This is a genomic window from Sandaracinus amylolyticus, assembly GCF_000737325.1.
GTDB classification, from domain to species: domain Bacteria; phylum Myxococcota_A; class Polyangia; order Polyangiales; family Sandaracinaceae; genus Sandaracinus; species Sandaracinus amylolyticus.
The window spans coordinates 4,880,858-4,936,168 of the sequence record NZ_CP011125.1 but is presented as its reverse complement, the minus strand read 5'-3'; the positions used below and the strand labels follow the sequence as shown (position 1 = coordinate 4,936,168).

56 protein-coding genes and 2 tRNA genes (2 of these 58 only partly in view) are annotated in these 55,311 nt (G+C 72.3%); 28 read left to right on the top strand and 30 right to left on the bottom strand.

Annotation, left to right across the window (positions count from 1 at the left end):
* The 3 genes from glpD to purM all read right to left on the bottom strand — a co-directional run.
* Positions 1-51, bottom strand: the beginning of a protein-coding gene (gene glpD, locus DB32_RS20980; protein WP_169791504.1) for a glycerol-3-phosphate dehydrogenase. Its footprint begins 1,671 nt before the window's first position; only the first 51 of its 1,722 coding nucleotides appear in the window; its start codon is at positions 49-51; its stop codon lies off the left edge, out of view.
* A gap of 110 nt (positions 52-161) precedes the next feature.
* Positions 162-1,709 carry a phytoene desaturase family protein gene (locus DB32_RS20975; RefSeq protein WP_053234428.1) on the bottom strand — a complete coding sequence of 516 codons (1,548 nt, stop codon included), beginning with the start codon at positions 1,707-1,709 and terminating at the stop codon, positions 162-164.
* Between the two features lie 8 nt (positions 1,710-1,717).
* On the bottom strand, positions 1,718-2,773 hold the full coding sequence (gene purM, locus DB32_RS20970; RefSeq protein ID WP_053234427.1) for a phosphoribosylformylglycinamidine cyclo-ligase: 1,056 nt from the start codon (positions 2,771-2,773) through the stop codon (positions 1,718-1,720).
* Between the two features lie 48 nt (positions 2,774-2,821).
* On the opposite strand from purM, the gene DB32_RS20965 reads away from it, so the two are divergent.
* Positions 2,822-3,775: a hypothetical protein gene (locus DB32_RS20965; protein ID WP_053234426.1), complete on the top strand. Its 954-nt coding sequence runs from the start codon at positions 2,822-2,824 to the stop codon at positions 3,773-3,775.
* Here DB32_RS20965 and DB32_RS20960 read toward each other — a convergent pair.
* The 7 genes from DB32_RS20960 to DB32_RS48385 form a co-directional block, all read right to left on the bottom strand.
* The gene (locus DB32_RS20960) at positions 3,764-4,153 is read right to left on the bottom strand and encodes a hypothetical protein (RefSeq protein ID WP_053234425.1); all 390 of its coding nucleotides are present in this window, start codon (positions 4,151-4,153) and stop codon (positions 3,764-3,766) included. The two genes, DB32_RS20965 and DB32_RS20960, sit on opposite strands and share 12 nt — an antisense overlap.
* Positions 4,150-4,431 carry an antibiotic biosynthesis monooxygenase family protein gene (locus DB32_RS20955; RefSeq protein ID WP_053234424.1) on the bottom strand — a complete coding sequence of 94 codons (282 nt, stop codon included), beginning with the start codon at positions 4,429-4,431 and terminating at the stop codon, positions 4,150-4,152. The genes DB32_RS20960 and DB32_RS20955 overlap by 4 nt, the downstream gene beginning before the upstream one ends.
* Positions 4,428-5,099: a cobalamin B12-binding domain-containing protein gene (locus DB32_RS20950; RefSeq protein ID WP_075097574.1), complete on the bottom strand. Its 672-nt coding sequence runs from the start codon at positions 5,097-5,099 to the stop codon at positions 4,428-4,430. Before DB32_RS20950 ends, DB32_RS20955 begins: the two co-directional genes overlap by 4 nt.
* A gap of 64 nt (positions 5,100-5,163) precedes the next feature.
* Positions 5,164-5,583 carry an HIT family protein gene (locus DB32_RS20945; protein WP_053234422.1) on the bottom strand — a complete coding sequence of 140 codons (420 nt, stop codon included), beginning with the start codon at positions 5,581-5,583 and terminating at the stop codon, positions 5,164-5,166.
* Positions 5,580-6,389: a chlorite dismutase family protein gene (locus DB32_RS20940; protein ID WP_083457571.1), complete on the bottom strand. Its 810-nt coding sequence runs from the start codon at positions 6,387-6,389 to the stop codon at positions 5,580-5,582. The genes DB32_RS20945 and DB32_RS20940 overlap by 4 nt, the downstream gene beginning before the upstream one ends.
* Before the next feature lie 69 nt (positions 6,390-6,458).
* A complete protein-coding gene (locus DB32_RS20935; protein ID WP_053234421.1) occupies positions 6,459-7,775 on the bottom strand; it encodes a PEGA domain-containing protein in 1,317 nt (438 codons plus the stop codon).
* Between the two features lie 71 nt (positions 7,776-7,846).
* Entirely contained in the window at positions 7,847-8,317 is a 471-nt protein-coding gene (locus DB32_RS48385; RefSeq protein WP_169791503.1) for a YbjN domain-containing protein, read from the bottom strand.
* Between the two features lie 116 nt (positions 8,318-8,433).
* Here DB32_RS48385 and DB32_RS20925 point away from each other — a divergent pair, with 116 nt between their 5' ends.
* From DB32_RS20925 to DB32_RS20915, 3 genes are all read left to right on the top strand, one after another.
* Positions 8,434-10,131 (top strand): N-acetylmuramoyl-L-alanine amidase, encoded by a 1,698-nt coding sequence (locus DB32_RS20925; protein WP_053234420.1) that lies wholly within the window; start codon positions 8,434-8,436, stop codon positions 10,129-10,131.
* Between the two features lie 168 nt (positions 10,132-10,299).
* Positions 10,300-13,065 (top strand): [protein-PII] uridylyltransferase, encoded by a 2,766-nt coding sequence (gene glnD / locus DB32_RS20920; protein ID WP_053234419.1) that lies wholly within the window; start codon positions 10,300-10,302, stop codon positions 13,063-13,065.
* A 78-nt stretch (positions 13,066-13,143) separates the two neighbouring features.
* A complete protein-coding gene (locus tag DB32_RS20915) occupies positions 13,144-14,163 on the top strand; it encodes a tetratricopeptide repeat protein (RefSeq protein ID WP_083457569.1) in 1,020 nt (339 codons plus the stop codon).
* A 3-nt stretch (positions 14,164-14,166) separates the two neighbouring features.
* On the opposite strand, the gene DB32_RS20910 is transcribed toward DB32_RS20915, so the two are convergent.
* The 7 genes from DB32_RS20910 to DB32_RS46915 all read right to left on the bottom strand — a co-directional run bounded on the left by DB32_RS20910 (position 14,167) and on the right by DB32_RS46915 (position 20,080).
* A complete protein-coding gene (locus DB32_RS20910) occupies positions 14,167-14,829 on the bottom strand; it encodes an SDR family oxidoreductase (protein WP_053234417.1) in 663 nt (220 codons plus the stop codon).
* Complete coding sequence (locus tag DB32_RS20905; protein ID WP_053234416.1) at positions 14,826-15,440, bottom strand: RlmE family RNA methyltransferase; 615 nt, start codon at positions 15,438-15,440, stop codon at positions 14,826-14,828. The genes DB32_RS20910 and DB32_RS20905 overlap by 4 nt, the downstream gene beginning before the upstream one ends.
* Before the next feature lie 103 nt (positions 15,441-15,543).
* Positions 15,544-16,221, bottom strand: coding sequence for a 50S ribosomal protein L3 (rplC, locus tag DB32_RS20900; RefSeq protein ID WP_053234415.1), 678 nt, complete (start codon positions 16,219-16,221; stop codon positions 15,544-15,546).
* Between the two features lie 74 nt (positions 16,222-16,295).
* Positions 16,296-17,078 (bottom strand): tRNA pseudouridine(38-40) synthase TruA, encoded by a 783-nt coding sequence (gene truA / locus DB32_RS20895; RefSeq protein ID WP_053234414.1) that lies wholly within the window; start codon positions 17,076-17,078, stop codon positions 16,296-16,298.
* Between the two features lie 4 nt (positions 17,079-17,082).
* Positions 17,083-17,817, bottom strand: coding sequence for an MXAN_2562 family outer membrane beta-barrel protein (locus DB32_RS20890; protein WP_053234413.1), 735 nt, complete (start codon positions 17,815-17,817; stop codon positions 17,083-17,085).
* Positions 17,817-18,854 carry a hypothetical protein gene (locus DB32_RS20885; protein WP_157069242.1) on the bottom strand — a complete coding sequence of 346 codons (1,038 nt, stop codon included), beginning with the start codon at positions 18,852-18,854 and terminating at the stop codon, positions 17,817-17,819. Before DB32_RS20885 ends, DB32_RS20890 begins: the two co-directional genes overlap by 1 nt.
* 215 nt (positions 18,855-19,069) lie before the next feature.
* Complete coding sequence (locus tag DB32_RS46915) at positions 19,070-20,080, bottom strand: aspartate-semialdehyde dehydrogenase (RefSeq protein WP_053234411.1); 1,011 nt, start codon at positions 20,078-20,080, stop codon at positions 19,070-19,072.
* A 127-nt stretch (positions 20,081-20,207) separates the two neighbouring features.
* On the opposite strand from DB32_RS46915, the gene DB32_RS45445 reads away from it, so the two are divergent.
* Genes DB32_RS45445 through DB32_RS20865 form a run of 3 tightly spaced genes read left to right on the top strand, consistent with a single transcriptional unit; the run spans position 20,208 to position 22,806 of the window.
* On the top strand, positions 20,208-21,800 hold the full coding sequence (locus tag DB32_RS45445) for a TolC family protein (RefSeq protein WP_053234410.1): 1,593 nt from the start codon (positions 20,208-20,210) through the stop codon (positions 21,798-21,800).
* Positions 21,797-22,186 (top strand): (deoxy)nucleoside triphosphate pyrophosphohydrolase, encoded by a 390-nt coding sequence (locus tag DB32_RS20870; RefSeq protein ID WP_053234409.1) that lies wholly within the window; start codon positions 21,797-21,799, stop codon positions 22,184-22,186. Before DB32_RS45445 ends, DB32_RS20870 begins: the two co-directional genes overlap by 4 nt.
* Positions 22,187-22,218: 32 nt before the next feature.
* Positions 22,219-22,806 (top strand): DUF4126 domain-containing protein, encoded by a 588-nt coding sequence (locus DB32_RS20865; RefSeq protein ID WP_075097969.1) that lies wholly within the window; start codon positions 22,219-22,221, stop codon positions 22,804-22,806.
* Here the strand turns inward: DB32_RS20865 and DB32_RS20860 are convergent.
* Genes DB32_RS20860 through DB32_RS20850 form a run of 3 tightly spaced genes read right to left on the bottom strand, consistent with a single transcriptional unit; the run spans position 22,779 to position 25,254 of the window.
* On the bottom strand, positions 22,779-23,282 hold the full coding sequence (locus DB32_RS20860) for a DUF934 domain-containing protein (RefSeq protein WP_053234408.1): 504 nt from the start codon (positions 23,280-23,282) through the stop codon (positions 22,779-22,781). The two genes, DB32_RS20865 and DB32_RS20860, sit on opposite strands and share 28 nt — an antisense overlap.
* A complete protein-coding gene (locus DB32_RS20855; RefSeq protein WP_053234407.1) occupies positions 23,266-24,930 on the bottom strand; it encodes a nitrite/sulfite reductase in 1,665 nt (554 codons plus the stop codon). Before DB32_RS20855 ends, DB32_RS20860 begins: the two co-directional genes overlap by 17 nt.
* Before the next feature lie 9 nt (positions 24,931-24,939).
* Positions 24,940-25,254: a DUF2849 domain-containing protein gene (locus DB32_RS20850; protein ID WP_053234406.1), complete on the bottom strand. Its 315-nt coding sequence runs from the start codon at positions 25,252-25,254 to the stop codon at positions 24,940-24,942.
* A gap of 225 nt (positions 25,255-25,479) precedes the next feature.
* Between DB32_RS20850 and DB32_RS20845 the strand changes: the two genes are divergently transcribed.
* The 4 genes from DB32_RS20845 to apaG all read left to right on the top strand — a co-directional run bounded on the left by DB32_RS20845 (position 25,480) and on the right by apaG (position 26,914).
* A tRNA-Gln gene (locus DB32_RS20845) sits at positions 25,480-25,550 on the top strand.
* Between the two features lie 92 nt (positions 25,551-25,642).
* Positions 25,643-25,714: transfer RNA gene (locus DB32_RS20840), tRNA-Glu, on the top strand.
* A gap of 139 nt (positions 25,715-25,853) precedes the next feature.
* Positions 25,854-26,483, top strand: coding sequence for a DNA-3-methyladenine glycosylase (locus tag DB32_RS20835; RefSeq protein ID WP_053234405.1), 630 nt, complete (start codon positions 25,854-25,856; stop codon positions 26,481-26,483).
* Positions 26,484-26,515: 32 nt separating this feature from the next.
* Complete coding sequence (apaG, locus tag DB32_RS20830) at positions 26,516-26,914, top strand: Co2+/Mg2+ efflux protein ApaG (protein ID WP_053234404.1); 399 nt, start codon at positions 26,516-26,518, stop codon at positions 26,912-26,914.
* Here apaG and DB32_RS20825 read toward each other — a convergent pair whose 3' ends face one another.
* Positions 26,915-27,403 (bottom strand): hypothetical protein, encoded by a 489-nt coding sequence (locus DB32_RS20825; RefSeq protein ID WP_053234403.1) that lies wholly within the window; start codon positions 27,401-27,403, stop codon positions 26,915-26,917.
* Positions 27,404-27,505: 102 nt separating this feature from the next.
* Here DB32_RS20825 and DB32_RS20820 point away from each other — a divergent pair, with 102 nt between their 5' ends.
* Together DB32_RS20820 and DB32_RS20815 are read left to right on the top strand one after the other, a co-directional pair.
* A complete protein-coding gene (locus DB32_RS20820) occupies positions 27,506-28,390 on the top strand; it encodes a macro domain-containing protein (protein ID WP_053234402.1) in 885 nt (294 codons plus the stop codon).
* On the top strand, positions 28,390-28,992 hold the full coding sequence (locus DB32_RS20815) for an L-threonylcarbamoyladenylate synthase (RefSeq protein ID WP_053234401.1): 603 nt from the start codon (positions 28,390-28,392) through the stop codon (positions 28,990-28,992). The genes DB32_RS20820 and DB32_RS20815 overlap by 1 nt, the downstream gene beginning before the upstream one ends.
* 378 nt (positions 28,993-29,370) lie before the next feature.
* On the opposite strand, the gene coaBC is transcribed toward DB32_RS20815, so the two are convergent.
* The 4 genes from coaBC to DB32_RS20795 are packed head-to-tail and all read right to left on the bottom strand — an operon-like array spanning position 29,371 to position 33,650.
* Entirely contained in the window at positions 29,371-30,564 is a 1,194-nt protein-coding gene (gene coaBC, locus DB32_RS20810; protein WP_053234400.1) for a bifunctional phosphopantothenoylcysteine decarboxylase/phosphopantothenate--cysteine ligase CoaBC, read from the bottom strand.
* Between the two features lie 19 nt (positions 30,565-30,583).
* Positions 30,584-32,110, bottom strand: a complete 1,527-nt coding sequence (locus tag DB32_RS20805) for a VanW family protein (RefSeq protein ID WP_157069238.1) — start codon at positions 32,108-32,110, stop codon at positions 30,584-30,586.
* Between the two features lie 51 nt (positions 32,111-32,161).
* A complete protein-coding gene (locus tag DB32_RS20800) occupies positions 32,162-32,362 on the bottom strand; it encodes a hypothetical protein (RefSeq protein ID WP_053234398.1) in 201 nt (66 codons plus the stop codon).
* A 34-nt stretch (positions 32,363-32,396) separates the two neighbouring features.
* Positions 32,397-33,650, bottom strand: a complete 1,254-nt coding sequence (locus DB32_RS20795; RefSeq protein WP_053234397.1) for a serine hydroxymethyltransferase — start codon at positions 33,648-33,650, stop codon at positions 32,397-32,399.
* Positions 33,651-33,742: 92 nt separating this feature from the next.
* Between DB32_RS20795 and DB32_RS20790 the strand changes: the two genes are divergently transcribed.
* From DB32_RS20790 to DB32_RS20760, 7 genes are read left to right on the top strand one after another with little or no spacing between them, the layout of a single operon-like run.
* A complete protein-coding gene (locus tag DB32_RS20790) occupies positions 33,743-34,477 on the top strand; it encodes an ABC transporter ATP-binding protein (RefSeq protein ID WP_053234396.1) in 735 nt (244 codons plus the stop codon).
* A 38-nt stretch (positions 34,478-34,515) separates the two neighbouring features.
* The gene (locus tag DB32_RS20785) at positions 34,516-35,130 is read left to right on the top strand and encodes a hypothetical protein (RefSeq protein ID WP_053234395.1); all 615 of its coding nucleotides are present in this window, start codon (positions 34,516-34,518) and stop codon (positions 35,128-35,130) included.
* A complete protein-coding gene (locus DB32_RS20780; RefSeq protein ID WP_053234394.1) occupies positions 35,127-35,699 on the top strand; it encodes a hypothetical protein in 573 nt (190 codons plus the stop codon). The genes DB32_RS20785 and DB32_RS20780 overlap by 4 nt, the downstream gene beginning before the upstream one ends.
* A 20-nt stretch (positions 35,700-35,719) precedes the next feature.
* Positions 35,720-36,517: an MlaE family ABC transporter permease gene (locus tag DB32_RS20775; protein WP_240481232.1), complete on the top strand. Its 798-nt coding sequence runs from the start codon at positions 35,720-35,722 to the stop codon at positions 36,515-36,517.
* A 43-nt stretch (positions 36,518-36,560) separates the two neighbouring features.
* A complete protein-coding gene (locus DB32_RS20770; RefSeq protein ID WP_053234393.1) occupies positions 36,561-37,340 on the top strand; it encodes an MlaE family ABC transporter permease in 780 nt (259 codons plus the stop codon).
* A 1-nt stretch (position 37,341) separates the two neighbouring features.
* Positions 37,342-38,088 carry an ABC transporter ATP-binding protein gene (locus tag DB32_RS20765; protein WP_240481231.1) on the top strand — a complete coding sequence of 249 codons (747 nt, stop codon included), beginning with the start codon at positions 37,342-37,344 and terminating at the stop codon, positions 38,086-38,088.
* The gene (locus DB32_RS20760; protein WP_053234392.1) at positions 38,085-39,098 is read left to right on the top strand and encodes an MlaD family protein; all 1,014 of its coding nucleotides are present in this window, start codon (positions 38,085-38,087) and stop codon (positions 39,096-39,098) included. The genes DB32_RS20765 and DB32_RS20760 overlap by 4 nt, the downstream gene beginning before the upstream one ends.
* Before the next feature lie 6 nt (positions 39,099-39,104).
* Here the strand turns inward: DB32_RS20760 and DB32_RS20755 are convergent, their stop codons facing one another.
* Both DB32_RS20755 and DB32_RS48380 read right to left on the bottom strand, forming a co-directional pair.
* Complete coding sequence (locus tag DB32_RS20755; protein ID WP_053234391.1) at positions 39,105-39,740, bottom strand: metallophosphoesterase family protein; 636 nt, start codon at positions 39,738-39,740, stop codon at positions 39,105-39,107.
* Between the two features lie 10 nt (positions 39,741-39,750).
* Positions 39,751-40,182 carry a prolipoprotein diacylglyceryl transferase gene (locus DB32_RS48380; RefSeq protein ID WP_169791502.1) on the bottom strand — a complete coding sequence of 144 codons (432 nt, stop codon included), beginning with the start codon at positions 40,180-40,182 and terminating at the stop codon, positions 39,751-39,753.
* Between the two features lie 339 nt (positions 40,183-40,521).
* On the opposite strand from DB32_RS48380, the gene DB32_RS20745 reads away from it, so the two are divergent.
* The 3 genes from DB32_RS20745 (at position 40,522) to rlmB (ending at position 42,867) form a co-directional block, all read left to right on the top strand.
* Positions 40,522-41,328 carry a hypothetical protein gene (locus DB32_RS20745; protein WP_157069236.1) on the top strand — a complete coding sequence of 269 codons (807 nt, stop codon included), beginning with the start codon at positions 40,522-40,524 and terminating at the stop codon, positions 41,326-41,328.
* 94 nt (positions 41,329-41,422) lie between these two features.
* Entirely contained in the window at positions 41,423-42,130 is a 708-nt protein-coding gene (gene pyrF, locus DB32_RS20740; RefSeq protein WP_240481230.1) for an orotidine-5'-phosphate decarboxylase, read from the top strand.
* Complete coding sequence (gene rlmB, locus DB32_RS20735) at positions 42,127-42,867, top strand: 23S rRNA (guanosine(2251)-2'-O)-methyltransferase RlmB (protein ID WP_053234388.1); 741 nt, start codon at positions 42,127-42,129, stop codon at positions 42,865-42,867. The genes pyrF and rlmB overlap by 4 nt, the downstream gene beginning before the upstream one ends.
* Here the strand turns inward: rlmB and DB32_RS20730 are convergent.
* Both DB32_RS20730 and DB32_RS20725 read right to left on the bottom strand, forming a co-directional pair.
* The gene (locus DB32_RS20730; protein WP_053234387.1) at positions 42,857-43,630 is read right to left on the bottom strand and encodes an SIR2 family NAD-dependent protein deacylase; all 774 of its coding nucleotides are present in this window, start codon (positions 43,628-43,630) and stop codon (positions 42,857-42,859) included. The genes rlmB and DB32_RS20730 overlap by 11 nt on opposite strands.
* Positions 43,627-44,475, bottom strand: coding sequence for an alpha/beta hydrolase (locus DB32_RS20725; RefSeq protein ID WP_053234386.1), 849 nt, complete (start codon positions 44,473-44,475; stop codon positions 43,627-43,629). Before DB32_RS20725 ends, DB32_RS20730 begins: the two co-directional genes overlap by 4 nt.
* A 104-nt stretch (positions 44,476-44,579) precedes the next feature.
* On the opposite strand from DB32_RS20725, the gene DB32_RS20720 reads away from it, so the two are divergent.
* Entirely contained in the window at positions 44,580-45,314 is a 735-nt protein-coding gene (locus DB32_RS20720) for a competence/damage-inducible protein A (RefSeq protein ID WP_053234385.1), read from the top strand.
* Positions 45,315-45,377: 63 nt separating this feature from the next.
* On the opposite strand, the gene DB32_RS20715 is transcribed toward DB32_RS20720, so the two are convergent.
* The gene (locus DB32_RS20715) at positions 45,378-46,793 is read right to left on the bottom strand and encodes an undecaprenyl-phosphate glucose phosphotransferase (RefSeq protein WP_053234384.1); all 1,416 of its coding nucleotides are present in this window, start codon (positions 46,791-46,793) and stop codon (positions 45,378-45,380) included.
* Between the two features lie 245 nt (positions 46,794-47,038).
* Between DB32_RS20715 and DB32_RS20705 the strand changes: the two genes are divergently transcribed.
* The 4 genes from DB32_RS20705 to DB32_RS20690 form a co-directional block, all read left to right on the top strand.
* On the top strand, positions 47,039-49,933 hold the full coding sequence (locus tag DB32_RS20705; RefSeq protein WP_157069235.1) for an extensin family protein: 2,895 nt from the start codon (positions 47,039-47,041) through the stop codon (positions 49,931-49,933).
* A 570-nt stretch (positions 49,934-50,503) separates the two neighbouring features.
* Positions 50,504-52,096, top strand: a complete 1,593-nt coding sequence (locus DB32_RS20700; protein ID WP_053234381.1) for a L,D-transpeptidase — start codon at positions 50,504-50,506, stop codon at positions 52,094-52,096.
* Positions 52,097-52,188: 92 nt separating this feature from the next.
* Positions 52,189-53,445 carry a hypothetical protein gene (locus tag DB32_RS20695; RefSeq protein WP_157069234.1) on the top strand — a complete coding sequence of 419 codons (1,257 nt, stop codon included), beginning with the start codon at positions 52,189-52,191 and terminating at the stop codon, positions 53,443-53,445.
* 57 nt (positions 53,446-53,502) lie between these two features.
* Positions 53,503-55,311: the 5' portion of an HAD family hydrolase gene (locus tag DB32_RS20690; protein ID WP_157069233.1), read on the top strand. The gene runs 441 nt beyond the window's last position; the window shows 1,809 of its 2,250 coding nt (coding positions 1-1,809); its start codon is at positions 53,503-53,505; the stop codon falls past the right edge of the window.

Genomic DNA, 55,311 nt, shown 5'->3' with positions numbered 1-55,311 from the left:
CGTCGCGCCGATCGTGCCGTTGCTCGCAGAACCGCTGTCGGTAGAGGCCATCGAGCCTCGGTTATGAGCCTGCGAATCGCGCGGAACAACTCGAATGACGCGATGCAGCATCGGATGCGAGCGGGGCTCGCATCGGAACGAGGGTCCCCGGCCGCACGAGCTCAGCTCTCGAGCTTGGTCCAGAGGCCGCGACGCAGGATCGCGGGGCGCCGATCGGAGCGGGACACGATGCGCGCCGCGGACCACGCCGCGAGGAGCTGCCCCTCGAGCCCGAGGCCCGGCACCACCTGCGCGTTGCACAGCAGGAGGCGCTTGATCGGCGTGCGCACCGGGAGCGCGCACACGCCGAGCGCGCTCGCGATCGGGAAGCCGTAGAGCGAGTCCATCGTGTGGCGTCCGCGCGCCCACTTCGCGGTCGCCTCGATCGTCGTCCCGGTCGCGAGGTCCTGCGCGGGGCGACCATCGTGCGGCGAGTCCATCCGCACGAGGTTCGAGCCGAGGAACGGCACCAGCTCGCCGAGCGACGCGACGATGTGCTCGCGGATCGTCTCGAGGTAGTCGGCGACGTCCTCGACGCCGCGACGCGGGAGCAGCGCCTCGACGCAGAGGAGGCGGCGGCCCTTCGCGTCGGCGGGATGCGTCTCGACGTGCAGCAGGTTGGCGCCGGAGAGCGGGCGCGACGGATCGCGCACGAAGAACACGTCGCGCGCCATGCCCGCGGGCACGCCATCGGCGCGCAGGTGGAGGTTCAGCGTGTAGCGGTAGTAGCGGACGACGGGCTCGCCGACGCGCTCGAAGAGCTCTTCGAACGGACGGCGATCGGGCAGCACGCGGAGGAACGATCCGACGTCGCTCCCGAGCAGCACGAACGACGCGCCGATCTCCTCGCCCGAGGCCGCGATGCGCACGCCCTCGACGTTCCCGCGCTTCACGAGGATCGCGTCGATCTTGTCGCGCGCGCGGAGCTCGCCGCCGTGCGCGCGGAGGCTCGACTCGATCAGCGCGCGGAGGCTCGCGGCGCCTCCCTCGATCACCGCGCCGCCCTCGCGCCACGACGAGAAGTGACGCAGGAGGCGCAGCGCGGTGCCGTGATCGGGATCCATCCCGTCGGCGAAGCGCACCGGCGCGTGCACGACGAGGCGGAACGGGTGCGTGTCGGGGAGCTCGCGCAGCGGATCGTCGTCGGCGATCGACGCACGCCGATCGGGAGGAGGCGCGAGGTGCGAGATCGCGCGCGCGTGCTCGCGCCGCTCGAAGAACGTCTCGGGCGGCCACACGAGATCGCGATCGACCGCACGATCGAGCGCGATCGACGTCGCGCGGGCGCGCGCGAGGAAGTCGAGCGCGGGGCGCTTCACCTCGGGGAATTCACGATCGATCTCGCGATCGAGGTGCACGGGATCGAGCGCGAGATCGAGGCGATGCCCGGGCAGCGCGACCTGGAAAGCGGGATCGACCACCGCGGCCTGACGGCGGAACGCCTGGGTGATCGCGAGCTCCGCGAAGACGCGTCGCGCGACCGGCGAGTGCGCGGAGAGGAACGAGAAGGGCGCGCGTGGGAGCGCCTCGCCGTCGAGCTCGTAGGTGGGCCCGAGATCGTCCTGACCGAGCACCAGCACGCGGAAGCCGCGCTTCGCGAGCAGCGCGGCGGCGGAGAGCCCGCCGAGGCGGCTCCCGACGACCACCACGTCGTAGAACGATCGGATCACGTTCCTGGTCAGACCGCGGAGGCGAACTGCACGCGGTCTTCGAACTCGACGCCCGGAGTCTCGATGACGCGCCCGATGATCGACGCGCGCTCACCGGCTCCGTTCAGCGCGTCGACCGCGCGCGACGCATCGCTCTGCGGCACGACGACGACGAGGCCGAGCCCGAGGTTGAACGCGCGGCGCATCTCCGCCTCGCTGACGCCGCCGAGGCGCTGCACGAGCTCGAAGATCGCGGGGCGCGCCCACTTGCTCGCGTCGATGGCGACGCCGAGATCGTCGGGGAGCACGCGCGGGATGTTGCCGGGCAGACCGCCGCCCGTGATGTGCGAGAGGGCGCGGATGTCGATCGTCGCGTCGAGCAGCGCGCGCACTGCGCGCGCGTAGATGCGCGTCGGGCGGAGCAGCGCGTCGACGAGCGGCTCGCCGAGCCCCTCGGGCGTCGAGTCGAGCGCGAGCTTCGCGTGATCGAGCAGCACCTTGCGGACCAGCGAGTAGCCGTTCGAGTGCAGGCCGCTCGATGCGACACCGATCACCGCGTCGCCGCTCGCGACGCGCTTGCCGTCGATGATCGCGCTGCGCTCGACCACGCCGACCGAGAAGCCCGCGAGGTCGTACTCGCCGGGCGCGTAGAAGCCGGGGAGCTCCGCGGTCTCGCCGCCGAGGAGCGCGCATCCCGCGTCCTCGCAGCCCTTCGCGATGCCCTGGATGACCGACGCGGTGCGCGCGACGTCGAGCTTCCCGGTCGCGAAGTAGTCGAGGAAGAAGAGCGGACGCGCGCCGGTGGTGACGACGTCGTTCACGCACATCGCGACGAGGTCGATGCCGACGGTGTCGTGGCGATCGGCGAGGAACGCGAGCTTGAGCTTGGTGCCCACGCCGTCGGTGCCCGAGACGAGCACGGGGTCCTTCATGCCCGTCGGGAGGCCGCACAGGCCGGCGAAGCCGCCGACGCCGCTCAGGACCTCGGGGATGCGCGTGCGCGCCGCGAACGGCTTGATCCGCTCGACGAGCTCGTCGCCCGCATCGACGTCGACGCCCGAGTCCTTGTAGGTGATGCCGGCCATAACGCGGCCGGAGGATGCGAGGCGCGCGCGAGCCGAGCAAGAGGGCGTGTGAGCGTCGCGCGCGGTGCCCACGTGATGGGCGAGATGGCGCGCGATCGCCGGACGAGCGAGCTCTACGTCGGGAGCTTCGGCGAGCTCACGAAGCGGCGCGACGCGCTCGCGCGGGCGCTGCGCGACGAGGGCGACGCGGAGGGCGCGGCGCGCGTGAAAGCGCTGAAGAAGCCGCCGATCTCGGCCTGGGCGGTGACGCAGCTCCTCGCGAGCGAAGCGCGCCGGATCGACGCGCTGCTCGATGCGGGCGATGCCGCGCGGGGCGCGCTCGGAGACGTGCTGGGTGGGGCGGATCCCGCGACGCTGCGGGCGCGGATGGACGCGCTGCGCGAGGGGATCGAGGCGCTCACGACGCGCGCCGCGGCGATCATCGAGGGCGAGACCGGGCGTGCTCCGGGCGACGCGGTGATGTCGCGTGTGTCCGACGATCTGCGCGCGCTCGCGCTCTCGCCGGGCGGGCGCGCGCAGGTGGAGCGCGGGTATCTCGAAGAGGACCTCGCGCCGCCGGGGCTCGACGCGCTGGGCGCGGTGGCGATGCCGGCAGCGCCGGTCGCGCGGCTGCGCACGAAACAGGCGGCAGCGCGACGCGCGGCGGAGACGCGAGAGCACGTGCGCGTGACCGACGAGCGCGCGCGGGCGCGCCAAGAAGCGCAGCGACAGCGAGACGAAGAGCGCGCGCGGCGCGACGAAGAGCGCGCGCGAAGCGAAGCCGCGGCCGAAGAGGCACGCCGCGAAGAAGAAGCACGTCGCGCGCGAGCGCGCCGCGCCGAGCAGGAGGCGCGACGCGAAGCCACCCGCCGCGCCGCGGACGAAGCGCGCGCGCGTCGTGCGAAGCTCCGCGCCGAAGCGCAGGAGCTCGCGCGCGAGGCCGATCGCGCGGAGGAGCTCGCGCGCGAAGCGCGACGTCGCGCCGACGAAGCGCGCCGCGCCGTCGAGCGGCTAGAGCGCTAGCGCGCGCTCGGTGCCCGCGTCGAGGAGCGCGATCACCGCGTCCGCTTCGTCGGTCGCGAGCCGCTCGCGCAGCACCTCCGCGAGCACGCGGAAGTTCTCGATCACGTCGTCGCGCATCACCTTGCGGCTCTCGAGCATCGGCACGAGCCACGCGACGTAGTCGGTGAACAGCGACGTTTGGCCCATCGTCAGCGCCGCGACCAGGAACGTCAGGTGGAACTGCGTGTCCTCGAGACAGCGCACGCGCGCGACGTCGCCCCACGGCGCCCAGCGCTCCGCGTCCTTCGCGAGCTCGCGCGTGACCGTCTCCTCCGCGAGCTCCGCGCGCGTCCGCTCGATGATGCGCGCCGCGCGCGCCGATGCCGGGATCGCGCTCACGTCGCCACCTGCTCGTAGAGCGTGAAGATCGCGTCCTGCTCCTCGCCCTCCGCGTGCACTGCGCGGAAGTCCTCCGACTTGAGGTACGCGCCGAGCGCGGCGCGGCTCTCCCAGCGCGTCACCAGCACGAACTCGGGGCGGGCGCCGATCGAGCGCAGCACCTCGAGCCCGCGGAACCCGAGGTGCCCGTCTACGAGCCGCGAGCGCGCGCGGAAGCGACGCTCGATCTCGTCGGCCTCGGTCGCCTCGCACGAGAAGCGCGAGATCGCCACGATCATGCCTGCTCTCCTCGGAACGTCGCCTCGGCCATCGAGAGCAGCTCCTCGGCGCTGCGCCCTGCGCCGATCACGCCGAGCCTCGACGCGACGGGCGCCCAGTCGCTGCACGCACCGCCGCCGATCGCGATCGGCACGTCGGGCACGAGCTCGCGGATGCGCGACACGGTGCGCTCGAGCTCGGGCAGGTGGAACGCGAGCGTCACCGAGAGCACGACGAGGTCGGGCTTCATGTCGTGGACCATGCCGGCGAGCGACTCGCGCGGGACGTCGGCGCCGAGGAACTTCACGTCGTAGCCCTCGAGCTCGAGCGTGTCCGCCGCGAGCCGCGCCGGGAACGCGTGCTGCTCGCCGGGCACGCACGACACGAGCACGCGCCGGTGGCGCGGCGCCGAGAGCGGTGCGCGCCAGTAGAGGTGCGCGAGCGCGACGAGCGCGACCGACGTCCCCATGTGCTCGCGCGCGACGCTGATGCGGTTCTCCTGCCAGAGCCGCCCGATCGTCTCCTGGCCCGCGCGCACGAGCTCGCGACGCAGCGTCGTCGCGTCGTAGCCCAGCGCGAGACCGCGCTCGATCACCGCGACGCCCGCGCGCGCGTCGCCCGCGAGCTGCGCGTCCAGGAACGCGTGTCGCAGCTCGGCCAGCACAGGCGCGGCGCTCGCTCGTTGCATCACGAATGTCTCTCGCGGAGGGCGCCTAGTTCGTAGACGCCCCCGGGTGCGTCACAAGATCACGTCAGGAGATCGCGGCCGCGATGCGCGCCGCGAGCTCCTTGCCCGCCGCGCCGTCGAGCGACCCCGGGCGCCAGCCGACGCCGAGCCCGCGCTCGCCGCGCTTCGGGATGATGTGGAAGTGCACGTGGAACACCGCTTGGTGCGCCTCCGCGCCGTTGTTCTGCAGGATGTTGTAGGCCGTCGCGCCGGTCGCCTGGATCACGGCGCGCGCGAGGCGCGGCAGCACGCGGCCGATCGCCGCCGCCGACTCGTCCGAGAGCTCGTGGAGGAACGCCTTGCGCTCCTTCGGGATCACGAGCGTGTGCCCTTCGGAGAGCGGCCCGATGTCGAGGAACGCGAGCACGTGCTCGTCCTCGTACACGCGATGGCAGGGGATCTCGCCCTCGAGGATGCGATCGAAGATCGTTCGCGTCTGCGTCACGGCTTGGCTCCTCCGGCGTGGCGATGGACCGCGCGGCCGACGAAGAAGGGGCCCATCTTCACGATGAACTCCGAGGTCTGCCTCGTGTGACGCATCGACTGCACCACGTGCGAGAGCGGGTGCAGCGCCTTGCCGACGAGCCCGACGACGAACTCGTTGTCGCCCGCGTCGAGCCCGTGACACGCGAGGCGCACGTCGTGCGCGAGATCCGCGCGCCCGTACGCCATGCCGATCGACGCGTGCTCGCGGAGGACGATCGACTGGTCGTGCTTCTCGAGCTTCTCGAACGCGCCGCTGCGACGCAGCGGGTACCACACGGCCCAGTCCCATCCCTCGTGCAGCACGTACTCGACGGGACGGCGCAGGAGGCCGTGCTCGAGGTCGGGCTCGTGGCCGAGCGAGTACGTGCGGCCGATCATCGTGTGATCGTGGCGCTGCACGAGACGACGGCGCGTGCCTTCGTGGAACACGGGGCGCACGCGATCGACGAAGTGCGCGGGATCCTCGCTCCAGGTGAGCAGCGCGAGCCCCGAGGGCGAGTTCGTGTCGGCGTAGAGCACGTGCGCGACGCCCGCGTCGATCAGCGCGCGCGCGAGCTCGCGCTGCACGTCGGCGGGGGAGGGCAGATCGCGATCGGCGGGCACGTCGAACACGAGCAGCTGCATGAAGAGGCGGCGATCCATCACCTGGCGCTCGCCGTCGCGCTTGCCGCCCCACTCCCGCACGTCGATCTCGGGCAGGCCGGGCCCACCGCCCTCGGGCCGCGCTCCGTGACGCGGTGCTCCTCGATCGTCGTCGCTGCTCATCGCCGTCCTCCTTGCGTGAGCGTCAACGTACCCGCTGGGACCACGAGGTCCAGCGTCTCGAGCGCGCGATCAGTACGGGCTCTCGGTGACGAACCCCGCGCCGCGCGACGAGCCCGTGCGCGGGGACGACGCGCGCGGACGGATCGTGCTCGCGGCCTGCGGACGCGGGGCGGTCGCGCGAGGTGCACGGGACGCGGGGCGGCGCGCCGTCGTCGTCGCGACGCGCGGCGGCGGAGGCGTGCGCTCGAGGCGCAGCGTCAGCGTGCGGTCGTCGGTGAGCGCGACGGTGCTGGTCGCGTCGACGTGGCCCTCGGCGCGCGCGACGAGCGTGTGCGACGAGCCCTCGGGCAGGCGACCGTCGTACGGGTTGTTGACGGGGTTGCCGTCGAGCAGCAGCGTCGCGCGCTCGGGATCGGTGCGCACCCGCAGGCGACGCATCGGCGCGGGAGGCGGCGGCAGCGCGGCGACGACCGGCGCGGGCTCCACGACGGGCGCGGGCGCGGGCGCGATCGGCTCGGGCGCGATCGGCTCTGCGACCGTCGGTTCCGGCGCGATCGGCTCGGCAGCGATCGACGGCTCGGGCGTGACTTGCGCGACGGGCGCCGCGGCTGCGGCCGCGACGGGCTCGGCTGCCGCAGTCGTGGTCGGCGTCGTCGTCGGCGGCGCAGTCGGTGCCGCGACGCTCGTCGTCGCGACGGGCGCGCTCGAGCCCGACGTCATCGCGATCCCCCCTGCCACGACGAGCAGCGTGATGAGCGCCGCCGCACCGAGGAGCACGTTGCGCGTCGAGCTCGATGCCGGCAGCGCCGGGAGCTCCGACGTCACGTCGGGTGAAGTCTCGACCGCGGGACGCGAAGGCTCGTGAGGACGCGCCGACTGCCGAGGGCGCGACGGAGCGCGCCCGTGCGTCTGCGCGACCGGCGCGGTCGAGACGCGTGCCGGCGGCGCGAAGTCGATCCCATCGCTCGCGCTCGATGCCTCGGTCGCCGCCGCAGCTGCCTCGGCGGCCTTCGCAGCTTCGGCGGCCTGCGCGGCCGCGTGCGCCGCGGCGGCCTCTGCGAGCGCCGCGCGATGTGCCTCGATCGTGGCAGCCGCGGCGTCGAGCTTCTCGGTCTCGCCGACCGCGCTCCACACGTCATCGCTGGGCGCGGCGGGCGCTGCCTGCGAGGCGCCGCTCGCCGGCTGCGCGAGGTCGGGCCCGAGCTCCCACAGCGCGAACACCTTCGACGCGTGCTTCTCCGCCGCGGTGTCGTCGAAGTCGCCTTTCGCGGCGCCCCAGAATCCGCCCTCGTCCGCAGCCGCCGGTGGGCTGCCGCTCGCCTCGTTCGCAGGCGCCGTCGGCGCGCGATCGGTGCTCGGGCTCGGGTCCTCGGCGGCGCTGCTCATGAGGTCGACCCCGGCGCCTTGGGGGAGCCGGGTGGGAGCAGCCTACCATCGCGTTTCCGCCGTCGCTACCGTCAGGAACGCTCGGTCCCGAAGATCTGCGTGAGCCGATCGTCCCACTCGTCCGCGACGCTCGCCATCGTGTGGAGCAGGTCCTCGAACTCTTCGTAGTCGAGCCCGCTGAGACGTCGCAGCGCACGCAGGTAGACCGCGTCCTTGTCCTTGTCGATGGCGAACGCGGCGTCGCTCGTGACGAGGAAGTTCAGCTCGAGCAGGCGTCGATAGAACGCCTCGCGCCCGCCCGCGGTCTCGCGTGGGATGTCCATGATGCGCGAGAGGAAGAGCAGGATCCCGTGCTCGTGCAGCACGTTGATCCCGACGGTCGCCGAGCCGCGACGCACGTCGGTGTATCCGTCGCCGTCGAGGGGATCGAGCTCGACGCCCACCGCTGTCCCGAAGCGCCGGAGGTAGTCGTTGACCATCTCCGTCGCGTCGCGATAGACCCGGCCGGTCTGGCGATCCTGGTACGTGGGAGTCTCGCTCACGTCATCGCTCTCCTGGCTGGCGATCAATCCTGGCTCGCGATCAAGCAGTGGAGTCGGGGCGAGACCGCGACACACACCGAGACGAGCCCGTGCACCGCGCCCGCAGCGTCCACCCCGTGAGCCCGCGATGCTACTCGCGACGCTCGTGGCTGAACAGCGTGATGCTCGCGCTGCTCGTCGCTGCGTGCGGCGCGCCCGCGGAGACGGACGTCGATACCGGACCGCGCGATTCCGGGCGCGCGTCGCCGCCCGAGGTGAGCGAGCTCGACGCGATGGGCATCCCGCTCGATCGGCTCCGCGCGATCGAGGACGCGTGGGCTGCGCGCGCCGGTGCGAGCGAGCAGGGCGTGCGTGCCGCGCGACGTGCGGCGTCGCTCGCGCGCGTCCGTGCGCTGCGCGAGCCCGACGGTGACGGGCTCGCGCGCGCTCGTGCCCTGCTCGCCGACGCGTCGCTGCGACGCGACGTGCCCGGTGCGTGCGACGCCGCGATCGATCTCGCGCGGCTCGAGGCGCGTGACGCGGTCGATCCCACCGCGGCGTATCTCGTCGCGCACCGCGCGTCGCGGCGCTGGACCGACGAAGCGTGCGCGCTCGAGGCGCGACGCATCCTCGGCGCGCTCGAGGGGCATCGTCCCGATCGCGCGCTGCTCGCCGCGATCGACGCCGATCCGAACGCCGACGATCCCAGCATCGGCCTCGCTGGTGATCCCGAGCCTCCGCGCGACGCGCTCGAGGCGTGGGCTGCCGAGCGGACCATCTCGGGGGAGCCGGCGACGCTCGAGTCGATCGTCGTCTACGGCCACGAGGATCGCGAGGCACGCAGCGTGCGCGTCGTGCTCGCGCTCGATCGCGTCGCGGCGTACGAGCGTCTCGATCTGCCCGCGGCGGGCGAGCTCCCTGCGCGTGTCGCGATCGATCTCGCATCGACGACGCCCGCGTCGGCGCTGCCCTCGACGATCCCGGTGGGCGCGGCCGGCCTCGCGCGCATCCGCCACGCGCGGCGCGACGACCGGACGCGAGTCGTGCTCGACCTCGAGCCCGGCACGGGCGCGCGCGTGTTCTTGCTGCCGCAGCCGTTCCGCGTCGTGATCGACGTGACGCGTGGCGAGCCCGGCGCTGCGACCACGACCGGCGCGGCGCGCGACGTCGATCTCATCCTGATCGATCCCGGTCACGGCGGCGACGACTACGGCGCGCGCGCGTTCGGGATGCGCGAGGCCGACATCGTCCTCGATCTCGCGATGCGCGTGCGCGACGTGCTGCGCCGTCGCCTGCCGAACGTGCGCATCGTGCTCACGCGCGACCGCGACGTGTTCGTCTCGCTCGAGCAGCGCGCTGCGATGGCGAACGCGGTGTCCGCCGATGCGTTCGTCTCGATCCACCTGAACGCGGCCGACGAGTCCGTCGACCACGGCGGCGTGACCACGTTCGTGCTCGACACCACGAACGATCGTCAGGCGCTGCGCCTCGCCGCGCGCGAGAACGGAACGACCACCGCGGAGGTCGGCGGCCTCGCGCGCATCCTCGCGGGGCTGCGTCGCGAGGAGCAGGTCGCCACGTCGCGCGCGCTCGCCGAGCGCATCCACCGGGGCACGCTCGCCGGCGGTCGCACGGTGCTCCCGCGGCTCCACGATCGCGGCGTGCGCAGCGCGATGTTCTACGTGCTGGTCGGCGCGACGATGCCGGCGGTGCTCGTCGAGGCGTCGTTCATGACGCGCGAGGACGAGGCCGACGCGCTGCGCAACGATCGCTACCGAGGCGCGCTCGCGGACGGCATCGCGGAGGGCATCGTGCGCTGGGTCGAAGGGCGCTGATCCTCGACGGATGGACAGGCATTCCAGTCCCGAACTCGGGATGTGACAAGAGAGCTCGCGAAGCAGCCGGCGCGGGCACGGACGGGCGCTGGCTGCGCAGCGAGCCGTCGAATTCGTCGCCGTCCGATGTTTGCACGGGAATGAATCGCGCCGAATACTTTCGGCCTCATGGCCGAAGGCGCGCGTTCGTCGCTCTCGGGGCGGGGCCCGGGAGGTCCCGCTCCCTCGCTCGACCTCGCCACGTTCGCGCCCGGGCTCGGCAAGACGTGCGAGGAGTATCGCGCGACGTATCGCGAGCGCCTCGCCGAGATGGTACGTCGCGGCGAGAGCGGTGTGCGCGTCGCGTCGATGCACGCGCGCATCCTCGACGGCCTGCTGAGCGCGCTCTACTGCGCATCGATCGCTGCCGCGAAGACCCACGGTCGCGGGCCTCGGGGTCGCACCGCGCTGCTCGCGGTCGGCGGCTACGGGCGTGGCCTGCTCGGGTTGCACAGCGATCTCGACGTCGTCGTGCTCTGCGAGGATCCCGGCGATCCCGGCGCGGCGCTCGTCGCGCAGGCGCTGCTCTATCCGCTGTGGGATCTCGGCCTCGAGATCGGCCACGCGGTGCGTGGCGTGGACGAGACGCTCGCGCTCGCGCGCGACGATCTGCGCACCGCGACGACCCTGCTCGACGTGCGGCGCGTCTCGGGCGACGCGAGCCTCGTGGACGAGCTGCTGCGCGGCGCGCGCCGTCACGTGTTCGAGCCGGCGATGAGCGACATCCTCACCGCGCTCGCGACCGACACCGACGCGCGCCACGAGCGCTACGGCGGATCGCGCTTCCTCCTCGAGCCCGAGGTGAAGAACGGCTGCGGAGGCCTGCGCGATCTCGACGTGATCCTCTGGACCGCGAACGTGCGCTGGGCCGCGCGCTCGCTCGAGGAAGCGGTCGCGCAGGGCGTGCTGCTCCATCGCGAGGCGCAGGAGCTCGACGCGGCGCGCGAGCTGCTCTGGCGCGTCCGCAACCTGCTCCACGCGCGCGGCGAGCAGAACGGCGGATCGGGTCGCCGCCACGACCGCCTCACGTTCGAAGATCAGGAAGACGTCTCGGCGCAGATGGGCTTCGTCGACGACGGAGTCTCGCTCGGCGTCGAGCAGTTCATGCAGACGTACTACCGCCACGCGCGCGTGGTGGAGACCGGCGTCGAGCGCATGCTCTCGCGCGCTCGCCACCACGATCGCAAGGCCCCCGCGCCGCTCGAGGAGCTCGGCGGCGGTGTGCTCGTGTTCGACGGGCACGTGACGCTGCGCGAGTCGGAAGCGCTCGAGCGCGACCCCGCGCTCGCGCTGCGCCTGTATCGCCAGGTGGTCCGCCGCAACCTCCCGCCGTACGCGTTCGCGCGCGATGCGATCGCGCGAGCGGCCGCGGATCCCGTGTGGTGCGAGCGCCTGCGCGCGAGCCGCGAGGCGGCCGATCTCTTCCTCGAGCTCCTGACGCACGTCGGCGATGCGCCGGTGCGTCGCGGCTCGATGCTCGCGGAGCTGCACGAGGTCGGCGTGCTGCTCGCGATGATCCCGGAGTTCGAGCCGGTCACCGGCCGCGTGCAGCACGACGTCTACCACGTGTACACGGTCGACGTTCACTCGGTCGCTGCGGTCGATCGCCTGCGTGCGCTGATGCGCGGCGATCACGCGAGCGATCTCCCGATGCCGACGCGCCTCGCGGCGGACGTGCCGCGCCCGATGACGCTCTTCCTCGGCGTGCTGCTGCACGACATCGGCAAGGGACGCGGCGGGCACCACGCGACGATCGGCGCGCAGCTCTCGGTGCCGATCGGCGAGCGCCTCGGGCTCACGCCGGGCGACGTGCTCCACGTGCGCTGGCTCGTCGAAGAGCACCTCAGCCTCTACCACTGGGCGCTCCGTCGCGACATCACGGATCCCGACACGATCGCCGAGGTCGTGCGTCGCGTCGGCACGCTCGATCGGCTGCGCGATCTCTACGTGCTCACCGTCGCGGATCTCTCGACGACGAACCCGAATGCGATGACCTCGTGGAAGGCGCGCATGCTCGACGACCTCTACCTCGCGACCGCCGCGTGGCTCGAGGCGCCGGCGGGGCAGGGCGGCGAGCAGGGCGAGAAGCGCGCCGACGCGATCCGCGATCAGGTGCGCGTCGGGTTCGTGGGGGACGGTCGGCAGGCGGAGCTCGAGTCGTTCCTCGCGTCGATGCCCGATCGGTACGTGCTCGCGAACCCCGTCGACGTCATTCGCGCGCATGCGCGCGTCGTGCGCGATCGCGATGCTCGCACCGTGCACGTCGCGCTGCGCCCGGGCCCGAGCGAGGAGGTCGCGGAGCTCGTCGTCGTCACCGACGATCGTCCCGGGTTGCTCGCCGACGTCGCGGCGGTGCTCGCTTCGTCTCGGCTCGACATCACGACCGCGCAGATCCACACGCGGCCGCGCGCGGGCTCGCACGACGAGGCGTTCGACGTGTTCCAGGTGCGCCGCACCGGCGCGGCCGAGGGCGAGCCCGTCGATCGCGAGCTGGTCTCGCGCATCCAGAAGGATCTCGAGGATCTCGTCACCGGTCGGGTGAGCGCGAAGGATCTCCTCGCGCGCCGCGCCGCGCCGCCCGCGTGGGCGCGCAAGCACATGCCCGCCGTGAAGACCGAGATCCTCGTCGACGACGACGTCTCGCCGCGCTTCACCGTCATCGACGTGTTCACGCGCGATCGCGTCGGTCTGCTCCACGCGATCGCGCGCACGCTGCACGAGCAGGGGCTCTCGATCGCGCTCTCGAAGGTCACGACCGAGGGCGAGCGTGTCGCCGACGTGTTCTACGTGACCGACGAGCGCGGCGCGAAGCTGCGCGACGGCGCGCGGGTCGCGGCGCTCAAGGACGCGCTGCGCGCCGCGATCGACGCGCTCGCCGAGCGCGACGCGCGCTGATCGTTCTTCGTCGTCGCGCGTCTCATCTCGTCCGGCGCGGGCTCGACAGCAAGCCGCGTCAGGAGATAGAGAGGCCGCATGCGGAGAACGCTCAGGTCCGGCGCGCTCGTGCTCGTGCTCCTCGGGTGTGGCGGGGGCAGCAGCGCCGGAGGCGCGACGTCGAGCGGCGGCGAGGAGCCGATCGAGTTCGACGACGAGGCCGCCGCGCGCCGCGCGCCACCCGCGAGCGAAGAGGTCACGCAGGCGGAGCAGCTGATCGCGCAGGGCGAGCCCGATCGCGCGGTGCCGCTGCTCGAGGCGGCGATCGAGCGCGATCCCCGCGACGTGCGCGCCCGCCTCGACCTCGGTCTCGCCCACGAGATGCGCGAGGATCTGCCGGCCGCAGAGCGCGCGTACCGCGGCGCCATCGAGGTCGACCCGACGTTCGCGGAAGCGCTCAACAACCTGGGCGCGCTGCTCCGCGACACCGAGCGCGGCGAGGAGGGCATCGCGATGCTGCGCCGCGCGGTCGAAGCGCGTCCGGGGCTCGCGTCGGCGCACCTCAACCTCGCGCTCGCGCTCGAAGACGCGGGCGACGACGCCGGCGCCGAGAACGAGTACCGCACCGTCATGCGCCTCGCGCCGCGCGACCCTGCGAGCCGCACCGCGCTCGCGATGATCCTGCTCTCGCGCGGCGAGCGCGATCAGGCGCTGATCGAGCTGCGCCGCGCGCTCCCGCTCGCCGAAGGAAGCCGCGCCGATCTCGCGGCGATCGGGAACGGGCTGCGCCGCGCCGGCGATGCCGACCTCGCGGTGCGCGCGCTCGGCGAGGCGATCGCCGCCGAGGACGCACCCGCGCCGCCCGCGCTGCGCGCCGAGCTCGCGCTCGCGGAGTACGCCGCGGGCCAGCGCGAGGCCGCCGAAGCGCGCATCCGCGAGATCATCCGCGACGAGCCGAGCTATCCCGATGCGCACTGGGTGCTCGCGAACATGCTCGCCGCGCGCGAGGCCTGGCGCGACGCCGCGACCGAGTACCAGACGTTCTTGCGCATGGCCCCGGACGCGCCCGAGGCCGCGCAGGCGCGCGCCCGACTCGAGCACGTGCGCGCCCAGCGCTGATCGTCAGAACGGGATCGGCGTCCCGCTCGCGTGCACGAACGACCCGCTCGTCGCGAGCGTGAGCTCGTCGATGCGCGCGACGATGCCCTGCGCAGCCTCGCCGGGGTCCACGTTGCCCGCGCCGGCCGTCATCCCGGTGCGCACGTAGCCCGGGTGGAGCAGCAGCACCGCGATCCCCGCTCCCGCGAGGTCGCGCGCGAGGGACACGCCCGCCGCGTTGAGCGCAGCCTTCGACATGCGGTAGCCGTAGTACGCGCCGCTCCCATTGTCGGCCATCGAGCCCATGCGGCTCGTGATCAGCGCGAGCTTCGAGCCTCGCGCGAGCCGCGGACGCAGCGCCTTCGCCCACTGCAGCGGCGCGATCGCGTTCACCTCGATCTGCGCGCGCACGTCCTCGAACGACACGTCGTCGAGCGAGTCGTCGCGCAGCACGCCGGCGTTGAGGATCACGCGATCGAGCACGACATCGCCGATCGCGGCGACCACGCGCGCGATCGCCGCCGCGTCGGTCACGTCGACGCCCTCGTGGATCTCCACGCCGGTCTCCGCGAGCTCGCGCGATCGCGCGCGGCAGATCGCGATGACGCGATCCCCACGCGCGACGTGCTGCTGCACGAGCGAGAGCCCGATCCCGCGGTTCGCTCCGGTGATCAGCGTCGTCGTCACGTCGTCGCTCCCGTCCGCGCGGCTCCGCGCTTGCGGAGCCCGACGAGGAACGTCTCGATGCTCTCGGTGCGCGTCGCAGGCGGCTTCACGATCTTCACCTCTTCGAACGCGCTCGCGACCGCGCGTCGCGCTTCCTCGAAGTCGGGCCCCTGGAAGATCTTCGCGACGAAGTGCCCGCCCGGCACGAGCAGCTCTTCCGCGATCTGCAGCGCGCGCATCACGAGGTTGAAGGAGCGCGCCTGATCGGTGAAGCGGTGCCCGCTCGTCGCGGGCGCCATGTCGCTCATCACGACGTCGAAGCGCTCACCCCCGAGCTGCGCGTCGAGCTCGGGGCTCATCACGTCCTGCGTGCGCATCTCGGCGTTGGGCGGCAGCGCGCCTCGGAACTCCTGGATGTCGAGCCCGAGCACGCGCCCGTTCGCGCCGACCTTCTGCGCCGCATACGCGGTCCACGAGCCCGGATAAGCGCCCAGATCGAGCACCCGCGCGCCGGGCCGCAGCAGCCGCACGCGCCGATCGATCTCCTCGAGCTTGTAGACCGATCGCGCCGCGTAGCCCTCGCGTTTCGCGCGATGTCCCCAGTGATCCTGCGGTCTGCGGCTCCGGCTCACGCGATTGCTCCTCGAGGCAGAAACACGAAGGGCGCGGGACCATCATGGTCACCGCGCCCTCGTCGATCATCTCACGGCTGCTCTGGGAGCCGCCGCGACGAGATCAGGCCGCGCTCTTGCGGCCGCCGTTCTTCTTCTTGACCGCGCCGCGCACCGTCACGACGCCGCCCTTGGGGCCGGGCACCGCGCCCTCGATGAGCAGCACGCCCTGCTCGTCCATCACGCGCGCGATCTTCAGGTTCTGGATCGTGACGCGCTCGTTGCCGTACTGGCCGGGCATCTTGAGATTCGGGAGCGTGCGGCCGGGCGTCATGTTCGTGCCGATCGCGCCGCCGTGACGCTGGTACTCGTGGGTTCCGTGCGTCGCCGTCGCCGAGCCGCGGAAGTTCCAGCGCTTCATGACGCCGGTGAAGCCGCGACCGCGCGTCTGGCCGCACACGTCGACGAACTGGCCGGCCTCGAAGATCTCCGAGGGCTTCAGCACCGCGCCGATCTCGTGGCCCGCGACGATCTCCTCCGGGAGGCGGAACTCGCGGATGACCTTCGCGACCTTCTGGTTGATCTTCGCGAACTGGCCGGCGGTCGGCTTGTTCACGTGCTTCTCGCGCTTCTCGCCGAAGCCGAGCACGAGCGCGCTGTAGCCGTCCTTCTCGACGGTGCGCTTTCCGATGACGATGCAGGGCCCGACCTCGACGACCGTCACGCGCGTGACGTTGCCGTCGCTCTCGAAGATCTGCGTATTACCGAGCTTCTTGCCGATCAGGCCGGGATGCGTGTTCATGGCGCCTCGAAGAACAGACGAAAACCGTCGCTAGAGCGACAGGGGGCGAGAGGATAGCCGGGGGTCTCGATCCGTCAAGCGCGAGCGCGACCGAGACGCATCGACACCAGCGTGAGACCGTGAGCAGGCGCGGTCTGTCCGGTGTCGTCGCGGCGCGCATCCGGGCCGACGAGGGCGCCTGCATCGCGCTCCGCGAGCCGTCCGCGGCCCGCTTCCACGAGGGTTCCCACGAGGATCCGCACCATGTTCTTCATGAACGCGTTGCCGCGGACCTCGATCGCGACGAGCCGCGGCTCCTCGCCCCAGCCGTCGTGGATCGCGATCTCGTGGATGGTGCGGACCGTGTTCTGGCGATCGTCGTCGGCCGATCGGAACGCGCGGAAGTCGTGAGTGCCCTCGAGGTGCTTCGCGATCACGCGCATCGCCGCGACGTCGAGCGACGTGCCCCCGTGGCGTGGGCCGAGGAACCACGCGCGTCCGCGCAGCAGCGGATCGCGCACGTCGCCGCGCAGGACGAGATAGCGGTAGGTCTTGTCGACGGTGTCGAACCGCGGCGTGTACCCGGCCTCGCACGCCTCTGCCGCGACGATCGCGGCGTCGTCGGGCAGCGCCGCGTTGAGCCCGCGGAGCCACCCTCGCGGCTCGATCGTGCGCGCGGCATCGAACGCCGCGACCTGACCCAGCGCGTGCACGCCGGCATCGGTGCGCGACGCGCCGCGCAGCTCGACGGGCGCGCCGTTCATCGACGCGATCGCCGCCTCGAGCGTGCCCTGGACGGTGCGCGTGCCCGGCTGGCGCGCCCACCCGGCGAAGGCCGCGCCGTCGTAGGCGATCGTCAGCCGGACGCCGGGGAGCACGCGATCAGAACGTGAAGCCGAGGCCGACGGCCCACGCGAACGAGGTGCCCAGCTCCAGCTGGGTCATGTGCTCGCCCATCGTGGAGCCGAACGCTTCGAAGAAGATCTCGGTGTGGTTGATGCCCCACTCGTCGTCGAGACGGCGCGCCGCGCGGGGCTCGAGGAAGTCGAGCTCGAGCGCGATCTGCGCGGCCCAGCGGACGCCGAAGCTGAAGCCGGTGCCGGTCGTGCTCCCCTCGCCCGACTCCCAGTAGCCGAAGTCGGGGCCGACCTTGCCCGTGAGGATCAGCGGGACGTCGACGTACCGCGCGAGGCCGTCGATGCGCCAGACGAGCAGCGCGTTGAAGTTGATCAGCGAGAGGCCGGTGCGCCCGCTCTCCTGATCGCTTCCGACGATCCGCCCCGGTCCGTCCCACTCCGCCCACGCGAACGACACGCCGGCGGCGAGCGGCCCGAGGTACGGCACGCGCCAGATGTGCACGTCGAGCTCGGCGCCGATCATCGGGCCGAGATCGCCCTGGAACACGGTGTCGAACTGCCCGCCGAAGCTCGGCTGATAGCCGCCGACGCGCAGCTCGAACGTGAACCCTTCGGGCGTCGGGACCCACAGCGGATCGACGGCGAACGTCGAGCCCACGATCGAGCCGTCCTCGAGCGCCGCGTCCTGCTGCGCGGAGACCGACGTTGGGTGGAGCGCGAGCGCCACGAGCGCCGCGCCACAGAGGAAGAACGAGCGCATCACGATCTCCGGCTCCGACGACCGAGGACGAGCAGGGCAGCACCGAGCAGCACGATCATCGTCACGCGCGCCTCGCCCCCGAGGCCCGCTCCGAGGACCGAGCACTCGTACTCCGCGAGGCACGCGTCCATGTCCTCGTAGCCCTTCGAGCGACAGTAGCTGCTCAGCGCGCCCTCGATCTCGACGCGCAGCACGCACGTGACGACGAGCGTGCTCTCGTTGCGCGCCTGGTCGACGGCGGTGATGCCGACGGCCGCGTACTGGTCGTAGGCGAGGTCCGACGCGTCGACCGTCGCGGTCTCACCGCGCTGGAGATCGCCGCCGCTGGTCGGCGGCTCCGCGCCGTCCTGCAGCGAGCCCGAGGGATCGACCTCGCCGTCCGCGGTGCAGCCTTCCGGATCGACGTACACGTTCGCGCCGACGAGCGTGCCTTCCGGGAGATCGTAGGTGACCTCGATCGACTCGTCGCCCTCGAACGGCCCGCCGTCGATGGTCGGTGCGCCCGGCGGGTCGACGTCGAGCGCGATGCGCAACGTCGTGGTCTCGGCGGTGGTGAAGTCCTTCGACGTGTTCTGCGCCGTGGTGCTCGCGAAGAAGAAGAACGTGCGGTCCGCGCTCGTCTCGCACGCATCCGCGCCGAACAGCTGCCGCACCGTCGCGTCGATCTCGGTGGTCGGCACCATCGCGCTGAACGTCGCGACGTACTCGCACGACGTGTTCGTCGTGTCGGCGCGGACCGAGGCCGTCGGGCAGTCCGCGTCGGCGCTGCTGCCGAACCACACGTCGATCTGCGTCGTGCCGGTCGGGACGTTTGCGAGCTCCAGCGGGATCGCGATGTTCTCCTCGCACTCACGCAGCGAGAGCGGCTGACCCGTCGCCTCGGGCGTTTCGTAGAGGAACGTCATGAGCTCGCGTCCGCCGAACTGTTCGGTGAAGCGGACGCTCATCGTCTGGGCCCGCGCAGGCGACGCGAACGCGGATGACGCACCGAGCGTGGCGACCAGCGCGGAGAGCCAGAGGCGGTGTGTGGTTCTCATTCGAATCCGAGATCCTCTGCGGAGCCGCTGAGCACGTTCCGTTCCTGCGCCTCGAACTGCGCAACGTGCGCGTTTTGCCGGCCGCTCGCCGGCTCCGCGGCTGTCATTCTGGCACGCGCACCGGGAGGACGTCCGAGCGCGCGCGCCAACTCGTCAACGGGTCGCCCGCGACCAGCGTGGCCCTCGATCCGGCTTCGCCGGTCGGGGGGAGGGCGTCACCGGAGCAGCAGACCTTCGGCGATCTGCACGGCGTTCGTCGCCGCGCCCTTCCGGAGGTTGTCGCCGACGATCCACATCATCACGCCGCCCGGGTTGCCGAGGTCGTCGCGGACGCGCCCGACGAGGACGTCGTCGATCCCGGACGCGTCGAGCGGCGTCGGGTACACGCCCTTCTCGAAGTCGTCGACCACGCGCACGCCCGGCGCGCCCGTCATCAGCGCGCGCGCTTCCTTCGCGGTGATCGGGCGCTCGCACTCGATCGCGACCGACTCGGAGTGCCCGTTGACCACGGGCACGCGCACCGTCGTCGGCGAGACGCGGATGTCGGGGTCGCCGAAGATCTTGCGCGTCTCGTGGATCATCTTGAGCTCTTCCTCCTGGTACCCGGTCGCGCCGTCGCGCTTCCACTCCATGAGGAGGCTGCCCGCGAGCTGCTTCGTGATCGGGCCCGCGGGCATCGGCTCGCCGGCTGCGAACGCGCGCGACTGCGCGCGGAAGTGCTCGACCGCGCTGTGCCCCGCGCCGCTGATCGCCTGGTACGTCGAGACGACGATGCGCTGGATGCGGTTCGCGCGGTGGATCGGCGCGAGCGCGACGAGCATCTGGATCGTCGAGCAGTTCGGGTTCGCGATGATGCCGCGCTTCGGGTTGCGCGCGGCGTCGAGGTTCACCTCGGGCACGCAGAGGGGCACCTCGGGATCCATCCGCCACGCCGACGAATTGTCGACGACGAGCGCGCCCTTGCTCGCGGCGATCGGTCCCCACTCCTTGCTCGGCCCCGAGCCCGCGGAGAAGAGCGCGAGGTCGACGCCCGTGAACGCATCGGCCGACACCGGCTCCACCTTCACCTGCGTCCCGCGGAACGGCACCGTCGTGCCCGCGCTGCGCGGAGAGGCGAGAGGAAGGAGGCGCGCGACCGGGAAGGAGCGCTCCTCGAGGATGCGGATCATCTCGCGACCGACGGCGCCCGTCGCACCGAGGACGGCCACCGTGAGCTGCCTGGACATGGGGGCGCGGCATACCACGCGCGAACGCACGCGTCATGGCGCGCAGCACGTTCGTCGTTGCGCGCGCGGAAGCTTGTGCCCACAACCGGGGCGCGCGGAAAGCCCGCGCGGGGAGCCAGGAGTCCGCATGACGAGCCCGAGCCGCGCCGTGACCTTCCGAGCGGCGCTCTCTTCGGTCGTGCTCGCGTCGTCGGTGCTCGCGCCAGCGATGCTCGTGAGCGCGCAGGACGCGACGACGCCGCCGGCGACGACCAGCGACAGCGCGACGCTGCAGACGAGCGCCGCGACGACACCTGCCGAGGCCGAGATCATCGACGTCGAGGCGTTCTTGCGAGGCGAAGGACGCGGCATCACGGCGGAGGACGCCGCGCGTCGCGCCGTCGAGACGGGGCCGTCGATCGAGTCGGTGCGCGCCCAGCTGAGCGCCGCGCGCGCGGGCGCGGATCGCGCGATGATCGCGTTCTTCCCGCGGCTCTCGGTCGAGGGTCGCTACACGCGCCTCTCGCCGATCTCGCAGCCGAACTTGTTCGGCGGCGAGAACACCGACGAGCTGCTCGACGCCGCGGAGCAGCTCGCGATGGGCGTCGACGATCCCGAGGCGCGCCTGCTCTGGCAGGGCCAAATCATGGCGCAGCGCGAGCAGGCGAGCTTCACGTTCCCCGTGCTGCTCGACAACTGGAGCTTCGGCGGGTCGCTGACGGTCCCGGTGACCGACATCTTCCTGCAGATCTGGCCGTCGTACGAAGCCGCGCAGGGCGCGGTGCGCGCGCAGCGGCACCAGGTGTACGCGCAGTCGTCGGAGGTCGCGCAGAACGCGCGCGAGACGTTCTACGCGTTCGCACGGGCGCGCGGTGGGCTCGCGGTCGCGCGTGCCGCGGTCGCCGCGGCGGAGCTCCAGGCGCAGCTCATCGAAGCGATGGTGCGCGCGGGCACGTCCGCGCAGGTCGACTTCGTGCGCGTGCAGGCGCAGGTCGCCACGGCGCGCGTCGCAGCGCTGCGCGCCGAGGCCGCGGTGCTCACGTCGGCGACCGCGCTCCGCACGGTGATGCACGTCGATCCCGACGAGGAGCTCGCGATCGCCGAGGACCTCCTCGCGCCGCTCCCGCCGGTGACCGGCGAGCGCGAGGCTCTCGTCGCGGCGGCGTACGATCAGCGCTCCGAGGTGCGTGCGCTGCGCGAGCTCGCGGGCGCGCGGGGCCGGCAGGTCGACGCGGCGGAGGGCAGCCGCTGGCCGCACCTCGTGCTCGCGGGGAACCTGACCACTGCGAACCCGAACCAGCGCATCTTCCCGCTGACCCAGGAGTTCCAGACCACGTGGGACGTCAGCGTCGTCGTGAGCTGGAGCCCGAACGACTTCTTCGTCGGCGAGGTCGCCGCGTCGGAGGCGCGCGCCGCGCGCTCGCAGGTCGAGGCCGATCTCCGCACCCTCGAGGACGGCATTCGCATCCAGGTCACGCAGGCGTACGAGAGCCTCCGCGCCGCGCGCGCCGCGATCGAGGCCGCGCGCGCCGGTGTCGAGGCGGCCGACGAGACGCTGCGCGTGCGCCAGGAGCAGTATCGCGCGGGCGCGACGGTGGTCACCGAGCTCGTGCTCGCCGTGAACGAGCGCGCGCGTGCGCAGCTCGACCTCGTGAGCGCGGCGCTCGACGCGCGCGTCGCGTACTCGCAGCTGCTGCGCGCGACGGGCGCCGACGAGAACTACCAAGAAGCCGTCGAATGACGGTGATCGTCGCGGCCGCGGTGGTGAAGCGGGAAGGGCGCGTGCTCCTCACGCGCCGCCTCCAGGGCACGCACCTCGCGGGCTTCTGGGAGTTCCCGGGCGGCAAGGTCGAGGAGGGCGAGGACCCCGAGGCCGCCGTCGTGCGCGAGTGCCGCGAGGAGTGCGCGATCGATCTCGAGGTCGTCGACGTGATCGAGGTCGCGTTCCATCGCTACGAGCGCAAGGACGTGCTGCTGCTCTTCTACGAGTGCCGTCTCGCGAGCGATCGCGAGGTCCAGCACCTCGGCGTCGCCGAGCACGCGTGGGTGCTCCCGTCGCAGCTCCGTGACTACCCGCTGCCTCCGCCCGACGAGCGCCTCGTGCGCAAGCTGCAAGCCGGTCGTTGATCCCGCACGATCCCGTCATGGACGGGATCACGATGGGCGACGCTCTCACGTGGACGAGCACGCTCGCGCTCGCCGTCGCGCTCGCGGCATGCGCGGGCCTGCGCGCGTGGCTGCCGCTGTTCGTCGCGGGGCTCCTCGCGCGTGTCGGCGTCGCCGAGGTCGGTGACGCGTTCGGCTGGCTCGCGTCGACGCCCGCGCTCGTGCTCTTCGGCATCGCGACGATCGTCGAGATCGTCGCGGACAAGGTCCCCGCGCTCGATCACGCGCTCGACACGATCTCCACGTTCATCCGCCCCGTCGCAGGCGCGATCGTCGCGGCTGCGGTGCTGGTGCGCATCGAAGACCCGCTCATCGCGGTCGTCGTCGGCATGCTCGTCGGCGCCCCGGTCGCGCTCGCGCCCCACGCCGCGAAAGCGAGCGCGCGCGTCGTCTCGAGCGGCACGACGGCGGGCTTGGCGAACCCGGTGATCAGCACGATCGAGGACGTGCTCGCGATCGTCATCGCGGTGCTCGCGTTCGTCGTGCCGGTCCTGCTCGTGATCGCGATGCTCACGTTCGCGATCGTGTTCGTGCGCTGGATCCGTCGCCGAAGTCAGCGCGCCGGCCAGGCGCGCGCGTGACGACGCCAGATCGGCGTCTTCTCGTCGGCCGCCGTCTGGTACTTCACCGAGAAGTCGTCGAGGCCCGCGATCGCGTCCTCGGCGCTCTTGCTCGCGTCGATCTCGAACGTGTCGAACCCGCAGCGCGAGAGATAGAAGATCTGATCGCGCAGCACGTTCCCGACAGCGCGCAGCTCGCCGCGATACGCGTACCGATCGCGCAGATGACGCGCGATCGAGTACCCGCGCCCGTCCGCGAACTTGGGGAACTCGATCGCGATCACCGCGAACGACGCGACGTCCGACGCGAGCTCCTCCGCCTTGCGATCGCTGGGCACACGCACGCCGATGCGACCACGACGCGCGCCGAGCTGCGCGCGCTCCTTCGTCCATCGCGACCACGGCACGATCACGTCGGCGCCGTCCGGGATCTCGCCCTCTTCGCCGACGTGCACGAACGAGTCGTCGACCACGCGTCGATCACGCACCAGCCGCATAGAGGGCCTCCTTGAACGGATTGGGGCCGAGGCGGCGGAGCGCCTCGAGGAACGTCTCCTCGTCGTGCTCGCGCACTTGCGCGAACCGATCGACCAGCCGCGCGATCGCGGGCGCGACCTCTTCGGACGAGAGCGCGCGACCGAGCACCTTGCCCAGCGCCGCGTCCTCGCGCGCCGAGCCGCCGACGGTCACCTGGTAGAACTCCTCGCCCTGCTTGTCGATCCCGAGGATCCCGATGTTCCCGACGTGGTGGTGGCCGCACGCGTTGATGCAGCCCGAGATGTTGATCGTGAGCGGCCCGAGGTCGTGCACGCGATCCGCGTCGTCGAGCGTCGCCTGGATCTCCTTCGCGATCGGGATCGAGCGCGCATTCGCGAGGTCGCAGTAGTCGAGCCCGGGGCACGCGATGATGTCGGTCACGCGATCGAGGTTCGGCGTCGCGAACCCGAGCGCCTTCAGCGCCGCGTGCACCTCGCGCAGATCGCGGATGCGCACGTCGGGCAGCACGAGGTTCTGCCGGTGCGTCACCACGACCTGCCCGAACCCGTAGCGGTCCGCGAGATCCGCGATCGCGTCCATCTGATCCGAGCTCACGTCGCCCGGCGGGACCTCGTCCGACTTCGTCGAGAGCTGCACGATCGCGTACCCCGGCACGCGGTGCGGCACGACGTTCGCGGACAGCCAGCGCGCGTACTCGCGATCCTTGCCGAGCTTCGCGCCCTCGAGGCTCTCGTCGGGGAGCGCCTCGTACGCAGGCGGCGTGAAGTACGCCTTCATGCGCGCGATCTCCTCGTCGTCGAGCACGATCGCGGTTCCGTCCGCCTTCATGCGCGCGAACTCTTCTTCGACGCGACGCGTGAACTCGGCGACGCCGACTTCCTTGACGAGGATCTTGATGCGCGCCTTGAACTTGTTGTCGCGTCGCCCGTCCGCGTTGTAGACGCGCAGCACGGCCTCCGTGTACGCGAGGAGATCGCGCTTCGGCAGGAACGCGCGGATGCGCTCGGCGAGGATCGGCGTGCGACCGAGCCCGCCACCCGCGAAGTACTCGAAGCCGATCTCGCCCTGCTCGTTCTTCACGAGCCGCAGGCCGATGTCGTGGATCGCGATCGCCGCGCGATCGCTCGCCGCGCCGCTGATCGCGATCTTGAACTTGCGCGGCAGGAACGCGAACTCGGGGTGGAACGTCGACCACTGACGCAGGATCTCGCAGTACGGACGCGGATCCTCGAGCTCGTCCTTCGCGACGCCCGCGAACGGATCGCTCGTGATGTTCCGGATGCAGTTCCCGCTCGTCTGGATCGCGTGCATCTGCACGCTCGCGAGCTCGTCGAGGATGTCCGGCACGTCGACGAGCCGCGGCCAGTTGAGCTGCAGGTTCTGCCGCGTCGTGAAGTGGCCGTAGCCGCGATCGAAGCGGCGCGCGACGTCGCCGAGCTTGCGCAGCTGCTTCGTGCTGAGCAGCCCGTACGGGATCGCGATCCGCATCATGTACGCGTGCAGCTGCAGATAGAGGCCGTTCTGCAGGCGCAGCGGGCGGAACTCCTCCTCGGTGAGCTCGCCGCTCAGGCGCCGCCGCACCTGATCGCGGAACTGCCGCGCGCGCTCCTCGACGATTCGCTGATCGTGCTCGTCGTACTGGTACATCGCAGCTCCTCAGGCCTCGACGCCGACGCGGAGACGCCGCCTCACGCTGACCTCGCCCGCGGCGCGCAGTCGCTCGCGCGCGCTCAGCACGCGCGCGCCGCTCGTGGTCACGCCGACGTCGAACGCGTAGATACCGGTGACGACGAGCTTGTGCTCGCGCTGCGCCCACGCGACGAGCTCGTCGCGGCGCGCGGCATCGTCGAGCTGATCGGCGGCGTCGAAGTCGCTGCCCCACGTCTGGTCGCCGCGGAGGTACACGACGCGCCCGTCGGCGAGCCGGTTGCCCGTGATCACGAAGAGGGTCCGCTCGATCTTGTCCGCCACGGTCCCGCGCCTCCGATTCCCTCGCGTCGGGCGTTCCGACATTTCCTACCGGGGAATGCGGGAATGCATTTACCGTGGATCACCGCCCTGCGCAAGCGAGCGGGAAGGGCGCGCGCCGCGAGAAAAACTTCTTGACCGTGCTCAGGGGCAGCGCTAGAAAGCCGGCCTCGCTTCGGCGAACCCGGACGGTGCGCTGCCCACTCCGGTGGTTCCGCCGCCTGACACTCGGGGATCGTCTAATGGCAGGACAACGGATTCTGGCTCCGTTTATCTAGGTTCGACTCCTAGTCCCCGAATCACACGCAGTCGTCTCTAAGAGCAGTAGTTTCCTACACTTCCGGGTTGCTCGTCGTACGAACGGAAGCTAGGTAATCGGTTCGCAGCAGCTGGCCCCATCGTCTAGTGGTTAGGACATCGGCCTCTCACGCCGGTAACCGGGGTTCAAGTCCCCGTGGGGTCGTGTCGAGCGAGTCTCGACGAGAGAATGGAACGCCCGACGTCGGAAACGACGCCGGGCGTTCGTGTTTCCGGGGTCGCGCACGGCCGCCGCGAAACTCCCGTCGCGAGCGCGGGAATCGCCCCCGTGCGCGGGTGAGCCGGTGAGCGCGCGACTGACGCAGGCGTTCTTCGCGCGCGAGGTCGAGATCGTCGCGCGCGATCTCCTCGGACGTCATCTCGTGCGCGATCGCGGCACGCCCGACGAGGTCGTGTTGCGCATCACCGAGACCGAGGCGTACGGCGGGCCCGAGGACACCGCGAGCCACTGCCGCGCCGGGCGCACCGCGCGCAACGCGCCGATGTGGGGGCCGCCCGGGCACGCGTACGTCTACGTCTGCTACGGGCTGCACCAGATGCTCAACCTCGTGACCGGCGAGGAAGGGCGCGGACAAGCCGTGCTGATCCGATCGTGCGAGCTCGTCTCGGGCGGCGAGATCGTGCGCGCGCGCCGGCGGATGGATCGCGACGCACCGGCGCTGCTCGCCGGACCGGGCAAGGTGGGCGCGGCGCTCGCGCTCGATCGCAGCTTCTCCGGCGCGTCGCTCTTCGACGAGGGCGCGCTCGAGGCGCACGAGGGGACACCGATCGTCGATCGCGACGTGCTCGTCGGTCCTCGCGTCGGCGTCGACTACGCGAACGCGCGCGATCGCGCCGCGAAGAAGCGCTTCGCCATCGCCGGCTCGCGCTGGGTCACGCACGCCAATTCGTTGCGGCGCGCACGTTCGCGCTAGGATCGCGCGGCCTCGCTTCCGCAGGAGCCTTCGTGCAGCCGACGACGACCTCGACCGCGATCACCGACGGCATCCGCATCACCGTGACGAGCCGCTATCTCGCCGAGCAGTCGACGCCGCTCGCGCATCGCTACGTGTGGGCCTACACGGTGCGGATCACGAACGAGGGCGGCAGCGCGGCGAAGCTCCTCAGCCGCCACTGGATCATCACCGACGCGCGCGGGAAGATCGAAGAGGTGAAGGGCCCGGGCGTCGTCGGCGAGCAGCCGCACCTCGCGCCCGGACAGTCGTTCCAGTACACGAGCGGCTGCATGCTCGCGACGTCGCGCGGCGCGATGCGCGGCACCTATCAGATGGTGCGCGACGACGGCGGCGGGTTCGACGCGGAGATCGCGACGTTCGCGCTCGAGCTGCCGCTCACCTTGAACTGATCAGGCCGCGTCCCACGCGGCCTTCACGGCCTTGAAGTCCTCGATCGCCTTTTCGCCGAGATCGAGCGCGCCCGCCTCGACGAGCTTCTCGTGCACGGCCTTCGGCGACTTGTCCCAGCCGGGCGGCACGTCGAGCTTCAGGTTCAGCGGCACGCCCTTGAGCAGCCCCTGCTCCTCGAGCGCCCACAGGATCTCGGCCGCGAGGAACTGACCCGCGATGCGGCGCGTGGCCCCGTCGAGGTGCGGCGTCAGCGGGAAGACGTCGTAGACCGCGACGGTGTCCTGCGAGCGACCGGTGCTCTCGCGCAGCGCGGAGAACGCCTTCGGAGGAATCGGGAGCTCGACGATGTCGAGCCCTGCGATGCCTCGAGCCGCAGTCGCCTTCGCGGCGCGCTCGAGCGCATCACCGTGGCTCAGCGTGATCGCGGCAGGACGCGCGGTTTGATCGAGAATCGCGGTGACGACGATGAAGGCCTGATCGCTCGGCATGATGAATCGGGCGCTGACTGTGCCCCAAACGCGAGTGCTCGTCACGTCTCGTCATCGATGTGTCGACGTCGCCCTCCCGTGTGCTAACTCCGGCCCGCTCCCATGGACATCCTGATGATCCAGGCGTCCGCCTACGAGCTCCCGACCTCGCGCCGCGTCGGCGTCGTCGCACACGACGGTGCGACGGACACGCGGCTCTGGCCCGGGCCCGGCGCGGATCGCGAGCTGCTCTCGCAGTACGGCAACGACCTGCAGTCGAACCTCGAGCGCGAGCTCGACAAGGTGCCGGACGAAGAGCTTCCGATCGGCGGTCTGATGCGCCTGCATCCGGGTCGTCTGCACTGCGACTTCCTCGTGTGGATCGCGACGCGTCCGCCCGAGGACGCGGGACGTCAGGCGCAGGCGCCGGATCGCGCGACGATCGAGAACGCGGTGCGCGCGGTGCTCGACTTCGTGGCGGAGCGTCACGTCATCCGCGTCGCGTTCCCCGCGCTCGGCGCCGGACCGGGCGCGCTCGAGGACGCCGAGCGCCTCGCGATCATCGCGCGTGCGTGCAGCCAGTGGTACGAGCAGCGTTTCGCGAGCGGGAAGTCGACCGGCATCGAGGAAGTGCTGATCTGCGATCCGCGCCTCTCGGTCGTGACCTCGGCGCGCCGCATGGTCTCGCAGCTCGTGAAGGCCCCGCCTCCCGAGCCGCGCCCCGCGGCGAGCGCGCCGCCGAAGCCCGAGCGTCGTGCCGCGAGCGGCGGTGGCAGCAGCAAGCCGCGCGCGGCGGCGACGCCGAAGAAGCCGCGCCTCGACGAGAACGAGCTCGCGCATGCGCGCGCGACGGCGAAGCCGTGGGATCGCGCGACGCGCTATCAGCCGGGTGACTGGTTCGTGCACGCGAAGTTCGGCTTCGGTCGCGTCCACGAGCTCACGCCCGAAGGGTTCATCGTCGTGCTCTTCGAGGACGGCGAGACCCGCAAGCTCGTGCACGCGCGCTGATGCCGCGCCTCGAGATCAACCGGCAGCACCCCGAGCCGCGCAAGATCGAGCGCGCCGTCTCGATCCTGCGCGACGACGGCGTGCTCGCGTACCCGACCGACACGGTGTACGGGCTCGGGTGCAGCATCACGAGCAAGAAGGCGGTCGAGCGCATCTACCGCATGAAGCGGATGAAGCCCGATCAGCCGCTCGCGTTCATCTGCCCCGATCTCGGAGACCTCGCGAAGTACGCGATCGTCGACGACCGCACGTATCGCCTGATGCGGCGGCTCACGCCCGGCCCGTACTGCTTCATCCTCGAGGCGACGCGCGAGGTGCCGCGCATCCTCCAGATGAAGCGCAAGACGGTCGGCATCCGCGTGCCGCACGACGAGGTCGCGCTCGCGCTCGTGCGCGCGCTCGGCAATCCGATCGTGAGCACCACCGCGGCGATCGAAGGTCAGCCGCTGATCGATCCCGCGGAGATCGACGAGACGTTCCCGGGGATCGATCTGATCCTCGACGGCGGGTTCGGGGGGCTCACGCCGTCGACGGTGCTCGACCTCACCGGGCGCGACATCGTCGTGGTGCGCGAGGGCGCCGGCCCCGTCGACGCGCTCTGAGCTCGCGCGGCGGACGGCCGCGCTCGGCTCGGAGGAGCTCGGACGTGCCGGGAAGTGCTCGCGGCGCGCTCCGGATCGCGTTCTGGGCGCGCCGAGTGACGTCCGGTGGTCTCCGGACCGCGGTTCGACGTGCCGGAGCGCCGTTCTTCGAGCTCCGGATCGCGTTCCGGCCTCGCGAAACGGCGTCCGGAGATCGCGGGAGCGCGCTCGGGCCGCCCCGGGCGTCGTTCCGAGATCTCCGGATGGCGTTCCGGCAGCCGGACACGGCGTCCGGCGATCTCCGGATCGCGTCCCGGCGGCCAGAAGACGATCCGGAGGTGCCGGGACGCGACCGGGCGCTCCCGCGATGCGCGGTCGGGGCGCGCGGATGCGCTCCGATCAGCGCTCGAGCAGGGCGTGGACGCGATCGAGGATGCGATCGGCGAGCGCGTGCTTGCTGACGCGGCCGGTGCTCTCTTCGTCGTCGCGCGTGACGAGCGTCGCCTCGTTGTCGTCGCCTTCGAACGCGACGCTCGCGTGGTTGGCGACGACGAGGTCGACCTTCTTGGTCTCGAGCTTCGTGCGCGCGGCCGCGACGAGGTTCTCGGTCTCCACCGCGAAGCCGACGAGCACCGGGCGCGCGCCGCGCCTCGACGCGCCGAGGTCCGCGAGGATGTCGGGGTTGCGGACGAGCTCGATGACGCGCGTCTCTTCGCCCTCGAGCTTCTTCAGCTTGTGCACCGCGGCCTCGCGCGGGCGGAAGTCGGCGACGGCGGCCGCCATGATCACCGCGTCGCAGTCGGGCAGGCGCGACGTGATCGCCTCCTGCATCTCGATCGCGGTGCGCACCGAGACGCGCTCGACGCCCTGCGGCGCGGCGAGCGCGACCGGGCCGCTCACGAGGATCACGCGCGCGCCGCGCTGTCGCGCGCGCTCGGCGATCGCGTAGCCCATCCGTCCGCTCGACCGGTTGCCGAGGAAGCGCACGGGATCGACCGGCTCGAGCGTGGGGCCCGCGGAGATCAGGACGGTGTGGCCCGAGAGGTCGCGCGTCTCGCGGAACAGCACCTCGAGCGCATCGGCGATCGCGTCGGGCTCGGCCATGCGGCCCATGCCCTCTTCACCGCTCGCGAGCGGGCCCGACACCGGGCCGGCGAAGAGCACGCCGTCCTCGCGCAGTCGCGCGACGTTGCGGCGCGTCGCGGCGTGCGACCACATGCGGTGGTGCATCGCGGGCGCGACCAGCACGCGCTTGTCGCTGCAGAGGAGCGTCGCCGAGAGCGCGTCGTCGGCGATGCCCGAGGCCATGCGCGCGAGCAGGTTCGCGGTCGCGGGCGCGACGACGATCGCCTCGCCCCACGCCGCGAGCTCGACGTGGATCTCGCCGGCGTACTTCGCGTCCCAGAGATCGATCACGGGCGGCGCGCCCGTGATCCCGGTGAACGTGACCGGACCGACGAAGCGCGTCGCCGAGTCGGTCATGACGACGCGCAGCTGCGCGCCACGACGGAGCAGCTCGCGCGCGAGCACCACGGCCTTGTACGCGGCGATGCCACCGCCGACGCCGAGCACGATGCGACGACCGGAGATCACGCGTCGTTGGTACCACGAATCAACGCGGCGCGACGTAGCTCTGGGTCCAGCCCGCCTGCGTGCTGACGCCGCCGCGGCGGGTGATCTCCGTGCCCTCGACGCCCGCGCCTTGCGTCGCGACGAGGTACTCGTCGGTCGTGTACTCCGGGTGATCGTCGCCGGCCTCCGCGACGTAGCCCGCGGGCGCCGCGGGGCCGGTGCCGACGCGCCAGATCTGATCGGTCGGCGGGTACACGTCCTCGATGCGCTGGCGGCGCGCCTGGTTGCGCTCGACGTCGCGGATCACGCGGTCGCGCACGACGGTGAAGCCGGGCACGCCGCGCTGATCGAGCACGCGGACGCCGGCGGGCAGCGACGCGTCTTCTTCGGTGCGCTCGCGGAACGGCGCGATCGAGTCGATGCGTCGCGCGAACGAGACGAGACGGCCCGACGACGCGCCGCGGATCTCCGCGCGCACCACGCCGCCCTCGACGCTCATCGCGAGCGCGATCGGGAACGGGAGATCGTTCGTGAAGCGGAGGTTGAGCCGCGCGTACACGACGACGGCGTCGAGGCCCATCCAGATGTACGTGCTCGGCCGGCTGTGGGGCGAGCGCTCGACGATCGGCAGGCCCGCGAAGAACGCGGCGGCGTGGAGCGTGCCCGCGATCTGGCAGGTGCCGCCTCCGATGCCGTCGACGAGCTCGCCGGCCGCGATCTGCGGGGCAGGGCGGAAGCCGTTCGCCTCGTTGCGCTCGCCGACGACGTCGTTGAAGTCGAGGGTCTCGCCGGGCATCAGCACGAGGCCGTCGAGGCGCGCCGCGGCGACGCGGAGGTTGTGGGTGCGCGCGGCGGCGTCGGGCGACGTGCTGTAGCGCGTCTCGAAGGAGCCGAGCGTCGCGTCGAGCCGCACGTTCGCGAGGTCGCGCGCGGTGCGGCGCGGGCGCTCGCGGAGGATGCGCGCGCTCGCTTCCGGCGCGCCGCTGCGCATCGCGTCCGCGAGCGCGTCGAGCGTGCCGTGCACGTCGAGCGTGAGGCCCTCGCGCTCGGGCACGATCGCGCCGGTGCGGGGCTCGATGCGCGCGTCGCGCGGGCGCACGTCGAGGTGATCCTTGCGCTCGAGGAGCATCGCGAGCGTGCTCGTCGCGTCGACGCGCACGTCGACCGGCAGCTCGAGCGGCGCAGCGGTCGAGAGCTGCGCGTGCAGCCGTCGCATCAGCGACGCCGGGTCGCGCGCCTGCTCGATGCGCGCGGTGAGCGCGGCGGCGTCGATGCGACCGCCGAACGATGCGCGCGTCCCCTCGACGCGCTCCTCGCCGATGCGCAGCGCGATCGGCTGCTCGCCCCACGCGCGCGCGACGTCGGCCGCGATCGTGCCGGCGTCGGCGCCGTCCGTGATCTCCGCGCCTGCGATGCGAACGGTCGCGTCGGGGACGGCGGCGCGCACGGGCTCGTGCTGCGCGAGCGCGAGGCCGGCGAGCGCGCTCGCGACGAGCAGACACGCGAGCCCGCCCACGACGCGTGCTCGCGGTCGTGCGTTGCCGCTCGTGCTCTCGCGCGGGCGCATGCGAGGAGAGAGCGCCGAGCGCGCGCTCCGCGTCAACTTCTCGGCGCGCGATCAGGGCAGCGGGCAGGTGCCGACGATCAGATCGCGAACGCGCGCGCCCTCGATGCACGTCGTCCCGCCGGGGCACGGCTCGCCGACGGTGCAGAGCGCGACGCACGCGCGACGGCCGAGCGCGGCGACGTGCGTGCAGAGCGCGCCCGCGACGCACTGTTGATCGCGCTCGCACGCGCCGCCGATCGCGGTCGTGCCCACCCCCCAAGCGCCGCGGAGTATCGCTCGAAATCGATCAGCGACGCTCGAGGCCGGGCGCCGGGAACTGCTGGCACATCGCGAGCAGCTCGCCGCGCACGCGCGCGATCACCTTCTCGTCGGTCGGCGCCTCGACCACGTCGGCGATCCAGCCGCCGATGCGCTTCATCTCGTCGGGGCCCATGCCGCGGCTCGTCACCGCGGGCGTGCCGAGGCGGATGCCGCTCGGATCGAACGGCTTGCGCTTGTCGAAGGGCACCGAGTTGTAGTTGCAGACGATCCCCGCCTTCTCGAGCGCGATCGCCGCCGGCTTGCCCGCGACGTTCTTGCTCGTGAGATCCGCGAGGATCAGGTGCGTGTCGGTGCCGCCGGTGACGAGATCGATGCCGCGCGACATCAGCGTCTCGGCCATTGCCTTCGCGTTCGTCACCACGTTGCGCGCGTAGGTCTCGAAGCTCGGCTGCAGCGCCTCGTGCGCCGCGACCGCGAGCGCCGCGATGCCGCTGTTGTGCGGGCCACCCTGGAGGCCCGGGAACACCGCCTTGTCGATCTCCTTCGCGTACTTCGCGTCGCAGAGGATCATGCCGCCGCGCGGACCGCGCAGCGTCTTGTGCGTGGTGCTCGTGACGATCGGCGCGAGGCCCACCGGGCTCGGGTGCGCCTTGCCCGCGATCAGACCGGAGACGTGCGCGATGTCGGCGACCAGGATCGCGCCCACCTCGTTCGCGATCTCCGCGAACTTCGCGTAGTCGACGTGGCGCGGGTACGCCGTGGTGCCGCACCACATGAGCTTCGGCTTGTGCTCGCGCGCGAGCCGCGCGACCTGGTCCATGTCGAGCCGGTGGTCGTTCTCGCGCACGCCGTACTGGTGCGCCTCGAAGTAGTCGCCGGTGATCGAGACCTTCCAGCCGTGCGTGAGGTGACCGCCCGCGGGCAGCCCGAGGCCGACGGTCTTGTCGCCGGGGCGCAGGAACGCGTAGTGGACCGCGAGGTTCGCGGGCGAGCCCGAGTAGGGCTGCACGTTCACGTGCTCGACGCCGAAGAGCTTCTTGATGCGCTCGATGGCGAGGGTCTCGACCTTGTCGACGTACTCCTGGCCCTGGTAGTAGCGCTTGCCCGGATAGCCCTCGCTGTACTTGTTGTTCAGCGCGCTGCCGGCCGCTTCCTGCACCGCGCGCGACGCGTAGTTCTCGCTCGCGATCAGGCGGATGCTGTCGAGCTGACGGCGCTCCTCCTTCGCGATGAGCGACGCGATCTCGGGATCGACCTGGGCGAGCGTGGGCTCCGACATGGCTCTCGTCTCCTCGGGGGCTCGAGTAGGCCGCGGTTCTAGCACCGAGGGACGAGGGGTCGACAGGGCCCCTGCTCGGGCATACTCCGCGCGTGATCCGAGCCGTGGACGTCCACGTCGCGTTCCGCCAGCCGGTGCTGCGCGGCGTCTCGCTCGAGGTCCCCGAGGGCTGCATCTACGCGCTGATCGGGCCGGGGGCGGCGGGCAAGAGCGTGCTGCTCAAGACGCTCGCGGGGCTGATCCGGCCCTCGCAGGGACGCGTCGAGCTGCTCGGTCGCACGCTCGGCGAGCTCGACGAGGCGGGGCTGATGGAGGTGCGCCGCGACGTCGGCATGCTCTTCCAGAACTACGCGCTCTTCGACTTCATGACGGTGGGCGAGAACATCGCGTTCCCGCTGCGCCGATTGTTCTCTCTGGGAGAACGAGAGATCCAGGAGCGCGTCGCCGAGCGGCTCGCGCGGGTGTCGCTCCCGGGCTTCGAGCCGAGGCTGCCCGCCGGGCTCAGCGGCGGTCAGAAGAAGCGCGTCGGCGTGGCGCGCGCGACGGTGTCGCGGCCGCGCGTGCTGCTCTACGACGAGCCGACGGCGGGGCTCGATCCGGTGACGAGCCAGAAGATCTACGACCTCATCCGCGAGGAGCAGCGCACGCACCGCACGACCAACGTCGTGATCTCGAGCGACGTGCGCGGCCTGCTCACGATCGCGGATCGCGTCGGCATGCTGCACGGAGGCAAGCTGATCTTCGAGGGCACGCGCGAGCAGGCGCTCGCGTCCGAGGTGCCGGAAGTGCGGCAATTCGTGCACGGTCTGACCGACGGCCCGCTCTGACGAGTGTTCCTCGCGCCGCGGCGTCGCAGACTGAGCGGATGGAGGCGTGGATCGCGACGCGCGAGCTGCCGGACGCGGCGTGGATCGCGCTCGCGCTCTGCGCGCTCGAGATGCTCGCGCTGATGCTGCCGCGGAGGTGGATCGCGCGCCTCGCGTTCCTGCCGCTCACGGCCGAGCGGATCGTGCGCGTGCCTCCCGAGGTGCGCGTCGTCGACGTGCGCGCCGGATATCGGAGCGCGGCCGTGCGCGTGGCGCGAGGGCTCCCCGCGCGCGTCGCGATCGCCGACACGGTGCTCGCGACGTCGACGACGCGTCGCGGTCGATCGTTCTGCTGGGGAGAACGACGAAGGGCGTGGCCGGTGCGCGTCGATCTGGCCTGGGAGGACGACGGCGTGCACCTGCGCGCGCGGATGCTGCCCGTTCCGCTCGTGACGCCGCTCGTGCTCGCAGTGTCGATCGCCGAGGTGACGCTGCGCGCGTCGTCGTCGCTGCCGGCGATCGCGCTGCTCGCGGCGGCGGTGTCGGCGCTCGCGTGGATCGCGCAGCGCGCCGAGCCGCGGCCGACCGCGATCGAGCGTGCGTACGACGCGGTCGAGCGCGCGCTCACGCGACCGGCGCCCGCCGTGCGCGACGTGTCATCCTGCGCGCGATGAGCCCACTGCTCTACGCCGCGATGGCGCCGCTCTTGATCGAGACGATCGTCTTCTTCGCGCGTCCGCAGTGGCTCGCACGGCTCGCGTTCCTGCGCTTGACGCCCGAGCGGCGGATCACGCTGGACCGTCCGCGCGAGCACGATGGGCCGCGGAGCTATCGGTTCGGAAACGAGACCGAGGCCGCGCTCCCGACGTTCCCCGAGCGCGTCGATCTCGACGACGCCGTGCTGATGTCGAGCGGCGACGGGCGCTCGTTCGCGCTCCGCACCGCGTACGGTTTCTACCGTCGCGACCAGTGGCTCGTGCGGATCGATCTCGAGCGCACGGGGCGCGAGATCGTGCTGCGCGCGACGCAGGGGTTCGTGCCGATCACGATGCCGATCTTCGTGGTGGCCGCGGTGTGCGACGTGCTGTTGCGCGGGCACCACCGCCCGCTGATGACGATCGGCGTCTTCGGCGCCGTCGTCGCGCTGATGATCGCGGGTCAGCTCGTGTTCCGCCGCGCGGCGCGCGAGGCTGCGATCGAGCGCGCGTTCGACGCGATCGAGGAGACGCTGCGGCTCGGCTGACCGCGTTATGCTCGCGCCGCGTGAGCACGGGTGAGGACGAACCCTTCTACCTGAGCGTTCCGTCGCGCATCGGCGGCTCGCTGCTGCACGTCTCGGGCGAGCTCGGCGGGATGATCGTGCTCGCCGCGCGATTGCTGCGCCGCCTCCTGCCGCCGCGCGTGGATCGCGACGAGCTCGTGAAGAACCTGCACAAGACCGGCGTGCGCTCGGTCGGCATCGTGACGGTCACGGCGATCTTCGTCGGCGCGATCATGGTCATCCAGGCCGCGCCGCTCGTGATGCGCTTCAACGCGAAGGAGATCGTCGGCTGGGGCGCGGGCTTCGCGACGCTGCGCGAGGTCGGTCCGCTGCTGATCGCGCTGATGTTCAGCGGGCGCGTCGGCGCGAACAACACCGCCGAGCTCGGGACCATGGTGGTCACCGATCAGATCGACGCGCTGCGCGCGCTCGCGATCGATCCGGTCTCGTACCTGATCCTGCCGCGCGTGATCTCGATGATCGTGATGCTCTTCTTGCTGACGATCGTCGGCGACGCGGTCGCGATCGTCGGCGCGATCGGCGCAGCGAAGGTGCTGCTCGACGTCGATCCGCGCTCGTTCGTCAGCTCCCTGACCGTGCTGCTCGACGAGTGGGATCTCGCGACGGGGCTCATCAAGAGCGTCGCGTTCGGCGTGATGATCGCGCTCACCTCGTGCCACTTCGGGCTGAGCGTGAAGGGTGGCGCGCCGGGCGTCGGACGCGCCGTGAACGCGGCGGTCGTCGCGGCAGCGAGCGGCATCTTCGTGCTCGACTACTTCTCCACGTACCTGCTCGGATGAGCGGCTGGTCCCACATCGGCTCGCCGGCGGAGCTCTCCAGCTGATGAGCGCGCTCGAGACGATCGGAGCCCCGGTGCTGCACCTCGTGCGCGAGCTCCGCGACCTCTTCGCGATGCTCGCTCGCATCATCGTGCTCGCGATCCGCGGCCGTCGTGATCGCCGCACGATCGTCGAGCAGGCCTATCAGATGGGCAATCGCTCGGTGTTCTTCGTGAGCGTCACGATGGGCTTCATCGGCACCATCATGGTGTTCCAAGCGGGCCTGCAGGCGCTCAAGCTCGTGCCCGAGCTCAGCATGCTGGGCGCGACGTTCGCCGAGCTGCTGGTGCGCGATCTCGCTGCGTCGATCGGCGCGATGATGCTCGCGACGCGCGTGGGCGCGGGCATCGCCGCGGAGATCGGATCGATGGTCGTCACCGAGCAGGTCGACGCGATGCGCATGTGCGCCGCCGATCCGATCGAGTACCTCGTTGTGCCGCGCTTCCTCGCCTCGGTGCTGATGACGTTCTGTCTGCTGATCTGGGCAGCGGTCGTCGCGTTCGGCGCGGGGATGGTCACCGCGAACGTGGTGTTCGAGGTCAACTACGCGACGTTCGCGAACTTCTCGATGGTCGATGCCGGCGACGTGATCGTCGGGCTGACGAAGATGCTCGCGTACGGCGCGGCGATCCCGATCGTCAGCGCGCGCTGTGGGCTCACGACGTTCGGCGGCTCGGAGGGCGTGGGCTGGGCGACGACGAACGCGGTCGTGCAGAGCTCGCTCGCGGTCATCGTGCTGAACTTCGTGATCAGCAGCGTGGGCTTCCTGCTCTTCCCGGGCTGACGTGCCGATCCAGTTCAAGCACCTACGCAAGGCGTTCGGTCCGAAGGTCGTGCTCGACGACGTGTCGATCGACGTGAACGACGGAGAGTGCTTCTTCGTCATCGGCGGATCGGGCGTCGGCAAGAGCGTGCTGATCAAGCACCTCATCGGCCTTCTGCGCCCGGATTCCGGGGAGATCTGGCTCGACGGGCAGGAAGTCTCGCGCCTGTCCGAGGCCGACTTCCATCCGGTGCGGAAGCGCTGCGCGATGGTCTTCCAGAGCTCGACGCTCTTCGACTCCATGACGTGCGAGGAGAACGTCGCGCTCCCGCTGCGCATGCACCGCGGGCTCTCGCTGAGGGACGCGCGCGTCGAGGCGCGACGAAGGCTCGAGCAGGTCCACATGGAGGCGTTCGGCGATCGCTATCCGGCGGAGCTCGGCGACGGCATGCGCAAGCGCGTCGCGATCGCGCGCGCGTTGACGCTCGAGCCACGCTACGTGCTCTTCGACGAGCCCACGACGTCGCTCGATCCGGTGTCGGCGCGGCGCGTCGATCAGATGATCCGCGAGCTCTGCGATCGGCTCGGCGTGACCGCGATCGTCGTCTCGCACGATCTCACGTCCATCTTCACGATCGCCGACCGAATCGCGATGCTGTACAAGGGTCGCGTTCGCGTGGTGGGGACGCCCGAAGAGCTCCGGCGCACCGAGGATCCCGTGGTGCGCCAGTTCATCGAAGGCCGTTCCGAGGGGCCGTACGAGACATGAAGCTCTCGCTCGAAGCGCGGGTCGGCCTGCTGGTGCTCGTCGCGCTGGCGTTGCTCGGCGGCTTCGTGTTCCTGCTCGGCGGGATCGACTTCCGCGACGGCTTCACGATCTACGCGGACTTCGACAATCCAGGCGCGGTTCAGGCGGGCGCGCCGGTGCGCGTCGGCGGCGTGCGCGTCGGGAGCGTGGAAGAGGTGCGCTACATGGGCCGCCGGCTCGACCCCGAGACCGGACGCCGTCCGCTGGTGCGCCTCCGGCTCGAGATCGATCGCGACGTACGCGAGACGATCCACGACGACGCGCTGCTCTACGTGACCTCGCAGGGCGTGCTCGGCGAGCAGTTCATCGCGATCGATCCCGGCACCGCGGAGCGCCCGGCGATCGCGGAGGGCGCGATCCTCGACGGAGTCGATCCACCGCGCCTCGATCTCGCGCTCGCGCTCGGGTACGAGCTGCTCGAGGCGGTGGTCGACGGGCTGCGCACCAACCGCGAGGAGCTCGGCTCGCTGCTCGACGACATCGTCGCGCTCATCCACGCCGTGCGCGAGCTGCTCGAGCAGAACCGCGATCGCGTCGCGCACATCCTCGAGAACGTCGACACGGTCGCGGGCGAGGGCGTGGAGCTGCTGCGCGGCGCGCGGCGCGAGTACGTCGAGGGACCACGCCCGCAGCGCATGCTCGCGCGCCTCGACCGTCTGACCGCGACGCTCGATCGCGAGACCGGGCCGCTCGTGACCGACGTGCGCGAGGTCGCGAGCAGCGCGCGCGAGACGCTCGACGCGATCGGCCCCGAAGAGCGCGAGGATCTGCGCGAGACGATCCGCGCAGCAGCGCGCGTCGCCGCGACGGCCGAGCGCACTGCTGCGGATGCGGAGCGCATCGTCGCGCACGTACGCGGCGGGGAGGGCACGGTCGGCGCGCTGCTGATGGACGAGGAGGTCTACGACGATCTCCAGGAGCTCATCCGCGACCTGAAGCACAACCCGTGGAAGTTCTTCTGGCGCGAGTAGCGCGCTTCAGATCGACTCGGCGTCCACGAGGACGACGCGCTCGCCGATCACGTCGAGCCGCTCGGCGACGCGAGCGTGCAGATCGACGCGCAGCAGTCCCGGCTGTTCGTCCCGCGCGAGCGTGCCGGCGTTCAGGATCGTGAGCGCCGCGCCGAAGTGCCGGATCATGCGCTGATGCGTGTGCCCGCGCGCGACCCAGCGGATCTCGCGTCCGTCGAGCAGCTGCTGCAGCGCGGTGTTGCTCGCGAGGGCGTAGCCCTCGTCCCACGGGCGAACGCCCGCCATGTCGTCGTCGCCGAGCCCGTGGCAGAGGAGCAGCGGACCGGCGGGCGTTTCGTATCGCAGGGTGCGGGGGAGGGTGCGTACGAATGCGAGCGCGCTCGGGGAGAGCTCGCTCGTCGCGTGCGGGAGCTTGCGCATGGTGCGCTCGAGGAACCAGCGCTCGTGGTTACCCGCGACGACGTCGACGTCGGGCGCGCGGAGCTGGTCGAGGCATCGCTCGACGTCGCCCGGACCGTCGAGCACGTCGCCCACGACGAGGATGCGCTCGGCGCCCCACGCGCGGAGCGAGTCGAGCGCTCGCGCGAGCGCGAGGTGCTCGCCGTGCACGTCTCCGACGATCCCGAATCGCGCGAGGCGCATCGCCGGCGCGCTACGCGCCGCCTGCGTCGATCTCTTCAGGCGGTCCCGCGTCGGGCTCGTCGGGCGGCCCGGCGTCGGGCTCGTCGGGCGGTCCCGCGTCGGGCTCGTCGGGCGGTCCCGCGTCGGGCTCGTCGGGCGGCCCCGAGTCCATGCCCGGCGGCCCCGCGTCCATCTCGACCGGCGTGCCCGCGTCGATCTGCTCGCCCGCGTCGATCTCCATCGCCGCGTCCACGCCGACGCTCGCATCGGCGCTCGGCACGGTGCCCATGCCGAACCCGCTCAGGTCACTCGTGCACACGCCCATGTTGCACGCGAGCCCCGCCGAGCACTGCGTCGATCTCACGCACGCCGCGCCCTCCGCGAGGTTGCTCGGCGCGCCGCTGCAGCCGACGGCGAACAGCATCGTCGCGACGAGGCTCCACCACACACGGGCTGGGCGCATGCGACGAGCCTACGCCGCGCGTCGGATCGATCCAAGCGAGGCACCCAAGGTCGCGCCGAAGGGTCGTGTCCATGACCGCGCGACCCGCCTTCGCACGCGTGCTCGGCGCGTGTGTGGCCGGACGTGCGCAAACGCGCCGACGAAGCGGAAATCACTAGGAAACCGAGCGGCCGACGGCGTTGACACTCACAATTCGGCCCTGCTAGATTCGCCGGCGATATCGTCGAACAGGCATGCGCGACGAGATGGTCGGCGCGAGCCGACGCCGACGACCCTGACCCAGTGGATGTGCGGCCCGCCGCGAGCGGCGCCGAGAAAGCGCGAGAGCGGGAGAACCCGATGGCGGAGCAGAAGGAGTCCTCGGTCCTCTTCAACCTTCGGGAGCTGATGAACCTGGAGGAGCAGCGCATCAGCGACGAAGAGGCGACGAAGCGCAAGGCGGAAGAGGACGCGCGGCTCGCCCGGGAGGCCGAGGAGCGCAAGAAGCGCGAGGAGATCGCGGCGAAGCAGCGCGCCGAGGAAGAGGCGCGCGTCGCTGCGGAGCGCGCTGCGCGCGAAGAGGAAGAGCGCAAGGTCCGCGCGAAGGAAGAGGCCGAGCTGCGCATCCGCCTCGAGGCCGAGCAGAAGGCGCGCCTCGCGGAGCAGGAGCGCCTCCTCGCGCACGAGCAGGAGGTCAAGCGCATCGAGGCGACGCGCCGCAAGGGCGTCCACCCGGGCGTGTTCGCGGCGGTCGGTCTGCTCGTGGTCGGCATCGCCGCGGGGGTGTGGTTCGGCGTGGTCTCGCCGCAGCTCGAGGCGAACCGGATCGCGCAGGAGGCCGCGCAGCGCGAGGCCGAGCGTCGCGCCGCCGAGGCGCAGCAGCTGCAGGCGCAGGCCGACGAGGCGCGTCGCGCGGCGGAAGAAGCGCAGCGTCGCGTGGCCGAGATGGAGTCGCGCGCGGCGCAGCTCGAGGCGTCGGGCGACACGCAGGCCGCGGAGCAGGTGCGCGCCGAGGCGCGTCGCGTCCGCACCACCTCGCCGCGCCGCGCGGCGGCGTCGAGCGGCGCGTCGTCGGGCAGCCGCAGCAGCGGCAGCACGGGCTCGTCGGGCGGCGGTCGCCGCGGCGGGGACGACGACGATCCGTTGGCGGGCCTCGAGGGGCTCTGAGCCTTCGCGAGATCGGGTGAGACGAGGGGCTGCGCGAGTGATCGCGCGGCCCTTCGCGCTTTCGGGGCGCGGAGTCCGTGGTATGCAGCGCGCCATGATGCGATCGGGTCGCGAGCGCCTGGTGTTCCCGCTCGACGTCGAAGATCTCGCGGAGGCGCGCCAGTGGATCGCGCGGCTGCGCGATCACGTCGGGGTCTTCAAGGTCGGGCTCGAGCTGTTCACCGCGATCGGGCCCGACGCGGTGCGCGCGGTCCACGACGCGGGCGCTGCGTGCTTCCTCGATCTCAAGCTGCACGACATCCCCGCGACGATGGCGGGCGCGACCGCGAGCGCGGTGCGCCTCGGCGTGCGGTACCTGACCGTCCACGCGGCAGCGGGCCCCGCGGCGCTGCGCGCGGTCGCGGGCGCGGCGGCAAACAGCGGGACGACGTTGCTCGCGGTGACGGTGCTGACGAGCCTCGATCGCGGCGAGCTCGACGCGATCGGCATGCGCGGTGAGCCGGCCGACGCCGCGACGCGCCTGGCCGGGGTCGCGCGTGACGCGGGCGTGCTCGGCCTCGTGTGCTCGCCGCACGAGGTCGCGACGCTGCGCGGTGTGGTCGGGGAGGGCGGCGTGATCGTCGTGCCGGGGGTGCGTCCCGCCGGCGCGGATGCCGGTGATCAGCGTCGCGTCGCGACGCCGACGGATGCGATCGCGGCGGGCGCGGATCTGCTCGTCGTCGGTCGACCGATCCGCAACGCGCGCGATCCCGAGTCCGCCGCGCGCGCGATCGCGAGCGAGATCGAGGCGGCGATCCGATGAAGCGCGTCGTCGCAGGGCCGCGCGCGGTGATCGAGGCGCTGCGGGCGCGCGCGGGCGCGATCCACGTCATCTACGTCGAAGAGGGCGCGAAGCCGAGTCGCGAGCTCGAGACCGAGCTGCGCGCGAAGAACGTGAAGGTCGAGCCGCGCCCGCGCGCCGAGCTCGAGGCCCTCGCGCCCGACGGACGGCACCAGGGGATCGTCGCGATCACCGGCGAGTACCCGTACGCGTCGCTCGAGGAAGCGCTGGTCGCGGCGCGCGAGCGCCCGCTCTTCGTCGCGCTCGACGAGATCACGGATCCCCACAACTTCGGCGCGATCGTGCGCAGCGCCGTCGCGTTCGGCGCCGACGGCGTCCTGACGCTGAAGGACCGCGCCGCGCCGGTCACGCCGGTCGTCGTGCGCGCGAGCGCGGGCGCGACCGAGCACGCGCGCATCGCGCGGGTGACGAACCTCGCGCGCACCCTCGCGTCGCTCGCCGAGGATCACGAGATGCAGATCGTCGGTCTCGCGATGGACGGCGACGTCGCGATCGACGAGCTGCCCGCCGCGGAGCGCGGTCGCGTGCTGGTGATCGGCTCCGAGGGCAAGGGCATGCGGCCGCTGGTGCGCAAGCAGTGCACCGTCGTCGCGCGGATCGACATGGAAGGTCCCGTCGCGTCGCTCAACGCATCGGTCGCCGCGGGCATCGCGCTCCATGCCGCGAGCCGCGCGCGGGCGCGCGAGCTCAGCGAGTGACGTCGAGCTCGCGCGCGAGGCGCTGCATCGCCTCGCGCAGCTCGGCGTGGATCACGAGATCCGCCTCCTGATCCGCGACCGTCGCCTCGCGGTTGATCACGACGACGCGCGCGCCTGCTGCCCGTGCGCGCGGCGCGAGCCCCGCGACCGGCCACACCTCGAGCGACGTCCCGAGCACGACCAGCAGATCGCAGCGATCCACGGCGCGCTCCGCCTCCGCGAAGTCGTCCGCGAGCGCCTCGCCGAAGAGCACCACGTCGGGCTTCACGAGCCCGCCGCAGCGATCACACGTCGGCACGCGCTCCCGCGCGCTCGCGCCCGGCGGCACGTCGTCGAAGAGCCGCAGCGTGTCGAAGCGCGCGCCGCACGTCGTGCAGCGCGCCGTGCGCCAGGTGCCGTGCACCTCGAGCACGCGCCGCGAGCCCGCGCGCTGGTGCAGACCGTCGATGTTCTGCGTGACGATCGCGTGCACGAGCCCGCGCGCCTCGAGCTTCGCGAGCACGCGGTGCGCGACGTTGGGCTCGGCCTGACCGAGCGCGCCGAAGCGCTCCGACCAGAACCCGTAGAACGCCGCCGGATCCGAGCGGAACCCCGAGATCGAAGCGACCTGCATCGGGTCGTGCTTCGCCCAGAGCCCGCTGCGCGGGCTGCGGAAGTCGGGGATCCCCGAGTCCGTCGAGACCCCCGCGCCCGTGAGCGCGACGGTGCGCTTGCTCTCGCGCAGCCACGTCCCGAGCTCTCGCACGCGCTCGTTCGTGCTCATCCCTCGCGCTCCGCGCCGAGCGCGCGCCGCAGCACCGCCTCGACCCGATCGAGCACCTCGACGTGATTCCGCAGCAGCGCGACGCCGTGCGCGCCGCTCTCGACGATCATGGGCTCGGTCGACGTGATGCGACCCATCGCGCTCGCGGTCTCCACCGAGTCCGGCTCCTCGCGGGCGACGACCGCAAGGAAGTCGTGCCCCGCGAGCGCGAGCGCCGGTGTGATCGCGTCGAACCCTCGGTACGCGCGACCGGGCGAGATCGCGACCACCGGCCCGATGCCCTCGCTGCGCGCGCTCGCCGCGATCACCGCGGTCGATCCGATGCTCGATCCCACGAGCCCGACGCGCGCGGGGCGCACGCCCGACGCGTCGCCGCGCACGAACTCGATCGCCGCGATCACGTCGTCCGCGGTGCGCGCCCACGTCGCGTCGTCGAAGTCGCGCCACGAGAGCGTCGCCCCACCGTCGCCCTCGGTGCTCGCGCCGTGGCCGCGCAGATCGATCGCGAGCGTCGCGATGCGCGGCGTGCGCTCGAGCCGCTCGAGCAGCGGGGCCCACTCGCTGCGATCCGAGCCGAGCTGGTGCACGAGGATCACGAGGGGCGCGTCGGGCGCGGCCGCGGCGCGCAGCGTGCCGGTGATCGTCACGCCGTCGGAGGTCGTGAAGCGCACGTCGCGCGGCTCGGGCGGAGGCGCCTCGGGCTCGCTCGGGGTCGGCGGCGCGGGCGCGGCAGGGGCCGCGGCCGGACGCTCGCTCGCGCGCTCCGCGGGCTCGGCGCGCGTGCACGCGAGCGCGACGATCGACGTCGCGAGGATCGGCGCGAGCCAGCACGTTCGGCGGCGCATGCGCGCACTCTACCTTCGCGTCGCGATTTCGTCGTCGGCCTTCGAATGGTGGCGCGATCTCCACGCGTCGACGGAGCGGAGGGCCGCACCTATGATGCCTCGCGATGACCCGGACCGCGGCGGCGCTGGTGATCGGAAACGAGCTCCTCACCGGCAAGATCCAGGAGGCGAACGTCGCGTTCCTCGCGAAGGAGCTCTTCGCGCTCGGCATCTCGCTCCGTCGCGTCGTGATGTGCAGCGACGAGGCCGACGTCATCGCCGAGGACCTCAACCTGCTGCGCGCGCGCCACGACCTCGTGTTCACGAGCGGCGGCGTCGGCCCCACCCACGACGACCTCACGATCCCCGCGATCGCGCAGGCGTTCTGCCGGCCCCTCGTGCGCGATCCGGTGCTCGAGCGGATGATCCGCGAGCACTTCGGCGCGCGCACCACCGACGGACACCTGCGCATGGCCGAGCTGCCCGAGGGCGCCGAGCTCGTCGCGAACGATCGCATCACGTGGCCGGTGCTGCGCGTCGACAACGTGTTCGTGATGCCCGGCGTGCCCGAGATCTTCCGGCTCAAGTTCGAGCTCGTGCGCGATCGCCTCGGGCGCGACGTGCCCTTCGTGTCGCGTGCCATCTACACGCGCTGCGACGAGGGCGAGATCGCGGCGCTGCTCGAGCGCGTCGAGCGCGCGTTCCCGGGCGTCGCGATCGGCAGCTACCCGCGCATCGGCGACCCCGAGTACACCGTGAAGCTCACGTTCGACGGCCGCGACGACGCGCTGGTGAAGCAGGCGCTCGAGGCCTGTCTGAGCGAGCTGCCGACCGAGAAGATCGTCCGCGCGGACCGCTGAGACGACGAAGACCCCGAGCGGCCGGAGCCTCTCGAGGTCTCGTCGCGACGTCCGCGCCGGCTCTCAGTACGCGTTCTGGCGGACCTTCCGACCGAACACGGTCAGGAAGATGATCCACAGGTCGAAGAAGAGGCCCCACCGGCGGATGTACTCGAGGTCGTGCTCGATCCGCTTCTCCATCTTCTCCAGCGTGTCCGTCTCGCCGCGCCAGCCGTTCACCTGCGCCCAGCCGGTGAGCCCCGGCTTCACCTTGTGGCGCAGCATGTAGCCCTGGATCCGCTTGCGATACTCCTCGTTGTGCGCGACCGCGTGGGGGCGCGGACCGACGAGGCTCATCGAGCCGCCGACCACGTGGAAGAGCTGCGGCAGCTCGTCGATCGACGTGCGCCGGATGAACTTCCCGATCGGCGTGATGCGCGGGTCGTCCTTCGTCGCCTGCTTCACGACGGGCCCGTCCTCCGCGACGCGCATCGAGCGGAACTTCAGCACCTCGATGACCTCGCCGTTGAGGCCGTAGCGGCGCTGCTTGAAGAAGATCGGGCCCTTGCTCGTGAGCTTGATGATCACCGACACGACGATCATCACCGGCGACGCGACCAGCAGCGCCATCGTGCCGAGCACGACGTCCTCGAGCCGCTTGAGCACTCCGTCGACGCCGTAGAACGGCGTCTCGAAGATGCTGATCACCGGCAGGTCCCCGAGGCTGCTCCAGCGACCGTGGAGCAGGTCGAACACGAAGAAGTCGGGCACCAGGTACACGCTCGCCGTCGAGTCCGCGAGACGACGCAGCAGGTCCTGCACGCGCGGCTCGGCGCGCAGCGGGAGCGCGATGTACACCGCGTCGATCTCGCCGCGCTTGCTGCGCTCGACCACGTCCTCGAAGGTGCCGACGAGCTGCGCGCGACCGGTCGGCAGCTCGGGCAGACGGTCCGGCGTGCGGTCGTCGAAGAACCCGAGGATGTTCATGCCGAGCCACGGCGACGTCGAGATGCGCCGCGCGAGCATCTCGCCGATCTCGGTGACGCCGACGATCGCGACCTGCCGCGTGTTCCGGCCCTGCTCGCGCAGCCTCCGCAGCGTCAGCCGCGCGACGATGCGCACGCTGCACATCGCGAGCGGCGAGAGCACGAACCACGTGATCGTCGCGACGCGCGAGAACTCCTCGCTCAGCTTGAGCAAGAAGGCGACGCCGAGGAGCATCGGGATGACGGGCACCCACGTGCCCCACACCCGCATCAGCTCCTTCGGGATCGGTACGCCGCGCCAGGTCTGGTAGAGACCCGTGGTCTCCGCGACGAGGAGGTACGCGAGCACCGCGAGCAGCGTCGCGACGGTGTCGTCGGTCCGCCAGTCCGCCTGGTCGTAGAACCAGACCGCAGCGACGTAGCCCGCGATGATGCAGACGGTGTCGGCGAGCCGCGCGAGCCCCGCCGTGTTCCCCCCGCCCGTTGGCCGAATCAGCCCCGTTTTCCTGGCCATAGTCAAAACGAGACGAGGTGCCCCGGTCCCCTGGGAGCGCCCGTCGCCACCGTCTCCGGTCTCCCCGCCTCGACGCGGATGATGAGCAGCTACTGTGCCGGGTCGCCGTCGCTTTCCGATGCTGCGGATCGCGCGGCCGACGGTGTCACAAACCGCGCGCGACGTCGACCGTCGCGAGCGTGATCGTCGCGCGCACGCCACATTCCGGGGGCTCGCCGTTCCGTTCTGCTACGCATGCGCCCGCCATGATCCGAAGCTCGTTGTGGTTCGCGTTGCTCGCGGTCGTTGCGCTGCTCGTCGTTCCTGCGTCCGAGGTCGCTGCGCAGGACGCGCCGCCCACCGTCGCCTCCATGCGAGAGGAGGTCGCACGGCTGCGCACGTCGCGCCCCGCCGCCGTCCCCGAGGGCACGCTCACGAGCATCGAGTACCTGCTCGACGTCGCGGAGCGGATCGAGCGCGGCGAAGGGCCGCAGTCCGCGCGCTGGCGCGCCACGGCCGCGCGTTATCTCGCGGCGGTGCGCGAGGGCCGCGACCCCTACGTGGGCGAAGCGAATCGCATCACGAACCGCGGTTACGTCTCGCCGGTCTCGGAGACGCGCCAGGGATACGCGATCTACCTGCCGCCGAACTACGACCCGAGCCGCCGCTATCCGCTGCTGATCATGATGCACGGCGGATCGAGCAACGGGAACCTGTTCCTCGGCGTCGTCATGGGGAACAACATGGACTGGCTCACGTACTCGCAGCACCTGTGGGACGAGTACGAGCCGCGCTGGTCCCCCGAGTGGATCGTCGTCGCGCCCGACGGGTTCGGTCAGGTGCTGTGGCGATGGATGGGCGAGCAGGACGTGCTCGACGTCGTCGACGACGTGCAGCGCCACTACTCGGTCGATGCGAGCCGCGTCGTGCTCGGTGGGCTCAGCAACGGCGGGCTCGGCGCGTACGCGATCGGCATGCGCCACGCGTGGCGCTTCTCGATGGTCATGGCGATCGCGGGCGCGCCGAGCTGGGTGCAGTACGCGGGCGGCTCGCCGACGAGCGACGAGATGCGCCTGCTCCACCAGGTCAGCGGCATGCACCTCGTCGAGAACTCGCTGAACACCGAGTTCCGCTTCTTCCACGGCTCGCGCGATCCCGGCCCGATGCGCCCGCGCTACGTGACCGAGATGGAGGAGCACATGCGCGGGCTCGGGCTCGAGCCTCGCGTGCGCTGGTACGACTTCGGGCACGACCTGCTCTACCTCGTGCACCGCCACGGCCGCGCGTACCCCGACTGGGCCCAGTTCACCCAGCAGTCGCGCCCCGCCGACGTGCGCGTGGTGAGCGCCGACTACCGCGCCAACCGCCAGCACTGGGTCACGATCACGCGCATCGAGGGGTACCCGCGGCTCGCGAAGGTGCGCGCCCACGCCGAGGAGGGCGCGATCACGATCGAGACCGAGCACGCGCGCGAGGTCGCGCTCGATCTGCGCGACGCACCGGTGGGCGAGGGCGACGTGCTGCGCATCAGCGCCGACGGCGCGGAGGTGTATCGCGGCGCGCGCGGTCCGCTCGGTCACGTGATCCATCTGTCGCGCGTCGACGGCGCGTGGCGCCTCGGGTTCCTCCCGCGCGAGGAGGGGCGGCTCGAGAAGGTGCCGGGGCTCTCGGGGCCGCTGACCGATCCGTATCGCGACGGGATGATCCACGTGTACGGCACGCGCGATCCCGAGCGCACCGAGGCGCTGCGCGAGGCCGCGCAGCGCGGCGCGCGCGGATGGCCGCTCTGGCTCTGGCAGCACCAGCAGCGCGTGGTCGCGGACACCGACGTGACCGACGCGATGATGGCGCGCTCGCACCTCGTGCTCTACGGCACGCCGGGCTCGAACGCGCTGATCGAGCGCATGCAGGATCGCTTGCCGATCCGCGTCACGAGCGAGGGCGTGCAGGTCGGCTCGCGCACCTATCGCGCGCAGGGCGTGGGCACGCGCTTCGTGTACCCGAACCCGCTCGCGCCGAGCCGCTACGTCATCGTACAGGCGGCGCCGACGGTCGAGGCGGTCGCCGCCGGGCACAACCTGCCGGACTTCCTGCCCGACTGGGTCGTCTACGAGGGACGCACCACGCGCACGCGGCAGCGCCTGATCAGCGGGCGCAACGGACAGCTCGCGCAGGGCTTCTTCGACGATCAGTGGGCGCTGCCGGAGAGCGGCGCGAGCGCGCGCATCGACGCGCGCCACGACGTGCTCGGCGGAGGCGAGGGCGAGATCCTCTACGCGCAGGCCGAGATCGACGGCGCGCAGAGCGCAGCGCCGCCGATCGACGAGACGCCCGAGGAGCGCGCGCGGAGGCTCGAGCTCAACGCGCGGATCGGCGCGCCGGCGGACTTCGTGATCCCGAGCGCGGTGCTCGCGCAGGATCCCGCGCCGGTGCTGCCGCCCGCGCAGGTGCCCGCGGCGCCGCCGCTCCCTCGGCGCTTCCTCGCGCCCGCGAGCGACCCCGCGGGGCGCATCGCGCGCCGCATCGCGACGCAGATCCCGACGTTCCTCAACTACCGCGCGATCATCCCGGGCGGCGAGTGGCGCGTGGAGCGCGGCGCGGTCTGGCAGGTGCGCGCGCAGGACGAGTGCTACGCGGCGCTCCCGACCGCGGGGGTGCCGGCGCGCCCGGTGCCGGCGCAGCGCACGCCGATGCCGTCGCCGGTGGTGATCACCGGGCCGATCGGGGGCGTGCACTTCCGGATGATCCGCCCCGAGGACGAGCCGCTCGTGATCTCGTGCGAGCTCGCGTCGCGGCTGCCGGCCGTCGCCGAGATCGTGCGGGCCCACGGGGTGCGCGCGATCGACGTGCTGAGCGCGCACCGCAGCTCGCCGCAGCAGAGCTTCCACCGCATGGGCCTCGGGCTCGACCTCTTCGCGTTCGAGCAGGAGGGCGGCGCGCTGCTGAGCGTGTACGACCACTTCCTCGAGACGCCCGCGCACCGCACCTGCGACGCGCCGCTGCCGGAGGAGCCACGTGCGCGCGCGCTTCTCGAGATCTCGTGCGCGCTCGCGGAGTCGCGGCTGTTCTCGTCGGTGCTGACGCCCAACTACAACGAGGGACACCGGAACCACATCCACGTGGACGCCCGCCCCGACGACCCGCGCATCTTCGTGCGCTGAGGCACCCGTCCGAGCCGACGGGCTCGTCATCGGAGCCGTGCGAGGCACCCGCCGGGACCGACGGGTGCGCCATCTTGTCTCGATGATGCACCCGTCAGCCCTGACGGGTGGGTCGTCGCATGTCGAAGAGGCACCCGTCCGCCCTGACGGGTGCGCCATCGGATGTCGAAGAGGCACCCGTCCGCCCTGACGGGTGGGTCGTCGGATGTCGAAGAGGCACCCGTCCGCCCTGACCGGGTGGGTCATCGGATGTCGAAGAGGCACCCGTCCGCCCTGACGGGTGGGTCGTCGGATGTCGAAGAGGCACCCGTCAGCTCTGACGGGCGGCCCGTCGGCACCGGACGAGGCCCTCGCCGGCCTCGACGCGTCCCTGGTCGAGGTCTGCGGCGCCGCGTTCTCGCGGGACGGGCGGTCCGCGACGGCCGAAGGGCGCGCCTGTCCCTCGGTGCGGACGGCGGCTCGCGGCGCGGCGCGGATCGTCGCGCCCCGACCGGGCGCCACGCGCGCCGGTCGTCTGTCGCTTTCTGGACGTCGTTCGCTCCGCCGTGCGATGCGCGGAGCACGATGCGGATGGCTCGCACACTCCTGCTCGCGGCGTCGATCGCGGGGCTCGGCGCGTGCGACACGGTCCTCGACGATGGGAGCGCGGTCGACGCGTCCATCACGGCGGCTCCGGTGGTCGACACCGAGCCCGTCGCCGTCGAGCCCGTGATCGAGCCCGCGCCCGTGGTGCTCCCGCCGCCCCCCGCGCCGCCGCCGCCGGCACCACCCCACGACGCCGAGGCCGAGGCGCGCGCCCGCGAGGAAGCGGCGCGCGCCGCGTTCGAGGCGGAGTGGCCGCTCCACGGCATCGCGTATCACTTCCTCGCGCAGGTCCGCGCGCGCCCCGACGTGACGAGCCCGGTGATCGGCTACGTCCGTCGCGGCTCGCGCTTCCGCGCGAAGGAGGGGCTGCGCGGTCCCGGGTGCGCGCGCGGATGGCACGAGGTCGTGGGAGGCGGCTTCGTGTGCCGCGGCGAGGGCTTCTTGCTCGGGCAGGGGCCGCAGAGCTTCGAGCCGTCGCCGGTGCCGGCGGCGCTGCACGACGCGCTGCCCTACGCGTACGCCTACGTCGCCCGCGAGGACGCGCCGCAGTACTGGCGCATCCCCAGCGTCGCCGAGGAGCGCGAGGCCGGCACGATGATCGAGTCGCTGCGCGCGCAGGCCGCGGCGCGCGCGGCCGCGGTCACCGAGGTCGGTGCGCCGAGCGCCGAGCCCGATCTCGAGGCGCCGCCGGGCGTGGTGGCGCCGACGCTCGAGGCGAGCGCCGACGCCGGCGTGCCCGAGGGCCCGACGCTCCCGTCGTTCCTGCGCATGCGCATGCTGCGCGGGTTCTACGTCAGCATCGATCGCGAGGAGCTCGACGGCGAGCGCGCGTTCTTCCGCACGGTGCGCGGCACGTACGTGCCCGCCGGGGTGCTCGCGGAGGCGCAGCCGCCCGCGATGCGCGGCGTCGTGCTGGGCGGCGAGTGGCGCCCGCCGCTCGCGTTCGTCTATCGCCGCGGCGTGCGCGCGCTGGTGCGCGATGCGGTGAGCGGCGCGCTCACGCAGAGCGACGCGGTGGAGTTCCACACGCCGCTGCTCCTCGAGGACGAGGTGCTGGAGCGGCGCGGCTCGCGGTACCGGATCGCGCGCGACGGGCGGGTGATCCGCGAGAGCGCGCTGCGCATCGTGCCGGTGATCCCGCGCCCGGCGGGCGTCGGGGAGGGCGAGCGCTGGATCCACGTCGATCGCGGCGAGCAGACGCTGGTCGCGTACGAGGGCGACGTGCCGGTGTTCGCGACGCTCGTGTCGACGGGGCGCGCGGGCTACGAGACGCCGGTCGGCACGTTCCGCATCCAGAGCAAGCACGTGTCGACGACGATGGACGACCCCGACTCGGCCACCGAGGCGTACAGCATCGAAGACGTGCCGTGGACCATGTACTTCGAGGGCAGCTACGCGCTGCACGGAGCGTTCTGGCACGACCACTTCGGGCACGTGCGGAGCCACGGCTGCGTGAACCTCGCGCCCGCGGACGCGCGCTGGCTGTTCCAGTGGACGACGCCGGCGCTGCCGCCCGGATGGCACGGGGTGATCACGCTGCCGCGCCGGCCGGGGACGTGGATCCACGTGACTGATTGATCCGCGCCGCCGCGCCCGAGGCGCGGGAATGGACTGAGCGCGCGGCGTGCTCAGGTCCCGACGTGCAGGCACGAGCGACAGGGCCGCGACTCTTGCCGTGGGTGCTCTCGGCGGGCGCGCACGTCGTCGTGATCGCGGTCGTGCCGAGCGCTCGCTCGGGCGAGCCAACGGCCCCGCGCACCGATGTCGCGGACGTCGTCGTGCTCGAGCTGAGCGTCGCCGAGCGCTCGCAGGAAGGCGCGCTCGCTCGCCCGCGGGACGGCGCCGACGTGCCCGAGCGCGTGCGCGCGCGTCGGGCTGCGCCGGCGCGTGCGGTGGTCGATCGGAGCGTGTCGGACGCGCGGACGACGCTGGGCGCGGCGAGGCCCGCGACGGAGGCACCGTCGACCGACACGACGCCGACCGCGCCGGACACGCCGCGCGAGCTCCCGTCGCTCGATCCCGAGCGCGTCGCGAGCGCGTGGCTGTCGATCGGGCCGAGCACGCCCGAAGCGGACGCGGCACGCGAAGAGCGCGCGATCGAGCAGCGGCTCGACGCGGACCTGCACGCGCGCGCGATGACGAAGGCCCACGTCACGCGCACCGCGATCGAGCTCGTGCGCAGGTCCGACGGCAGCTACGTGCATCGCGGCGTCGGGTTCACCGCCGTCATCCGGCCCGACGGGTCGGTGCAGTTCGAGGATCGGGGCCACGCCGAGCTGGGCGCGCGCGATGCCGTGCAGACCGACGGCTCGGGCGCGGCGGTCGAGCGGCGGCACGACCCGGAGCTCCCCGACGCGCTCGCCGAGCTCGTGGAGCCCCTCGCGCCGATCCTCGATCCGCTGACCGCGATCTCGGTCGATCCGAACCAGGTGCGCGCGCCCGACGGAACCTCCGCGCTGCCCGAGCTCCTCACCGAGCCGGCCGGAGCGATCGCCACGATCGCCCCTCCCGGGACCGCGTTCGGCATCGGCGGCACGTTCGACACGCAGGGCGCGGCGATGCGCGCCGCGGGACAGGACCCGAACCTCGCGGAGCGGCTGCGGTTCCTCGAGGAGACCGAGGAGCTCCGCGATCGCCTGACCGACGCGCACGCCGCGCGCGAGCGCGCCGCGGCGCTGTCCCGGCTGCGCGCGCGCGTGCGGCGCATCTGGGCGGGCTCGGGCCCCGCGGCCGATCGCCGGCGGGCGCTCTTCGCGCTGTGGGACGACGCCAGCGAGGACGAGGTGGGCCGCACCGCGCGCGACGCGATCGAGCGCTTCGTGCGCGAGGAGCTCCCCGAAGGCTCCGCCGACGCCTACTCCGACGGCGAGCTCGAGCAGCTCAACGCCTCGCGCGTGAGCGCCGAGCGGTTCGCGCCTTACCGCTGATCGCGCTCGCCCCGCGTTTGACGCGCCCGCGCTCCCCGCGTACGCCCCACGGCTCCGGTGGACGCTTCCTCGATCCCCCCGTCGCGCGCGCAGCTCCCGTCGCGCCCCTGCCCCGTGTGCGGCACGAGCGTCGAGCCGCTGCGCGCGCGTGCGGTGATCGCGCTCGAGGACGGGCTGCGCTTCCTCTGCAGCCCCGAGTGCCGCGACCGCTTCCTGCGCGGCGAGCGCCATCGGGAGCGGAGCGAGCCCCCGCGGGCGTCGGCCAGCGCGTCGGCGTCGAGCAGCGATCCGATGCTCCGCGCGGTGCGCAAGCGCCGCTCGCAGCGACCGCCGAGCGCGTCGAGCTCCTCGTCCGAGTGGACCGCGCCGCAGCCCGAGGCCCCCGAGCCGCCGGTGCCGCTGCCGGTGCTGCCGCTCGCGGTGGCGGGCATGGCGCTCGTCGCGGCCGCGTTCGCGACCAGCTGGACGCTCGTCGGGATCAGCGCGGTGCTCACCGGGGCCGCGGCGGCGCTCGCGGTGCTCGGGCCGCTGCCGCTGCGGCGCGACGCGGGCTGGCTCGCGTGGGCGACCGCGCCGAGCGGAGCGTCGCTCGCGTGCGTCGCCGCGCTCCTCTCGTTCGAAGGCGGACACGACGCGCGGCTCGCGCTCGCCGGCGCAGCGCTGGCCGCCGCCGCGGCGATCCTGCGGGCGTGGCTCGACGCCAGCGCGGCGCGCCCGCTGGAGCGGCTCCTCGATGCGCTGCGCCGCCGCATCCCCGCGCGCGCGCAAGGGCCCGTCGACGACGCCACGCGTCCGCTGCAGGTCGGCTCGCGCGTGCTCGAGGCCGACCGCGTGCGCGCCGGCGAGGAGGTCATCGTCAGCGACGGTGGCGTCGTGCCGGTCGACGGCGTGGTGCGCGCGGGGGAGGGCTACGTGCTCGCGCACCCCGCCGCGCGCTCTCCGGTGCGACGTCGCGCGGGCGATCCGGTGATCGCGGGCGCGCGCGTCATCGACGGCGCGATCCGCGTGCTCGCGACGCGGGTCGGCGAGCACCGCGCGCTGCTGCGACCGGCGCGCTTCGGCGACGGCACCGCGGACGACGCGGCGCGGGTCACGCGGATCACGACGCGCGGCATCCAGTGGGGCGGGCTCGCGGTGCTGGCGTTCGGCGTGCTCGGCCTCTGGCTGGGTGACTCGGGCGGCGGCCTCGCGATGCGGCTGTCGGCGGCGGCGGGCGTGCTGGTCGCGGTGCCGCTGCTCTCGCTGCGACGCGCGGCCGAGGCGCCCTTCGTGGCGGCGGGCGCGACCGCGGCCGAGCGCGGGATCGTGTTCCAGAGCGCGCGCTCGCTCGATCGCGCGGGACGGGTGCGCGTCGTCGCGCTCTGCACGCACGGCACGATCACCGAGGGCGAGCCCGAGGTCGTCGAGGTGCATCCGATCGGCGAGGGCTCCGTCGACGAGGCGCTCGGCCTCGCGGCGGCCGCCGAGGCGTCGCTCGAGGGCAACCCGATCGCGCGCGCGATCCTCCGGCACGTCGAGCGCCGTCGCGTGGCCAAGGGCGCGGTGCGTCGCGTCACGCAGGTGCCCGGGCGCGGCATCACCGCGGTCGGCGCGGCGAGCGAGGCGATCGTCGTGGGCAGCCGCCAGCTCCTGCTCGACGAGGGCATCAGCGTCGCGGTGGGCGACGTGGACGCGGAGCGCGCGGAGAAGCGGGGCCTCAGCGTCGTGTTCGTCGGCGTCGATCGCAAGCTGCGCGCGCTGGTGATGCTGCGCGACGAGGATCGTCCGGGCGCGCGCGCCGCGGTGCAGCGGCTGATCGACCTCGACGCCGAGGTGCTCCTCGTGTCGGGCGATCACCGCAGCACGGTGGAGAGCCTCGCGCGCCCG

Excerpts from the sequence above, each read along its gene's own strand:
- DB32_RS20870 (WP_053234409.1), top strand. The coding sequence starts at position 21,797 with ATGACGGTGATCGTCGCGGCCGCGGTGGTGAAGCGGGAAGGGCGCGTG.
- DB32_RS45445 (WP_053234410.1), top strand. The coding sequence starts at position 20,208 with ATGACGAGCCCGAGCCGCGCCGTGACCTTCCGAGCGGCGCTCTCTTCG.
- DB32_RS46915 (WP_053234411.1), bottom strand. The coding sequence starts at position 20,080 with ATGTCCAGGCAGCTCACGGTGGCCGTCCTCGGTGCGACGGGCGCCGTC.
- DB32_RS20720 (WP_053234385.1), top strand. The coding sequence starts at position 44,580 with ATGACCCGGACCGCGGCGGCGCTGGTGATCGGAAACGAGCTCCTCACC.
- DB32_RS20760 (WP_053234392.1), top strand. The coding sequence starts at position 38,085 with ATGAAGCTCTCGCTCGAAGCGCGGGTCGGCCTGCTGGTGCTCGTCGCG.
- DB32_RS20865 (WP_075097969.1), top strand. The coding sequence starts at position 22,219 with ATGGGCGACGCTCTCACGTGGACGAGCACGCTCGCGCTCGCCGTCGCG.
- DB32_RS20745 (WP_157069236.1), top strand. The coding sequence starts at position 40,522 with ATGGCGGAGCAGAAGGAGTCCTCGGTCCTCTTCAACCTTCGGGAGCTG.
- DB32_RS20815 (WP_053234401.1), top strand. The coding sequence starts at position 28,390 with ATGCCGCGCCTCGAGATCAACCGGCAGCACCCCGAGCCGCGCAAGATC.
- DB32_RS48380 (WP_169791502.1), bottom strand. The coding sequence starts at position 40,182 with ATGCGCCCAGCCCGTGTGTGGTGGAGCCTCGTCGCGACGATGCTGTTC.
- DB32_RS20795 (WP_053234397.1), bottom strand. The coding sequence starts at position 33,650 with ATGTCGGAGCCCACGCTCGCCCAGGTCGATCCCGAGATCGCGTCGCTC.
- DB32_RS20955 (WP_053234424.1), bottom strand. The coding sequence starts at position 4,431 with ATGATCGTGGCGATCTCGCGCTTCTCGTGCGAGGCGACCGAGGCCGAC.
- DB32_RS20935 (WP_053234421.1), bottom strand. The coding sequence starts at position 7,775 with ATGAGCAGCGCCGCCGAGGACCCGAGCCCGAGCACCGATCGCGCGCCG.
- DB32_RS20825 (WP_053234403.1), bottom strand. The coding sequence starts at position 27,403 with ATGCCGAGCGATCAGGCCTTCATCGTCGTCACCGCGATTCTCGATCAA.
- DB32_RS20940 (WP_083457571.1), bottom strand. The coding sequence starts at position 6,389 with ATGAGCAGCGACGACGATCGAGGAGCACCGCGTCACGGAGCGCGGCCC.
- DB32_RS20820 (WP_053234402.1), top strand. The coding sequence starts at position 27,506 with ATGGACATCCTGATGATCCAGGCGTCCGCCTACGAGCTCCCGACCTCG.
- DB32_RS20770 (WP_053234393.1), top strand. The coding sequence starts at position 36,561 with ATGAGCGCGCTCGAGACGATCGGAGCCCCGGTGCTGCACCTCGTGCGC.
- DB32_RS20725 (WP_053234386.1), bottom strand. The coding sequence starts at position 44,475 with ATGCGCCGCCGAACGTGCTGGCTCGCGCCGATCCTCGCGACGTCGATC.
- DB32_RS20700 (WP_053234381.1), top strand. The coding sequence starts at position 50,504 with ATGGCTCGCACACTCCTGCTCGCGGCGTCGATCGCGGGGCTCGGCGCG.
- DB32_RS20715 (WP_053234384.1), bottom strand. The coding sequence starts at position 46,793 with ATGGCCAGGAAAACGGGGCTGATTCGGCCAACGGGCGGGGGGAACACG.
- DB32_RS20705 (WP_157069235.1), top strand. The coding sequence starts at position 47,039 with ATGATCCGAAGCTCGTTGTGGTTCGCGTTGCTCGCGGTCGTTGCGCTG.
- DB32_RS20755 (WP_053234391.1), bottom strand. The coding sequence starts at position 39,740 with ATGCGCCTCGCGCGATTCGGGATCGTCGGAGACGTGCACGGCGAGCAC.
- DB32_RS20950 (WP_075097574.1), bottom strand. The coding sequence starts at position 5,099 with ATGCAACGAGCGAGCGCCGCGCCTGTGCTGGCCGAGCTGCGACACGCG.
- DB32_RS20730 (WP_053234387.1), bottom strand. The coding sequence starts at position 43,630 with ATGAGCACGAACGAGCGCGTGCGAGAGCTCGGGACGTGGCTGCGCGAG.
- purM (WP_053234427.1), bottom strand. The coding sequence starts at position 2,773 with ATGGCCGGCATCACCTACAAGGACTCGGGCGTCGACGTCGATGCGGGC.
- DB32_RS20855 (WP_053234407.1), bottom strand. The coding sequence starts at position 24,930 with ATGTACCAGTACGACGAGCACGATCAGCGAATCGTCGAGGAGCGCGCG.
- pyrF (WP_240481230.1), top strand. The coding sequence starts at position 41,423 with ATGATGCGATCGGGTCGCGAGCGCCTGGTGTTCCCGCTCGACGTCGAA.
- DB32_RS20890 (WP_053234413.1), bottom strand. The coding sequence starts at position 17,817 with ATGCGCTCGTTCTTCCTCTGTGGCGCGGCGCTCGTGGCGCTCGCGCTC.
- glnD (WP_053234419.1), top strand. The coding sequence starts at position 10,300 with ATGGCCGAAGGCGCGCGTTCGTCGCTCTCGGGGCGGGGCCCGGGAGGT.
- DB32_RS20915 (WP_083457569.1), top strand. The coding sequence starts at position 13,144 with ATGCGGAGAACGCTCAGGTCCGGCGCGCTCGTGCTCGTGCTCCTCGGG.
- DB32_RS20805 (WP_157069238.1), bottom strand. The coding sequence starts at position 32,110 with ATGCGCCCGCGCGAGAGCACGAGCGGCAACGCACGACCGCGAGCACGC.
- DB32_RS20885 (WP_157069242.1), bottom strand. The coding sequence starts at position 18,854 with ATGAGAACCACACACCGCCTCTGGCTCTCCGCGCTGGTCGCCACGCTC.
- rlmB (WP_053234388.1), top strand. The coding sequence starts at position 42,127 with ATGAAGCGCGTCGTCGCAGGGCCGCGCGCGGTGATCGAGGCGCTGCGG.
- DB32_RS20860 (WP_053234408.1), bottom strand. The coding sequence starts at position 23,282 with ATGCGGCTGGTGCGTGATCGACGCGTGGTCGACGACTCGTTCGTGCAC.
- DB32_RS20780 (WP_053234394.1), top strand. The coding sequence starts at position 35,127 with ATGAGCCCACTGCTCTACGCCGCGATGGCGCCGCTCTTGATCGAGACG.
- DB32_RS20785 (WP_053234395.1), top strand. The coding sequence starts at position 34,516 with ATGGAGGCGTGGATCGCGACGCGCGAGCTGCCGGACGCGGCGTGGATC.
- rplC (WP_053234415.1), bottom strand. The coding sequence starts at position 16,221 with ATGAACACGCATCCCGGCCTGATCGGCAAGAAGCTCGGTAATACGCAG.